Annotated in this window: 57 protein-coding genes and 1 tRNA gene (2 of these 58 cut by a window edge); 28 read left to right on the forward strand and 30 right to left on the reverse strand. The window is 64.0% G+C overall.

Annotation, left to right across the window (positions count from 1 at the left end):
- Positions 1-203, forward strand: the final stretch of a protein-coding gene (locus EKH49_RS00245) for a LysR family transcriptional regulator (RefSeq protein WP_161567400.1). The gene continues 727 nt to the left of window position 1, outside the view; only the last 203 of its 930 coding nucleotides appear in the window; its start codon lies beyond the left edge, outside the window; the stop codon is at positions 201-203.
- On the opposite strand, the gene EKH49_RS00250 is transcribed toward EKH49_RS00245, so the two are convergent.
- Both EKH49_RS00250 and EKH49_RS00255 read right to left on the reverse strand, forming a co-directional pair.
- Positions 200-742 carry an AAA family ATPase gene (locus EKH49_RS00250; protein ID WP_128469145.1) on the reverse strand — a complete coding sequence of 181 codons (543 nt, stop codon included), beginning with the start codon at positions 740-742 and terminating at the stop codon, positions 200-202. The two genes, EKH49_RS00245 and EKH49_RS00250, sit on opposite strands and share 4 nt — an antisense overlap.
- A gap of 192 nt (positions 743-934) precedes the next feature.
- On the reverse strand, positions 935-2,314 hold the full coding sequence (locus tag EKH49_RS00255) for an MFS transporter (RefSeq protein ID WP_128469146.1): 1,380 nt from the start codon (positions 2,312-2,314) through the stop codon (positions 935-937).
- A gap of 171 nt (positions 2,315-2,485) precedes the next feature.
- On the opposite strand from EKH49_RS00255, the gene EKH49_RS00260 reads away from it, so the two are divergent.
- Entirely contained in the window at positions 2,486-2,839 is a 354-nt protein-coding gene (locus EKH49_RS00260) for a CHY zinc finger protein (RefSeq protein WP_201739542.1), read from the forward strand.
- Here EKH49_RS00260 and EKH49_RS00265 read toward each other — a convergent pair.
- The 3 genes from EKH49_RS00265 to EKH49_RS00275 all read right to left on the reverse strand — a co-directional run bounded on the left by EKH49_RS00265 (position 2,836) and on the right by EKH49_RS00275 (position 6,546).
- The gene (locus tag EKH49_RS00265) at positions 2,836-3,285 is read right to left on the reverse strand and encodes a universal stress protein (RefSeq protein WP_073707883.1); all 450 of its coding nucleotides are present in this window, start codon (positions 3,283-3,285) and stop codon (positions 2,836-2,838) included. The genes EKH49_RS00260 and EKH49_RS00265 overlap by 4 nt on opposite strands.
- A 45-nt stretch (positions 3,286-3,330) precedes the next feature.
- Positions 3,331-4,542, reverse strand: a complete 1,212-nt coding sequence (locus EKH49_RS00270; protein ID WP_128469147.1) for an NAD(P)/FAD-dependent oxidoreductase — start codon at positions 4,540-4,542, stop codon at positions 3,331-3,333.
- A gap of 120 nt (positions 4,543-4,662) precedes the next feature.
- Positions 4,663-6,546: a BCCT family transporter gene (locus EKH49_RS00275; RefSeq protein WP_128469148.1), complete on the reverse strand. Its 1,884-nt coding sequence runs from the start codon at positions 6,544-6,546 to the stop codon at positions 4,663-4,665.
- Between the two features lie 257 nt (positions 6,547-6,803).
- Here EKH49_RS00275 and EKH49_RS00280 point away from each other — a divergent pair, with 257 nt between their 5' ends.
- Both EKH49_RS00280 and EKH49_RS00285 read left to right on the forward strand, forming a co-directional pair.
- Positions 6,804-7,988: a S8 family serine peptidase gene (locus EKH49_RS00280; RefSeq protein ID WP_128469149.1), complete on the forward strand. Its 1,185-nt coding sequence runs from the start codon at positions 6,804-6,806 to the stop codon at positions 7,986-7,988.
- A 1-nt stretch (position 7,989) separates the two neighbouring features.
- Positions 7,990-8,223, forward strand: coding sequence for a hypothetical protein (locus EKH49_RS00285; RefSeq protein ID WP_128469150.1), 234 nt, complete (start codon positions 7,990-7,992; stop codon positions 8,221-8,223).
- 4 nt (positions 8,224-8,227) lie between these two features.
- Here EKH49_RS00285 and purU read toward each other — a convergent pair whose 3' ends face one another.
- The 6 genes from purU to glyA all read right to left on the reverse strand — a co-directional run bounded on the left by purU (position 8,228) and on the right by glyA (position 15,605).
- Entirely contained in the window at positions 8,228-9,088 is an 861-nt protein-coding gene (gene purU / locus EKH49_RS00290; RefSeq protein WP_038991590.1) for a formyltetrahydrofolate deformylase, read from the reverse strand.
- 174 nt (positions 9,089-9,262) lie between these two features.
- Positions 9,263-9,871, reverse strand: a complete 609-nt coding sequence (locus tag EKH49_RS00295) for a sarcosine oxidase subunit gamma (protein WP_128469151.1) — start codon at positions 9,869-9,871, stop codon at positions 9,263-9,265.
- Positions 9,864-12,761 carry a sarcosine oxidase subunit alpha family protein gene (locus tag EKH49_RS00300; RefSeq protein ID WP_128469152.1) on the reverse strand — a complete coding sequence of 966 codons (2,898 nt, stop codon included), beginning with the start codon at positions 12,759-12,761 and terminating at the stop codon, positions 9,864-9,866. Before EKH49_RS00300 ends, EKH49_RS00295 begins: the two co-directional genes overlap by 8 nt.
- The gene (locus EKH49_RS00305) at positions 12,758-13,057 is read right to left on the reverse strand and encodes a sarcosine oxidase subunit delta (protein WP_038991587.1); all 300 of its coding nucleotides are present in this window, start codon (positions 13,055-13,057) and stop codon (positions 12,758-12,760) included. Before EKH49_RS00305 ends, EKH49_RS00300 begins: the two co-directional genes overlap by 4 nt.
- Positions 13,058-13,068: 11 nt before the next feature.
- Positions 13,069-14,286, reverse strand: coding sequence for a sarcosine oxidase subunit beta family protein (locus EKH49_RS00310; protein WP_038991586.1), 1,218 nt, complete (start codon positions 14,284-14,286; stop codon positions 13,069-13,071).
- A 2-nt stretch (positions 14,287-14,288) separates the two neighbouring features.
- The gene (glyA, locus tag EKH49_RS00315) at positions 14,289-15,605 is read right to left on the reverse strand and encodes a serine hydroxymethyltransferase (protein WP_128469153.1); all 1,317 of its coding nucleotides are present in this window, start codon (positions 15,603-15,605) and stop codon (positions 14,289-14,291) included.
- A 150-nt stretch (positions 15,606-15,755) separates the two neighbouring features.
- Between glyA and EKH49_RS00320 the strand changes: the two genes are divergently transcribed.
- Positions 15,756-16,415 carry a GntR family transcriptional regulator gene (locus tag EKH49_RS00320; RefSeq protein WP_121867298.1) on the forward strand — a complete coding sequence of 220 codons (660 nt, stop codon included), beginning with the start codon at positions 15,756-15,758 and terminating at the stop codon, positions 16,413-16,415.
- Here the strand turns inward: EKH49_RS00320 and EKH49_RS00325 are convergent.
- The 3 genes from EKH49_RS00325 to EKH49_RS00330 are packed head-to-tail and all read right to left on the reverse strand — an operon-like array spanning position 16,412 to position 17,769.
- Positions 16,412-16,891 (reverse strand): PucR family transcriptional regulator, encoded by a 480-nt coding sequence (locus tag EKH49_RS00325; protein ID WP_161567401.1) that lies wholly within the window; start codon positions 16,889-16,891, stop codon positions 16,412-16,414. The two genes, EKH49_RS00320 and EKH49_RS00325, sit on opposite strands and share 4 nt — an antisense overlap.
- The gene (locus tag EKH49_RS16465; RefSeq protein ID WP_161567402.1) at positions 16,819-17,337 is read right to left on the reverse strand and encodes a hypothetical protein; all 519 of its coding nucleotides are present in this window, start codon (positions 17,335-17,337) and stop codon (positions 16,819-16,821) included. The genes EKH49_RS00325 and EKH49_RS16465 overlap by 73 nt, the downstream gene beginning before the upstream one ends.
- 15 nt (positions 17,338-17,352) lie before the next feature.
- Positions 17,353-17,769: a PucR family transcriptional regulator ligand-binding domain-containing protein gene (locus tag EKH49_RS00330; protein ID WP_161567403.1), complete on the reverse strand. Its 417-nt coding sequence runs from the start codon at positions 17,767-17,769 to the stop codon at positions 17,353-17,355.
- Between EKH49_RS00330 and EKH49_RS16450 the strand changes: the two genes are divergently transcribed.
- The 9 genes from EKH49_RS16450 to EKH49_RS00370 all read left to right on the forward strand — a co-directional run bounded on the left by EKH49_RS16450 (position 17,737) and on the right by EKH49_RS00370 (position 26,541).
- The gene (locus tag EKH49_RS16450; RefSeq protein ID WP_161567404.1) at positions 17,737-18,264 is read left to right on the forward strand and encodes a hypothetical protein; all 528 of its coding nucleotides are present in this window, start codon (positions 17,737-17,739) and stop codon (positions 18,262-18,264) included. The two genes, EKH49_RS00330 and EKH49_RS16450, sit on opposite strands and share 33 nt — an antisense overlap.
- An 83-nt stretch (positions 18,265-18,347) precedes the next feature.
- Complete coding sequence (locus EKH49_RS00335; RefSeq protein ID WP_128469156.1) at positions 18,348-18,812, forward strand: nucleoside deaminase; 465 nt, start codon at positions 18,348-18,350, stop codon at positions 18,810-18,812.
- 241 nt (positions 18,813-19,053) lie between these two features.
- Positions 19,054-19,848 carry a creatininase gene (locus tag EKH49_RS00340; protein ID WP_128469157.1) on the forward strand — a complete coding sequence of 265 codons (795 nt, stop codon included), beginning with the start codon at positions 19,054-19,056 and terminating at the stop codon, positions 19,846-19,848.
- A 1-nt stretch (position 19,849) separates the two neighbouring features.
- On the forward strand, positions 19,850-21,577 hold the full coding sequence (locus EKH49_RS00345) for a BCCT family transporter (protein ID WP_128469158.1): 1,728 nt from the start codon (positions 19,850-19,852) through the stop codon (positions 21,575-21,577).
- A gap of 295 nt (positions 21,578-21,872) precedes the next feature.
- On the forward strand, positions 21,873-23,126 hold the full coding sequence (locus EKH49_RS00350) for an aminopeptidase P family protein (protein ID WP_128469159.1): 1,254 nt from the start codon (positions 21,873-21,875) through the stop codon (positions 23,124-23,126).
- A gap of 193 nt (positions 23,127-23,319) precedes the next feature.
- Complete coding sequence (locus EKH49_RS00355) at positions 23,320-24,672, forward strand: MFS transporter (protein ID WP_128469160.1); 1,353 nt, start codon at positions 23,320-23,322, stop codon at positions 24,670-24,672.
- Between the two features lie 31 nt (positions 24,673-24,703).
- Entirely contained in the window at positions 24,704-25,477 is a 774-nt protein-coding gene (locus EKH49_RS00360) for an IclR family transcriptional regulator (protein ID WP_128469161.1), read from the forward strand.
- Between the two features lie 2 nt (positions 25,478-25,479).
- Complete coding sequence (locus EKH49_RS00365) at positions 25,480-25,896, forward strand: cupin domain-containing protein (RefSeq protein WP_128469162.1); 417 nt, start codon at positions 25,480-25,482, stop codon at positions 25,894-25,896.
- A 57-nt stretch (positions 25,897-25,953) separates the two neighbouring features.
- Complete coding sequence (locus EKH49_RS00370) at positions 25,954-26,541, forward strand: NADPH-dependent FMN reductase (RefSeq protein WP_073707858.1); 588 nt, start codon at positions 25,954-25,956, stop codon at positions 26,539-26,541.
- A 16-nt stretch (positions 26,542-26,557) separates the two neighbouring features.
- On the opposite strand, the gene EKH49_RS00375 is transcribed toward EKH49_RS00370, so the two are convergent.
- Complete coding sequence (locus EKH49_RS00375; RefSeq protein ID WP_038991773.1) at positions 26,558-27,130, reverse strand: dihydrofolate reductase family protein; 573 nt, start codon at positions 27,128-27,130, stop codon at positions 26,558-26,560.
- Between the two features lie 131 nt (positions 27,131-27,261).
- Positions 27,262-27,337: transfer RNA gene (locus EKH49_RS00380), tRNA-Ala, on the reverse strand.
- Positions 27,338-27,526: 189 nt separating this feature from the next.
- Here EKH49_RS00380 and EKH49_RS00385 point away from each other — a divergent pair.
- Positions 27,527-27,952, forward strand: coding sequence for a VOC family protein (locus EKH49_RS00385; protein WP_128469163.1), 426 nt, complete (start codon positions 27,527-27,529; stop codon positions 27,950-27,952).
- A 9-nt stretch (positions 27,953-27,961) separates the two neighbouring features.
- Here the strand turns inward: EKH49_RS00385 and EKH49_RS00390 are convergent, their stop codons facing one another.
- Positions 27,962-29,188, reverse strand: coding sequence for an MFS transporter (locus EKH49_RS00390; protein ID WP_128469164.1), 1,227 nt, complete (start codon positions 29,186-29,188; stop codon positions 27,962-27,964).
- A 145-nt stretch (positions 29,189-29,333) separates the two neighbouring features.
- Here EKH49_RS00390 and EKH49_RS00395 point away from each other — a divergent pair, with 145 nt between their 5' ends.
- Positions 29,334-30,275, forward strand: coding sequence for an endonuclease/exonuclease/phosphatase family protein (locus tag EKH49_RS00395; RefSeq protein WP_128469165.1), 942 nt, complete (start codon positions 29,334-29,336; stop codon positions 30,273-30,275).
- On the opposite strand, the gene EKH49_RS00400 is transcribed toward EKH49_RS00395, so the two are convergent.
- A complete protein-coding gene (locus tag EKH49_RS00400; RefSeq protein WP_073707855.1) occupies positions 30,272-30,946 on the reverse strand; it encodes an alpha-ketoglutarate-dependent dioxygenase AlkB family protein in 675 nt (224 codons plus the stop codon). The genes EKH49_RS00395 and EKH49_RS00400 overlap by 4 nt on opposite strands.
- Positions 30,947-31,236: 290 nt before the next feature.
- Between EKH49_RS00400 and cobA the strand changes: the two genes are divergently transcribed.
- The 5 genes from cobA to hutU all read left to right on the forward strand — a co-directional run bounded on the left by cobA (position 31,237) and on the right by hutU (position 37,112).
- Positions 31,237-32,223, forward strand: a complete 987-nt coding sequence (gene cobA / locus EKH49_RS00405) for a uroporphyrinogen-III C-methyltransferase (RefSeq protein ID WP_128469166.1) — start codon at positions 31,237-31,239, stop codon at positions 32,221-32,223.
- The gene (locus tag EKH49_RS00410; RefSeq protein ID WP_128469167.1) at positions 32,223-33,326 is read left to right on the forward strand and encodes a uroporphyrinogen-III synthase; all 1,104 of its coding nucleotides are present in this window, start codon (positions 32,223-32,225) and stop codon (positions 33,324-33,326) included. The genes cobA and EKH49_RS00410 overlap by 1 nt, the downstream gene beginning before the upstream one ends.
- A gap of 46 nt (positions 33,327-33,372) precedes the next feature.
- Positions 33,373-34,281: a carbohydrate kinase family protein gene (locus tag EKH49_RS00415; protein WP_128469168.1), complete on the forward strand. Its 909-nt coding sequence runs from the start codon at positions 33,373-33,375 to the stop codon at positions 34,279-34,281.
- 203 nt (positions 34,282-34,484) lie between these two features.
- Positions 34,485-35,258 (forward strand): IclR family transcriptional regulator, encoded by a 774-nt coding sequence (locus EKH49_RS00420; RefSeq protein ID WP_128469169.1) that lies wholly within the window; start codon positions 34,485-34,487, stop codon positions 35,256-35,258.
- A gap of 177 nt (positions 35,259-35,435) precedes the next feature.
- Positions 35,436-37,112, forward strand: a complete 1,677-nt coding sequence (gene hutU / locus EKH49_RS00425) for a urocanate hydratase (protein ID WP_128469170.1) — start codon at positions 35,436-35,438, stop codon at positions 37,110-37,112.
- Positions 37,113-37,194: 82 nt separating this feature from the next.
- Here the strand turns inward: hutU and EKH49_RS00430 are convergent, their stop codons facing one another.
- Complete coding sequence (locus EKH49_RS00430) at positions 37,195-37,704, reverse strand: Dps family protein (protein ID WP_038990915.1); 510 nt, start codon at positions 37,702-37,704, stop codon at positions 37,195-37,197.
- A gap of 380 nt (positions 37,705-38,084) precedes the next feature.
- Between EKH49_RS00430 and EKH49_RS00435 the strand changes: the two genes are divergently transcribed.
- From EKH49_RS00435 to panD, 4 genes are all read left to right on the forward strand, one after another.
- Positions 38,085-38,573: a hypothetical protein gene (locus EKH49_RS00435; RefSeq protein ID WP_128469171.1), complete on the forward strand. Its 489-nt coding sequence runs from the start codon at positions 38,085-38,087 to the stop codon at positions 38,571-38,573.
- Positions 38,574-38,799: 226 nt separating this feature from the next.
- Positions 38,800-39,351, forward strand: a complete 552-nt coding sequence (locus tag EKH49_RS00440) for a DUF3060 domain-containing protein (RefSeq protein ID WP_128469172.1) — start codon at positions 38,800-38,802, stop codon at positions 39,349-39,351.
- Between the two features lie 179 nt (positions 39,352-39,530).
- Positions 39,531-41,072 carry a histidine ammonia-lyase gene (gene hutH, locus EKH49_RS00445; RefSeq protein ID WP_128469173.1) on the forward strand — a complete coding sequence of 514 codons (1,542 nt, stop codon included), beginning with the start codon at positions 39,531-39,533 and terminating at the stop codon, positions 41,070-41,072.
- Between the two features lie 110 nt (positions 41,073-41,182).
- On the forward strand, positions 41,183-41,605 hold the full coding sequence (gene panD / locus EKH49_RS00450; RefSeq protein ID WP_128469174.1) for an aspartate 1-decarboxylase: 423 nt from the start codon (positions 41,183-41,185) through the stop codon (positions 41,603-41,605).
- Positions 41,606-41,612: 7 nt separating this feature from the next.
- Here the strand turns inward: panD and EKH49_RS00455 are convergent, their stop codons facing one another.
- Positions 41,613-44,069, reverse strand: a complete 2,457-nt coding sequence (locus EKH49_RS00455) for an excinuclease ABC subunit UvrA (RefSeq protein WP_128469175.1) — start codon at positions 44,067-44,069, stop codon at positions 41,613-41,615.
- Positions 44,070-44,122: 53 nt separating this feature from the next.
- Positions 44,123-44,488, reverse strand: coding sequence for a hypothetical protein (locus EKH49_RS00460; RefSeq protein WP_128469176.1), 366 nt, complete (start codon positions 44,486-44,488; stop codon positions 44,123-44,125).
- A 168-nt stretch (positions 44,489-44,656) separates the two neighbouring features.
- On the opposite strand from EKH49_RS00460, the gene EKH49_RS00465 reads away from it, so the two are divergent.
- Positions 44,657-45,142, forward strand: coding sequence for a DUF6328 family protein (locus tag EKH49_RS00465; protein ID WP_128469177.1), 486 nt, complete (start codon positions 44,657-44,659; stop codon positions 45,140-45,142).
- Here the strand turns inward: EKH49_RS00465 and EKH49_RS00470 are convergent.
- The 7 genes from EKH49_RS00470 to EKH49_RS00500 form a co-directional block, all read right to left on the reverse strand.
- Positions 45,131-45,955, reverse strand: a complete 825-nt coding sequence (locus EKH49_RS00470) for an oxygenase MpaB family protein (protein ID WP_128469178.1) — start codon at positions 45,953-45,955, stop codon at positions 45,131-45,133. The genes EKH49_RS00465 and EKH49_RS00470 overlap by 12 nt on opposite strands.
- A gap of 77 nt (positions 45,956-46,032) precedes the next feature.
- Positions 46,033-46,416, reverse strand: a complete 384-nt coding sequence (gene rbsD / locus EKH49_RS00475) for a D-ribose pyranase (protein ID WP_128469179.1) — start codon at positions 46,414-46,416, stop codon at positions 46,033-46,035.
- A gap of 35 nt (positions 46,417-46,451) precedes the next feature.
- A complete protein-coding gene (locus tag EKH49_RS00480) occupies positions 46,452-47,375 on the reverse strand; it encodes a ribokinase (RefSeq protein ID WP_128469180.1) in 924 nt (307 codons plus the stop codon).
- 76 nt (positions 47,376-47,451) lie between these two features.
- Complete coding sequence (locus EKH49_RS00485) at positions 47,452-48,387, reverse strand: substrate-binding domain-containing protein (RefSeq protein WP_128469181.1); 936 nt, start codon at positions 48,385-48,387, stop codon at positions 47,452-47,454.
- Between the two features lie 52 nt (positions 48,388-48,439).
- Entirely contained in the window at positions 48,440-49,408 is a 969-nt protein-coding gene (locus EKH49_RS00490; protein WP_128469182.1) for an ABC transporter permease, read from the reverse strand.
- On the reverse strand, positions 49,408-50,922 hold the full coding sequence (locus EKH49_RS00495) for a sugar ABC transporter ATP-binding protein (protein WP_128469183.1): 1,515 nt from the start codon (positions 50,920-50,922) through the stop codon (positions 49,408-49,410). The genes EKH49_RS00490 and EKH49_RS00495 overlap by 1 nt, the downstream gene beginning before the upstream one ends.
- A 21-nt stretch (positions 50,923-50,943) precedes the next feature.
- Positions 50,944-51,978: a LacI family DNA-binding transcriptional regulator gene (locus EKH49_RS00500; RefSeq protein WP_128469184.1), complete on the reverse strand. Its 1,035-nt coding sequence runs from the start codon at positions 51,976-51,978 to the stop codon at positions 50,944-50,946.
- Between the two features lie 239 nt (positions 51,979-52,217).
- On the opposite strand from EKH49_RS00500, the gene EKH49_RS00505 reads away from it, so the two are divergent.
- Positions 52,218-52,898: a metal-dependent transcriptional regulator gene (locus EKH49_RS00505; protein WP_128469575.1), complete on the forward strand. Its 681-nt coding sequence runs from the start codon at positions 52,218-52,220 to the stop codon at positions 52,896-52,898.
- Positions 52,899-53,093: 195 nt separating this feature from the next.
- Positions 53,094-54,056 carry an HNH endonuclease family protein gene (locus EKH49_RS00510; RefSeq protein ID WP_128469185.1) on the forward strand — a complete coding sequence of 321 codons (963 nt, stop codon included), beginning with the start codon at positions 53,094-53,096 and terminating at the stop codon, positions 54,054-54,056.
- A 97-nt stretch (positions 54,057-54,153) separates the two neighbouring features.
- Here EKH49_RS00510 and EKH49_RS00515 read toward each other — a convergent pair whose 3' ends face one another.
- Positions 54,154-55,029: a metal ABC transporter permease gene (locus EKH49_RS00515; protein WP_128469186.1), complete on the reverse strand. Its 876-nt coding sequence runs from the start codon at positions 55,027-55,029 to the stop codon at positions 54,154-54,156.
- Positions 55,026-55,583 carry the 3' portion of a metal ABC transporter ATP-binding protein gene (locus EKH49_RS00520; protein WP_128469187.1) on the reverse strand. 198 nt of this gene lie beyond the right edge of the window, so only the last 558 of its 756 coding nucleotides appear in the window; the start codon falls outside the window, past its right edge — the gene reads right to left on this strand; the stop codon is at positions 55,026-55,028. Before EKH49_RS00520 ends, EKH49_RS00515 begins: the two co-directional genes overlap by 4 nt.

Below are 55,583 nucleotides of genomic sequence, written 5' to 3' on the forward strand. Positions count from 1 at the left end.
CATTCCTCTCCCGACACTATCCCAACATGATTCCGGTGCTCCACGAGGAGTTCACCTTCCACTCCGAATATTGGCTGGTGGGACGCGACGAGGCTTTGCGCAGCCGTGCGGTCCAGGAAACGGTTCGCGCGCTGAATGATGCGGCCGTCGCCGGCGACTGGTTCATTCCGCCGTTCCCCATGCCGAGCGCCTCCGGAAGCTAAGGTGTTCGGACTGGTTCCCAATCCATGATGACTTGGCACATCTGTGCCGTTGATTGCGCGCTGTCCAGTCGGAGCACCGGACGGGACTCGTTCTGCAACCATGCCTCGTGGTGCGCGCGGCTGCGTCCGGTGAAGTCCGGGTCATCGTAGCCAGCCGCCCACAACATAAATCGCTCCACAGCCTTTGGATCCAGGGCTTGCCCGGACTGCCGAAGCTGCTCGCGTTCGGCAAGCCGTCGCAGGCGCACGCTGGGATCCAGCGTCAAGAACACGAAGGCTTCGCATTCGGCCAGCACATCATTCCCCCACCCCTGCATGGATCCTGAAAGCACCCATGCGCTGCGTGGCACGAAGATCTCATGCATGAGCTTGGAGCGTTCAGCTGGCGCTCGCTGCTGGGAGTAGGGCGGGTCGGTGGGGATCCAGAAATAGTCGTCGCTATCGGCATGCGGGACCGACCAGGCATTCGCCACGGCTCGGGCAAGTGTCGTCGTACCACTGCCGCTGGCACCGAAGATATTCAGCCTGCACTGCTTCATCTGGAGCTCCCCTGCCTGGCTGCTTTCTCATTGTTCTCCCGATGGCTCCGATGCCACCAGCAGCATGTGGCTACCAGAACTGCAGATCGAACCAATCCCGGCAAACAATCTCTCTGCCCGTTGGATGCGGGTACGCCAAAGGCCAGTCCCTGCAACGGAACTGGCCTCCGGCTTGATGTTCGCTCCTCCGACTTACTTCTGCATCTTCATTTCGGCGCTCGAAGCGGCCCCGCTGTTGACCGCCAAGCGGTCAGCCTCGTCGATCTCGCCGAGATCCAGCCCCTTGGTTTCCTTCATGAGGTACACCGCCACCATGGTGACTGCTGCGGCGAAGACAATGTACCCGGCGACCGGTACCCAGGATCCGTAGACCTTCAGCAGGAAGGTTGCGATGATCGGTGCCATCGAACCGGCAACAATCGAGGTGACTTGGTAGCCCAGCGAGACACCCGAGTAGCGCATGCGGGTCGGGAACATTTCCGCCATGATGGCAGGCTGCCCGGCATACATCAGGCCATGCACGAACAACCCCAGCATGATCGTGGCCAGGATGACCGCATCGTTTCCAGTGTTGAACAGCGGGAAGGCTGCCACGCCCCACACTGCCATGAGCACCACGCCGGTGGCATAGACCGGTCGACGTCCGCGGCTGTCGGTGAAGCGTCCAACAATTGGCACCAGGATGGCGTGGAAGACGTGTGCCACAAGCATCAGGCCCAGAATTGTGGAGGTGTCCATCTTCAGCTGGGTGGCCATGTAGGTGATGGAGAAGGTGACCACCATGTAGTACATGATGTTCTCGCCGAAGCGCAGCCCCATGGCGGTGAACACCCCGCGCGGGTAGCGCTTGAATACTTCGCCCACGCCATAGCCGGCGGCCGCGTTCTGTTCCAGCTCCGCCTTGGCTTCCTTGAAAATCGGGGCATCGGAAACACGGGTGCGGATGTAATAGCCCACTACCACGATGACCACCGAAAGCCAGAAGCCGATGCGCCAACCCCATACCAGGAAGGCAGCCTCGCTGAGCGTTGCCGAGAGCACCAGCAGCACCACCGTGGCCAGCAGGTTGCCCACCGGCACTGCCGCCTGCGGCCAGGATGACCAGAAGCCGCGTTCCTTGTTCGGCGCATGCTCGGCCACCAGCAGCACCGCGCCGCCCCATTCCCCGCCAACGGCGAAGCCCTGGGCGAAGCGCAGCACGATCAGCAGGATCGGTGCGGCGTAGCCGATGGAATCGAAGGTGGGCAGGCAGCCCATCAGGAAGGTGGTTGCGCCGACCAGCACGATCGCCACCTGCAGCAGGTGCTTGCGTCCGAACTTGTCGCCGAAGTGGCCGAAGACGATGCCGCCGATCGGGCGGGCAATGAAGCCGACCGCGTAGGTCAGGAAGGCCTTGATGATGTTGTCCAGGTCGTTGCCGGTATCCGGGAAGAAGATCTTGTTGAAGACCAAGGTGGCCGCTGTCGCGTAGAGGAAGAATTCATACCATTCGACGACGGTGCCAGCCATGGAGGCTGCTACGACCCGGCGCAATCCCTTGCGCTCGGCCTTCGATGACGTTTCGCTTGCCACTGTGCGTTCCTTCCGCCTTCGCCAGTACCCCCTGCGGGACCAGCTTCATCAGCGAGTATGGCCTAGGTCACATGGCGAAAGATAGGCGGAAAGAGGCATAGTTGGAGGCAGTTTCTGCACATTCAGCGTGCATTTTTGCACATGGCATGGCCACTCGCGGAAGGGTTGACGATGACAGCTTGGGAAAACGCAGCGCACCAAGTGGCGTTGCGCGGCGTGCGCATGGACGTGCACACCCGTTGCGCCCACTACCGCTCGCTGATCGATGTGATTGCGTTGAAGCACCACTGCTGCGGCATCTACTATCCCTGCCACCTATGCCATGGCGAACTGGCCGGCCACGAAGCAATGCCGTGGCCGGCGGACAAATTCGATGAGCCTGCGGTGCTCTGCGGGGTCTGCAGCACGCGGCTGAGCCCCGCCCAGTATCTGGAAGCCGATTCCTGCCCCAACTGCCAGGCGCTATTCAATCCCGGCTGCAAGGCGCATCGGCACCTGTACTTCGAGGTGGAATCAGGAGCCTAGTCCCACGGCAGGTCGTTCTCCTCTGCAGGCTGTTGCGGAACCACCAGCACCGGCCGATGCTGCTTGTGGGCCAGCGCCACGGCAATCGAGCCGTCGAGCAGCTGGGCCATCTTGCTGCGGATCCCCGGACGGCGGGTGCCGATGACGATCATCTGCGCATCCAGCTGCTCCGCCACCGCCGCCAGCACCTTGGCCGGTTCACCGGGCACCGTATAGCTCTCGAACTCCACGCCGGTCACCACCGAAGCGATTTCCCAGGCGAGCTCCTCGGAGACCGGATCTGCGGAGGCCAGCAAGTCGCCTTCGGACAGCTTGTCGGTAATCAGGCGTCCGTAATCTGCATGGATGCACACCAATCGTGCATCCAGCCCGCGAGCCAGCGAGGCGGCCGCCGCCAATACCGCCGGCGACATGCCTTTTTCCACGCCCACGACCATGGTGCTCATCAGCTATTCCTGCTTTCCTAGTCGGTCCATTCCTTGCTGAAAATTTTAGAGGTCGCCAAGCTCAATGCCCGTATCCGCCAGGCGTTCGGCTGGAATCTCGCGGCCCACCAGTTCGCGCAGCTGATCGTTGACATCCCAGATGTTCACGTTGGCTGCCGCCGTGATCCGTTGGTCGTCCTGCCAGAACAGCAAAAATTCCCCGCTCTCCACAGAGCCGCGGACTACCGAAGTGTCATCCGGCGAATTGTGCCCCACGTATTCCATCCCCAGATCGAACTGGTCGGTGAAGAAATACGGGAGCCAGTCGTAGGATTCTTCCTCGCCCATCAGCGTCGCGGCCGCGAGCTTACCCTGGCGGATGGCATTGTCCCAGTGCTCCACGCGCAGCTGCCGGCGCAGCCTGGTATTGAAAGCCTGGGCGATATCCCCCACCGCGAGAATCTTGGAGTTGCTGGTGCGCAGCGACGCATCAACGATGACTCCCGAATCCACGTCCAGCCCGGCAGTCTCGGCCAGTTGCAGGTTGGGGCGGGCGCCGATGGCCAGCAGTACCACGTCGGCACGCGAAGACCCGGCATCCGAAAGCACTTGCAGGTGCCCGTCGACCTGCTCGATACCCTGGGCGCGCGCGGTGCGCACATCCACGCCATGGCGTTGGTGCAGTTCCAGCAGGTAGTGCCCGAAGCGTTCGCCGAAGACCTTGGCCAGCGGCACCTCGGAGGGAGAATAAACGGTGACGCGCGCACCGCGCTGGCGTGCGGTGGCAGCGACTTCCATGCCGATCCAGCCCGAACCGATGACCGCTACCTGCGCGCCCTCGGTCAGTTCTGCGCGCAGCGACTGGGCATCTTCCAGCGTGCGCAGCACATGCACCCCGGGCAGGTCATAACCGGGCATTGGCGAGTCCCCGCCCACGCTGGCCCGTGAACCGGTGGCCAGCACCAGTTGCCCGTAATCCACGGCGGTGCCATCGGCCAGCATCACCTGCTGCTTGCCGGTCTCCACGCTGATTCCGGCGGTTCCCAGCCGGAGGGTGACCTCCTGCGCTGCGTACCACTGCGCGTCATGCACGGTGAAGTCTTCTGGCTCGTCATTGCCCTGCAAGAAGCCCTTGGACAGGGGCGGACGCTCATAGGGCAGGTGCGATTCCTCGCCAATCAGGGTGATCGGGCCGGCATGTCCCCGCTCGCGTAGTGCTGCCACCGTACTGGCGGCGGCAAGCCCGGCACCAACGATGACTATCGACTCCTGGTCCATGGAACAACCCCTCTGCTTCCCGCCGCGGTGACGGCCCGCGGCCAGTGGATAGTGCTTGTCACCTTGATCCTCACACCCCGATGCCCTGCTTGGCAAGGCATCGGGGGCCAGGCCACGGACCTAGTCGTCACTTGGCTTCACGTGCCGGGATTTTGCTTCTGATTCCACGCGCTTGCCGAAGATCCCGCGCGTGCGCGAGACCCGGTAGTCGATACGGTCATCGACGTAGCGGCGCAGTTCGGGCTGCTCGTCCAAGGCGCCCCACAGCTCATCGGAGACGTGCTCGGTGACCCGCGCCAGCCGGCGCTTCTGCTCGATGACTTCCAAGGCCCGGCTTTCATGGCGCAACCCCTTGATCGTGGCCACCGACATCATGATCATGATGATACTGAATGGCAAGGCCGTGGCCAGCGAACCGGCCTGCAGCGTCTGCAGCCCGCCGGCCACCAGCAAGGCAGCGGCCAGCACGCCTTCGAGCACCGCCCACAGCACCCTGGACCAGGTCGGCGGGTTCGGGTGCCCGCCGGAGGCGAGCATGTCGACCACCAGCGAGCCGGAGTCCGAAGAGGTGATGAAGAAAATCGCGACCAGCAAGATCGCCACCACCGACAGGATCGAACCCAGCGGCAAGGCTTCAAGCACCTGGAACAGCGACCCCTCCGCGGAGACCGCGCCATCCTCGACCATATCCCCGGCGCCGAAGAACTGGCGGTACAGCCCCGAGCCGCCCATGACCGAGAACCAGAGGAAACCGACCATGGTCGGCACCAGCAGCACGCCGGTGACGAACTGGCGCACGGTACGCCCGCGCGAAATGCGGGCGATGAAGATGCCCACGAACGGCGCCCAGGCGATCCACCAGCCCCAGTAGAAGACCGTCCAGCTGGAGAACCAGGTGGCCGATTCCTCACCCTGCTGGAAGGCACCCACGTCGAAGGTCATGTTCATGAAGTTGGCCAGGTACACGCCCAGGGACTGCACGAAATTCTGGAACAGGAACAGCGTCGGGCCCAGCAGCAGCACGCTGATCATCAGCAGGCCTGCCATGGACAGGTTGATGTTCGACAGCCACTTGATCCCGGCGCCCAGGCCGCTGACCACGCTCATGGTGGCTAGGAACGTGATGACCACGATCAGGATGACCAGCAGCGTGTTATCCACCGAACCGACCAGTCCGATCGCCTTCATGCCCGAGCTGATCTGCTGCACGCCCAGGCCCAGCGAGGTGGCCACGCCGAACACCGTGCCGAAGATGGCCAGTACATCAATCACATCTCCCAGCCAGCCCTTGACCCGATCTCCCAGGATCGGTTCTAGCGCCCAACGGATGGACACCGGGCGCCCGCGGCGGTGGATCGCGTAGGCCAAAGCCAAGCCGATCACCGCGTAGATGGCCCACGGGTGCAGGCCCCAGTGGATGAAGGTCTGCGCCATGGCCAGTCCGGCCAGCTCCGATTCGCTGCCTTCCCAACCCGGCTTCGGATCCACGGTGGCGTACATCAGAGGTTCGCCGACCCCGTAGAAGACCAGACCAATGCCCATGCCGGCGGCGAAGAGCATCGCGAACCAGCTGAACAAGCCGAATTCGGGTTTCTCTCCGTCATTGCCCAGGGTGATCCGCCCGAGCTTGGAGAAGCCGATGGCGATCACCAGCGCCACAAAGCCGCCGATGATCAGCATGTAGTACCAGCCCAGGTTGGCTACGATCCAGTTCTGCACGGCGTTGAAAGTCGTGTCCGCCGCACTGGGCGCGAGGATCGCGAAGACCGCCACAGCCAGGATCACCAGCAGCGCCGGCCAGAAGACCGCAGGGGCGATCCCGCCCTTGCCTAGGCGCACGCCCTGCCGGCGCAGCTTCGCGGTGATCTGCTCGTCGGTGTCGTCCTCGGCAATGTGCATGTGCACCGGGATCGGCGCGGTATGCGGGGATGCTTCCAGCACAGCATTTGCGTGCTGCCCATTATCTGCTTCGGGAGGTTCAACTTCGTCAATGTTCTTCGTCATGGTCCAGGCTCCTTCACTCAGAGAAATGCCCTAGGACTTCCACCCTTGTTCTTTCGCCGCGAAGATTCAAGTGGCCAGCGAAGAATAGTGACTTCTTTCTGCCCGTCGGGCATCGCCGGGCCGTGCGCCGCGGTTGCTGTGCGCTGCATAGGTGCTTGTTGCCAAGCATGGCAGTTTGTCCATGCCGCCGGGTACAGTGCGAGGTACCTCGTAGGCCTTGGCATGAAAGCCTCTCGGAACCAGTAAGGAGCCCCGTCATGTACAGCAACCAGATCCGTCAAGCGACCGTCGCCGAAATTCCCAACCGCTACGTCTTGGTCTTCGACCGGCAGGAATCCGGAGCCCCGGGCATCGCAGCAGCCCAGCGCGAATCAGAACTTCCGCAGCTGCTGGCTGAACAGGGCTATTCCAGTACCGAGTACTTCCCGATGCTGGGCATCGCTGTGGTCACCAGCTCGGCTGACCAGCTTGAGGACTTCCGCCAGCGCTGCGCAGGGCACAAGCTGCCAGCCTCGGTGGTACCCGAGCTGGTCTACCGGATCCTGCCCGACGCCCCGGCCGCTACGGACTCCTATGCGGACACCGGCCAACTCACCTGGGGCCTGCAGGCCGTAGGCGCTTCGCTTTCGGGCTACACCGGCAAGGGCATCAACGTGGCCGTCTTGGATACCGGTTTTGACAGTGCGCATCCGGACTTCGCAGGCCGCACGGTGACCGCCAAGTCCTTTGTCGCAGGCGAGGACGCCACTGACGGCCATGGACATGGCACCCACTGCATCGGCAGCGCCTGCGGTCCGCGCGAACCGCAGCAGGGTCCGGGCTACGGGGTCGCTTCGGAGGCGAACATCTTTGCCGGAAAGGTGCTGGGCACCGATGGTTCAGGCTCCGACTCCACGATCCTGGCCGGGATCAACTGGGCGCTGGAAAACAAGTGCGAGATCATCTCGATGTCACTGGGCGCCGACGTGAAAACCGTTCACCCGCCCTATGTCACCGCGGGACGACGCGCCCTGGAACTGGGCTCGCTGATCGTGGCCGCCGCCGGCAACAACGCGCAGCGCTCCGCCGGGAATCCGGGATTCGTCGGCGCGCCAGCCAACAGCCCCTACATCATGGCGGTGGCTGCAGTGGATTCGGCCCTGGCCATTGCCGATTTCTCGGCGCAGGCGCTGGATATCGAGGGCGGGAACGTGGATATCGCCGGCCCCGGCATGGACATCTATTCCGCGTGGCCGGGCGAACAGCGCTACAACACCATCAGCGGCACCTCGATGGCCACCCCGCATGTGGCCGGCGTGGCAGCGCTGCTGGCCGAATCCACCGGGCTGCGTGCCCAGGAGCTGTGGGACAAGCTGCTGTCCACCTCCCGCGATATCCCGCTGCCGGCCGAGGATGCCGGTGCCGGGCTGGCCCAGGCCCCCGCCGGAGCGGAAGGCCAATAGGATGTGCGGCGACACAGTGCATATCTATGTGATCACCGTGGCGGCCACGGTGGCCCCCGAGTCCATCGTTGATGAGCTGCAGGACCACGGGCTGCGGGTTAAACAGGTGCTCGCTGCCCTGGGCCAGATTATCGGCGAGGGCAGCGAGCAGGTGGCCGCAGCGCTGCGCCAGCTCGACGCGGTCGAATCGGTGGATGCCGAGCAGCACTACCGGGCGATCGGCGAGGAGGGCTAGCTAGCTAGCGCAGGATCACCGTGCGGTTCCCGTAGAGGAAGACCCGGCCCTCGCAGTGCCAGCGCACCGCGTTGGACAGCGCCTTGCACTCGGTGTCGCGGCCGGCGGCCACCAGATCCTGCGGGCCAAAGGTATGATCCACCTCGACGACCTGCTGAGCGATGATCGGGCCCTCATCCAGCTCGGAGTTCACGTAGTGGGCGGTGGCGCCCACGGTCTTCACGCCGCGCTCCCAGGCTTGGTGGTATGGCTTGGCGCCCTTGAAGGAAGGCAGGAAGGAGTGGTGGATGTTGATCGTCTTGCCGGTCAACTCGCGCGAGAGCTCGTCGGAGAGCACCTGCATGTAGCGGGCCAGGACCACCAGCTCCGCTTCGTGCTTGGCGATCAGCGAGAGCAGCTCCGCCTCGGCCTGCGGCTTGGTCTCCTTGGAGATCGGCACATGGTAGTACGGGATGCCGTGCCACTCGACCAGCGACCGGCTGTCCGGGTGGTTGGAGACCACCGCGACGATCTCGATCGGCAATTCGCCGGTGCGGGCACGGAAGAGCAGGTCATTGAGGCAGTGGTCGAACTTCGAGACCATGATCAGCACCTTGGTCTTCTCGCCGCGTTCGCGCAGCTGCCAGTCCATCTCGAACTGCTGCGCCACCTCGGCGAATTCTGCACGCATCTGCTCCAGCAGGTCGGCCTGCCCCTCGCCGGCGAAGTCCACGCGCAGGTAGAGCCGGCCGGCGGCCATGTCGTCGAATTGCTTAAGCTCGACGATGGTGCGTTCGTGCTTCAGCAGGAATCCGGTGACCGCGTTGACGATTCCCATTCCCTCGGGGCATTGCAGGGTCAGCACGTGGCGGATTTGCTCGCTCATGATTGCTTCAGGTCCTTTCGGCTAGCGGGTTAGACAGCACTGTGCCAGAGCCGGTGTCCGAACGCCACGAACTGGCCGGATTGTTGCTTTGCATGCTTGTGCTTTGGTCTTTGCGGGTATAGGCCAGTCCGGCCCCGCCCCGGCGTCGGGACGGGGCCGGATCAGCCGGTGCGGCTACGGAACCGGTGGTGCGGCGAACTCCGCCATGGCGTCGATCAGCCAGTGCACGGTGTGCTCGGTGAAGGAGGCGCGCGGGAAAATCCGCCAGCTGGTTTCGCCGGTGCGCCACAGCAGCACCGGAATGTTCGCCAGCGAGGTGGTGATCGCCTGGTTCACGCCGAAGGCTCGCGGGTGCAGGTCCGCCGGGCAGCTCTTGCGCAGCACCAGCGGCGCATCCGGGCCTTCCAGTTCCAGCACCGAGCGGTTGGCCGAGAGGCCGACCACCTGCCCGGGCTCATCGCCCAGGGCGGCGGCAAGCGCACCTGCCAGCTCGGTGTTCTCCGCGCTGGTGGCCAGGAACTCGTCCGGGCCCAGCCAGAGCACCGCAGTGCCCGATACGTCGCCGGCCACCTGGCCCACCGTGGCGGGCAGGCCCACGCCGGTGGCCGCGGACAGCGCCGCGTGGGCTGCCCCGCCCGGTGCGCTGCGCAGCGAGATCTGGGTCGTGAACGCGATTTCGCGCAGGGACACTCGGCCGGCGACGCTGGCCGCCTCCATCTGGGCTGCCAGGTGCTGCGCCGGCGAGCGGCGCACGTCGGTGTCAATCAGGGTGTCGTTAGCCATCACGGCGGCTTCCTTCCGGGTCGAAGAGAACGAGTTCGGAGACCTGGACGTCGACCAGCTGGCCGCCGACCGGGGTCTTGAGCACTTCGCCGATGCGGTTGCGCCCATTCTTGATCAGCGCCAGGCCGAAGGTGCGCCCAAGGGCCGGCGAGTTGTACGAGCTGGTGACCCAGCCTTCCATCGGGGTGATGCCATCGGTGGCCAGCGCGTCGGCGGCCACCAGCGCGGCGCCTTCGGGCAGGCGCAGCGAAGAGTCCACCGGCAGCACCGAAACCAGGTGCTTGCGGTCCTCGCGCATATTGTCCTCGCGGCTGTAGGAGCGCTTGCCGACGAAGTCCTTGAGCTTGGAGACCACCCATTCCATGCCTGCATCCTGTGGGGTCACCGTGCCGTCGGTATCCTGGCCGACGATGATGAATCCCTTCTCGGCGCGCAGCACGTGCATGGTTTCGGTGCCGTACGGGGTGATGTTGAATTCCTCGCCGGCGGCGTACACATCTTCCCAGACGCGCAGCCCGTGCCAGGCAGGGATCGCGATCTCGAAGGCCAGTTCGCCGGAGAAGGAGATGCGGCTGATCCGCGCCTCGATCCCGGAGTCCAGCACCACGTCCTTGAAGGCCATGAACTTGAAGCCCTCGTTGGACACGTCCACCGAGCTGGCCAGCTTCGCGATGACCTCCCGGGACTTCGGCCCGACCACCGCGACGGTGGCCAGCTGCTCGGTCACCGAGGTGCAGGTGACGTCCAGTTCAGGCCATTCGGTCTGCAGCCATTCTTCCAGCCAGTCCAGCACGTCGGCGGCGCCGCCGGTGGTGGTATGCATCAGGAAGCGGTCCTCGGCCAGGCGCAGGGTCACGCCGTCGTCGAAGATCATGCCGTCGGCCTTGCACATCACTCCGTAGCGTCCCATGCCGACTTTCAGCTTGGTGTAGCCGTTGGTGTAGATGCGGTTGAGGAACTCGGCGGCGTCCTTGCCGCGGATCTCGATCTTGCCCAGCGTGGTGGCATCGAGCATGCCCACCGAAGCGCGCACCGCGGCGGATTCGCGGTAGACCGCCTCGTCCATGCCCTCGCCCGGCTGCGGGTAGTACCAGGCGCGCTTCCACTGCCCGACGTCCTCGAACTCGGCGCCGTGCTCCACATGCCAGGAGTGCATCGGGGTGATGCGTGCCGGATCCAGCAGCTGCCCGCGGGTGCGTCCGGCCAGCGCCGCGAAGGCCACCGGGGTGTACGGCGCGCGGAAGGTGGTAGTGCCGATCTGTGCCGGGTTCTCGATGCCCAGCACCGCGGCGATCACGCCGATTGCCGCGACGCCCGAGGTCTTGCCCTGGTCGTTGGCGGTGGAGATCGAGGTGTACCGCTTGATGTGCTCCACGGACTGCATGCCGGCGCCAGTGGCGCGCAGCACGTCGGCCACGGACTGGTCGCGCTGCAGATCCACGAAGTGGGTCCTGTAGTTCGCGGCGTCGTCGCCGTTCAGCGACGGCACCAGCCAGACCGGACGGGTTTCCCCGGCCGGGACGGCTACCGCCTGCGGAACTTCTGCGATGCGCTGGAAGCCTGCTGCGCTGGCTGCCGCGGCGCCGGTGGCGGCTCCGGTGCTTAGCGCACTGGCGGTGTCGAAGCGGCCAGTGACAGCGCCGGCCAGGTGCTGGTTGGCCACTGCGGCGGCCGGGACGAAGGCGTGGATCGCAGTGTCCCAGTCCAGCTTGCCCTGGCGCTGGGAGTGCAGGTGCACCACCGGGTTGAAGCCGCCGCCCACGGCCAGCACGTCGGCCTCGAAGCGCTGCGGCGCGCCCAGGTTGCGCTGCTCGTCCAGCTCGGCGACGATCACTGCCGACAGCTCGCCGGAGGCATCCGCTTCGGTGTCCACCACGACGGAGCCGGTCAGCACGGTGACCCCGGCGGCCACTGCTTCCGCGGCGGCCGCAGAGACGGTGGTGCGTGCGTCGATCACTGCAACCACCCCGCCGGTGGCTGCCAGGTCGGAGACCAGCGGGTAGACCGAGTCGTTGGTGGTGGCCACCACGATCTGCTGACCGGCGCGCACGCCGTAGCGGTTCAGGTAGCTGCGCACCGCGCCGGCGAGCATGATGCCCGGGCGGTCGTTGTTCTCGAACACGATCGGGCGCTCGTGGGCGCCGGTGGCCAGCACGACCTGCTGGGCGCGGATGTGCCAGATGCGTTCGCGGGAAACGCCGTCGCCGGCCGGCTCGTCCAGATGCACGGTGCGGCGCTGCGCGGCGATCAGGTAGTTGGCATCGTAGGAGCCGAAGACGGTGGTGCGCTGCAGGTGGGTGGTCTCCTCGGCGGCTGCCAATTCGGCGGCGACCGTGTCGATCCACGCCGCGGCGTCCACGCCGTCGATCTGCTCGCCGGCCGCATCGCGCAGGGTGCCACCGGCTTCGGCACGCTCGTCGAGCAGCATTACCCGGGCGCCTGAGCGCGTGGCCTCGCGGGCAGCGGCCAGGCCTGCAGGCCCGGCGCCGACCACCAGCACGTCCGTATGCACGTGGACGTGATCGTAGTAGGCAGGGTCCTCGTTCGGATCCAGCACGCCCAGTCCGGAGAGCAGGGTGGCGTTCAGCGATTCCGTGACCGGGACGGTGGTGGCAGGCAGCATCGACTCGGCGATGTCCTGGCTGTGCCGGGCGTCGACGGTGATCAGCGCGTTGGGTTCCTCGACGCCGGCGGCGAAGATGCCGCGCGGGCGGTCCAGGTACAGCGAGGTGCCGCATGAACGCATCCCGTTGGCCAGCATTGCGCTGGCCACGGTGTCGCCGCGGAAGGCGGAAAGCTGCTGCCCGTTCACTCTCAGGGCCAGTGCTTCCTCGCGGTTAATGCGGGCGCCGGCGCTGTGCGCGGCGGCAATGCGCTGGGACTTGCTCATCGGGTGCCTCCTTCGGTGGCCTGGATTTCTGGACGTGCTTCGCCGGCACGGTAGACGGCTTTGAATTCATAGGTGACGGTGTCGCGCAGGGCGTTGAACCACTTGCGGCAGCCGCCGGAGTGGACCCAGCGTTCGGCGAAGATGCCCTTCTTGTTCTGCCGGTAGAACAAGTAGCGCGACCATTCCTTGTCGCTCAGCGCGTTCGGATCCTCCGGGTAGGCAACGTGGGCTTCTCCCCCGTATTTGAATTCGTTCTCGTTGCGTGGCCCGCAGTTCGGGCAATCAATCAGCATCATGGCGGTTGCTCCTAGTGTGCGACGGCTGCTGCGCCGTGCTCGTCGATGAGGTGGCCGGTTTCGAAGCGCTCCAGGCTGAACGGCTTGTTCAGCTCATGAGGCTCGTCGTGGGCGATGGTGTGCGCCATGGTGAAGCCGGCGCCCGGGGTGCCCTTGAACCCGCCGGTGCCCCAGCCGCAGTTCACGTACAGGTTCTGGATCGGGGTCTTGGAGACGATTGGCGAGGCGTCCATGGTGGTGTCCACGATGCCGCCCCAGGTGCGCAGCACGTGTGCCCGGGCGAAGATCGGGAACAGTTCCACCGCGGCGGCCATCTGCTCCTCGATCACGTGGAACGCGCCGCGCTGGCCGTAGCCGTTGTAGCTGTCGATGCCCGCGCCCATGACCAGTTCGCCCTTGTGAGCCTGGGAGACGTAGACGTGGATGTGGTTGGACATGACCACCGTCGGGTGCACCGGCTCGAACAGCTCGGAGACCAGGGCCTGCAGCGGGTGGGACTGGATGGGCAGCTCGAAGCCTGCCATTTCGGCCAGCACCGAGGAGTGCCCGGCACCGGCGAGAGCGACCTTGCCGGCATTGATGGTGCCACGGGTGGTCTTCACGCCGGTGACCTTCTCGCCATCCTTGATGAATCCGGTGACTTCGCAGTTCTGGATGATGTCAACGCCCATTTCGTTGGCCTTGCGGGCGAACGCCCAGGCCACGTGGTCGTGCTTGGCGATGCCGGCGCGCGGCTGCCAGGTCGCGCCCATGACCGGGTAGCGGATGTTGTCGCTCACGTTGATGATCGGGCAGGCTTCCTTGACCTGCGATGGGTCCAGCCATTCGGCGTCCACGCCGTTGAGCTTGTTGGCTTCCACGCGGCGCACTGATTCGCGCACATCCCCGAGGGTGTGGGCCAGGTTCATCACGCCGCGCTGGGAGAACAGGAAGTCGTATTCCAGGTCCTCGGGCAGCTGTTCCCACAGCTTCAGTGACTTCTCGTAGATGCCTGCCGACTCGTCCCAGAGGTAGTTGGAACGGATGATGGTGGTGTTGCGGGCCATGTTCCCGCCGGCCAGCCAGCCCTTTTCCAGTACCGCCACATTGGTGATGCCATGGTTCTTGGCCAGGAAGTAGGCGGTGGCCAGGCCGTGCCCGCCGCCGCCGACGATGACTACGTCGTAGGACTTCTTCGGTTCCGGATTGTTCCAGAGGAATTCCGGGTGTTCTGGGAGCAAATCAGCCATGATTATTCCGCTACTTTCTTGAGATTTGGGTAGAGTGGGTGGGCTTCAGCCAACGCCAGAACACGTTCCTTCAGCTCTGGCAGTGCAGCCGTATTGCCGTCGGCACCAGCGATCAAGGTCTGCGCAATAATCTCCGCAACCTCAGCGAACGCAGCCTCGGAGAAACCACGCGTCGCCAGTGCCGGGGTGCCGATGCGCAGGCCCGAGGTGACCATCGGCGGACGCGGATCAAACGGAACCGAGTTGCGGTTCACGGTGATCTCCACCTGCGCCAAGAGGTCTTCAGCCTGCTGGCCGTCCAACTCGCTGTTGCGCAGATCCACCAGCACCAGGTGCACATCGGTGCCACCGGTCAGCACGCTGATGCCCTTGGCAACAACGTCTTCCCGGGTCAGGCGCTCAGCCAGGATCTTCGACCCAGCCAAGGTACGCTCCTGGCGCTCCTTGAACTCCGGCGACCCAGCAATCTTGAACGCCACAGCCTTGCCAGCGATCACATGCTCCAACGGACCACCCTGCTGGCCAGGGAACACGGCCGAATTCAGCTTCTTCGCGATCTCCGCATCATTCGACAGAATGATGCCGCCACGCGGACCAGCCAACGTCTTGTGCGTCGTGGAGGTCACCACGTGGGCATGAGGCACCGGCGACGGGTGCAGCCCGGCGGCCACCAGGCCAGCGAAGTGCGCCATGTCCACGAACAGGTACGCGCCAACCTTGTCGGCAATCTCGCGGAAGCGCTTGAAGTCCAGCTGGCGTGGGTAAGCCGACCAGCCGGCAACAATCATCTTCGGCTGGTGCTCGACCGCAAGGCGCTCCACCTCATCCATGTCCACCTGGTAGGTTTCCTCATCCACGCCGTAAGGCACGATGTTGAACAGGCGGCCCGAGAAGTTCAGCTTCATGCCGTGGGTCAAATGGCCACCGTGGTTCAGGTTCAACCCGAGGACGGTATCGCCCGGGCGCACCAGCGCGTGGTACACCGACGCGTTGGCCTGCGCACCGGAGTGCGGCTGCACGTTCGCGAACTTCGCGCCGAACAACTCCTTGAGGCGCTCGATCGCCAACGTCTCGATGACGTCGACTTCTTCGCAGCCACCGTAGTAGCGGCGGCCCGGGTAGCCCTCGGCGTACTTGTTGGTCAGCACCGAACCCTGCGCCTGCATGATGGCCTGGGCGGTGTGGTTCTCCGAGGCGATCATTTCCAGGCCGCGCTGCTGGCGAGCCAGCTCAGCGTCAATACGCTGCGCCACCTCCGGGTCGAGATGCGCGAGGTCTGCGGTCAGGGAATCTGCCGCGAGTGTTGAAGCTTGTGCCATTGCCCATTCCTAAATGTATGAATTGCCGACAACTGATATATCAATCTGCAATTCACTGTATGATGGAACTCACACCCCGGTCAATGGGTAACCGAAAATATTTCAGCACGCAGTAACCCTGCGGAACAGAGCAAAGAAATCGGAGTCAGGATGACAATCACCACGCAGCTCCCCCTGGGTGCCGAATCGATGGCTGAGCGCGCCTACCAGGTCTTGCGCGACCGGCTCATCATGATGGACATCGCCCCCGGTGACCCGATCAACGAAGCCCAGCTGGTCGCCGAGCTCGGAATCGGCCGCACTCCCCTACGTGAAGCGCTCAAGCGCCTGGAGGTCGACCACCTGGTGCAGTCCTACCCGCGCCGCGGCACCTTCGCTAGCCGCGTGGATATCACCGAACTAGCTGATATCACCGAAGTCCGGCAGGCCCTCGAGCCTTTGGCCGCGGCCAAAGCCGCCACGCTCCAGGGAGGCAGCGCGCGGGCTGGCATCCAGGCCACCCTGGAGGCGGTCCAGCAGCTCTCGGGCGAAAATCTGCGACGCACGCTCATGGAAAACGACCTCGAAGTGCACCGGCTGATCTACCAGGCAGCCGGCAACCATCATCTGGAGCAGACGCTGATCCGCTTGGATAATCTGGCCACTCGTATCTGGTGCATGGCGCTGGATCGCCTGCCCAGTATCGATGAGCACATCGGCGAGCACGTAGCGCTGCTCCAGGCGATTCTCGATGGCCACGCGCAACGCGCGCAGGAACTGGCCCGGGAGCATATCGTCCATTTCGAGAAGTCGGTGCGATCCGTTCTCTAGGTCCCTACACGTGGCGTGCGCACGTGTTGCGGCCTGCCCATGGCCAGCCAGCGGGCCAGATGCACCCGCAGCAGCCGGCCACCTTCATGCAGGTCGCCGCCGAGCAGCGCGAAGATCCTCGCCAGGCGCTTATGAAGACTCTGGCGCTCCAGATAGAGCTGATGGGCTGCATTCGTCGCATTGCATCCAGCATCCAGCCACACCAGCAGCGTGGCCAGCAGCACGTTGCCGGGCTGGTCCTCGCACTGCAGCAAGTTTTCCAGCTGCTCTGTAATGAAATGATCCAGATCCTCCCGGTGCCCGAACTTCGCCGCCAGCCGCTCCAGCGCATGGTCCGACGCATCGCCCACCCTGCCCGGGTTCGGGGTGGACTCGGGAAATGATTCCAAGACCAGTGCCTCGGTCAGGGACCACTGCGCGCGCCAGATCCCCTCGGCCGAAGGGCCGGCGCAGCATTCAACCGACAGTCCCGACAAGCCGCGGCGCAGGCTGGCGATCGCTTCCCTCCGGGCCCCGCGCGGATCACCCGAGGCGAGCGCGAGCAGCGCCTGGAGCCGGCGCGGATCCTGGCCATGTCGTAGCTTTGGAATACCAGCATCATCAACGGCTCGTCGCTGCCGATCGGCGCCTGCCGCGCCAAGTCAGCCGCGAAGAGCCCGTCGGCGCCGATGGCAATGGCCTGCAGCAGCGACGTATTGGCCGCCTGCACCGCACTCGGCCGGTAATGCTGGGCATAGGCCAGGCCGACGATGCTGCCCAACCGTTCGGCCATCAGCTCCAGCCGCTCAGCGGACACCGACTCGGAGCCGAGGAGCACCAGCCGGGCTGCAGTATCGCTGCCGATGAACAGGTCCGTGGTCGCTTCCAACGCTTCGGCCTGCGCCACGCCAGCCTCGGCCGCCGGACTGGATTCGGCAATCATCCGGCCGCCCAATTCCTACAGCACCGCGCACGATCCCAGTGCCTGCTCGATCATTTCCAGCAGCTGCCGCAAGTTGGGTCCAGCCGAGGCCATGTGCCTGGCCAGCAGCTGGGCAATCTCGTCGTCCTGCTGCAGGGCCGAGGCGTACTCGGAGACGATGCGGCGGTTGGTTCCCCCGGCCAGTTCCACAAAGGGCACGGTGACTTCCAGCCGGAAAACCGGCAGCCCGATCTGCTGGGCATGCTCGATGAACCGCGCCGGGATCCTGGTTTCCGGAACCAGCGGCTCGAGCAACAAGGCCGCCACGCCGCGCTCGGACAGCGAATCCAGATAGGCCAGCTGCGCCTCGGGCTTCAGGTGGGAAACGGCTTCCCCGGTCGTGAGCAGCGGCTCGTTGCAGTGCAGCAGGCCTGCAATGCCGAACTTCTGCACAACTCCATTGCCTCCATCTCGGCCCGGGTCGCCACCCGGGGCGGCATCATGGCAGTGCCCTACTTCATTTTCGAGCGCAAGCACAAGGACTTCTCCTACCTGTTCCTCGATCCGAAGTCCTCACCCCTGAAGTCGGTCAACTGGTCGGCGTTCGTCGCCTTCGCCGCCGGCATCGTGATGACCTGGATGTGCATGTACGGCTCGGTTCCCGCGCTGCAGGGCCCGATCGCCAGCGCCGTGAGCGGCATCGATTTCTCATGGCCGGGCGGAACGCTCACCGGCGCCGCGGTCTACTTCGCCCTGGGCTACCCCCGCTTCCGGGCCCGGATCAACGCCGGGGTTCCGCTGGGACTGAAGATGGACCTGTCCGAGGGTGCATTCATCAAGGAGTTCAGCAGCGCCGAGGACCCGCGCAAGGAGCAGCATGTGGCCAGCAGGCCGGCTGCTCTTCCCGAACCAGATGCCGCCCCAGAGAAGGCCCCGGCTGGCAGCTAACCTGCTGGAATAGAATATTCGGCTGGCGCCGACTCCGGAACCCCGGACGCGGCGCCAAGCACGTACAAAGAAAGGACGACCCGATGACCAAGGAAACGATGGACGAGACAGGCTACGAGGCGGCACTGCAGGCTGCGCGCGCCGGCGCTGCCGAAGGCGGCGTGCCGATCGGCTCCAGCCTGGCCGGAGCGGAAGGAGTCATCGCGGCCGGGCACAACCGGCGGGTGCAGCAGGGCGACCCGACCGCGCATGCCGAGATCGACGCTCTGCGCGCGGCCGGGCGGCGCAGCAGCTACCGCGACCTGACGCTGTACACCACGCTGGCTCCCTGCGCCCTATGCTCCGGGGCCATTGTCCTGTTCAAGATCCCGCGGGTGATCGTCGGCGAGGACCGCACCTTCAGCGGGGAGATCGCCTGGCTGCGCGAGCGCGGCGTGCAGGTCGAGGTCCTTCAGGACCAGCGCGCCGAAGCGCTGATGGAGCGCTTCATCGCCGAGCACCCCGAAATCTGGAACGAAGATATTGCCGAGGAACCAGCTGGCAGTTGACTGCTTCATCACGCCCCGCAACACCGGGCAATGTCTGGCCGCCCGCGGCGGAGCTATCTACTGCGGGGTCGCGGGTCGCGGAAGTAGCTCAGCAGGTATCGGAAATTAAAGCTCTTGACTGTGACATGCACCACTGGAATGATTTAGCGCAACAGTGTTGCACTCATCGCAACTAAAATTTTCCAGGATCTCGCAAGGCGATCACCCTTTCCCAACTCCTGACATTGCCTAGGAGGCAACGATGCCCTCTGTGTTCATCGAAGAACTCGACGCCGAATCTTACGCCACAATGGTGGCCCGCGAAGGCTCGACCATCATCATCCCGACCGGAGCCACCGAGCAGCACGGCCCGCACATGCCACTAGGCGTGGACGCCATGCTGTCCAGGGCCATCGCCGGCATCGTGGCCGAGAAGATCGGAGCCTTGGTAGCACCGGTCTTCTCCTACGGATACAAGTCGCAGCCGCGTTCCGGCGGCGGCAACCACCGGGTCGGCACGACAAGCCTGGGCGCCGCGGCCCTGACTGGCATGGTCGACGACGTGGTCACGTCCTTAATCGCCCAGGGCTTCACGAACGTAGTCGTGCTCAACGGCCATTTCGAGAACTACCAGTTCATCTACGAGGGCCTTGACAACGCCGTCGCCCGCGCCCGCGCCACGGGGTCCGAATCCCGTGCCGTACTGCTGTCCTATTGGGACTTCGTCGACGAGGCAACGTTGGAAAAGGTATTCCCTGACGGCTTCCTGGGATGGGATATCGAGCACGGAGGGGTGCTTGAGACCTCGCTGATGCTCCTGTTGCATCCGCAGAAAGTGGACATGACCCGCGTGGTGGACCACCCGCCGGCCAAATTGACCCCGTACGACATCTTCCCCGAGGATCCCGCGCGCACCCCGCCTACCGGCTGCCTCTCCAGCGCCGCCGGCGCCAGCGCCGAAAAGGGCCAACTGCTGCTGGATGCGGTCACGACTGCCGTAGCCGATTCGCTCCAGGGCGAGCTGCTCCTGGGATCCATCCAGGTGGAGGTCGAGTAGCATGTCCCTCAACGAAACCGAACGGAAGAACGCCCGGAAGGGCGAGGGCTCAAGCCAGGCGCCCGTCGAAGTGCCCCGTTTCATGGGACGCGTGATCCCGCCCTTGGATCGCCTGCTCATCCGGATTATCCCGCCCGCATTGATCGTCGCGGTGCTGCTCTGGGTACTGCTTTCCCCCGAGCAGGCATCGGCGGCCATCTCCGAGATGCGCACCTTTGTCACCGGGAAATTCACTTGGCTGTTCATCCTGTACTCGGTCTTCACCGTGGTGATGTGCCTCTGGCTGTCGATGAGCAAGGTCGGCAGAATCCGCCTGGGCGGGCCCAAGGCCAAGCCCGAGCATAGCAAGTTCGCCTGGTACTCCATGCTCTTCGCATGCGGCCAGGGCATCGGCCTGATCTTCTGGTCCGTCGCAGAACCGATCATGCTGCGCGACGAGAACCCTGTCATCCCGGCCGCCACGCCTGCCGGCGCAGCCGAAGGCGGGATCGTCTGGACCTACTTCCACTGGGGACTGACCGCCTGGGCCATGTACTGCGTGGTGGCGGTCTGCCTAGCCTATTCGCACCACAACCTGGGCAAGACACTGACCTTCCGCGAGGCCACCGTGGACCTCCTGCCCCGCTGGTCGCGACGCGGTGCGGGCGTGGTCATCGAGCTGCTGGCCATCATCGCCACCGTGCTGGGCCTGGCGACCTCGTTCGGATTCGCCGCCTTGCAGTTCACTTCCGGGCTTTCCTCGTTCACCGGCCTGTCGTCCAGTCCTGCACTGTGGCTGGTCGTCATCGCGATCTTCGCCGGCATCACCTGCATCTCCGCCATCGTGGGCATCAGCAAGGGCATGGCGCGCATTTCCAGACTGAACTCCATTCTGAGCATTGTGCTGGTCGGTGCGGTGCTGGTCTTCGGCCCGACGTTGTATATCGTCTCGATGCTCTCGCAGACCTTTGGCAGCTTCATGGCCAATTTCGTGAATATGAGCCTCTGGACCGATGCCAGCATCACCTCCAGCCCCCTGGCCAGCTGGCAGGACAGCTGGAATGGCTGGTGGACGGTATTCATCTGGTGCTGGGTCATCGCCTTTTCGCCGTTCGTGGCAGGGTTCATCGCGCGGATTTCGCGCGGCCGCACCATCCGCGAATTCGTCATCGGCGTGACCATCATCCCCACGCTCATCGTGATGATCTGGGTCGGAGTCATTGGGGCGAGCGCGATCTACTATGACGATGCGAGCAACCGGAGCATCAGCGATGCCGTGTCCGCGGACACCTCGGCCGGCCTGTTCGCGATGCTCGAGCACCTTCCACTGGTCGGCACGATCCTGCTGGTGGCCTCCACCATCCTGGTCGCGACCTACTATGTCACCTCGCTGGATTCCGGGATCTATGCGCTCAGCGAGTTCGTCTCGGCGCCAAACAAGTCCGGACCGGTCTTCCGCGTGGTGCTGGTGCTGAGCATCGCCACCGTCGCCACGGTGCTGCTCACCCTGGGCGGCACGGCGGTGGTCGATACGGTCCAGACGGGCACCATCATCGGAGCCTTCCCGTTCTCCTTCGTGATCATCTTGATGATCATCAACCTGATTCGGCGATTGATCAAGCGCGACAAGGCAATCAAGCAGCTGGAGAAGGACATCAACAATCCCGACCCGAACCTTGTTTTCGTCGCTGACCCCGACGGCGATGGTGCGATCCTCAAGGAGGTCCCAGGACAGGAACGGCACACCTAGGCAGTGGATCCGGCATCGGAACGAAGGCCGCGGAACTCGTCATATTGAGTTCCGCGGCCTTCTTAATTGCCGTTTTACCGCCTTATGCATACAGGCCAACACCGATTTGCCGGCTTCGGGAAAAAGTTCTCACATGCACTCTTGACAGTGACGCAGGGCACACATAACCTAGTTGCAACGGCGTTGCATTGAATGCAACACGCAAGTATTCTCCGGCGATTCCCTTGAATCCTCGCAATCCATCTGATTGGGCCGGCCTCCCTTGACAGTTGATTTCCCACAAGGAGCCAAAACCATGACTACCGCCAACATCGCCACCAACGTTTCCGAACTGGCCCGACTGAAGACCCTGCACAACGGCGCCAAGGAGCAGCTGACGTTCTCCGATGCCGAGTTCGAGCGCCGCCTGGCCGGCCTGCGCCAGATCATGGCCGCCAAGTCGCTGGACGCCGTCATCCTGACCAGCTACCACGGCATCAAGTACTACTCGGACTTCCTGTACACCACTTTCGGCCGCAACTACGCGCTGGTGGTCACCGCCAGCAACTCCACTACCGTCACCGCGAACATCGATGCCGGCATGCCTTGGCGCACCAGCTACGGCGACAACATCGTGTACACCGACTGGAAGCGCGACAACTTCTTCTACGGCCTGCAGGAAGCACTTAAGCGCGACGGCGTGAAGGCAACCCGGATCGGCGTGGAAGACGACTTCCTGCCGGGCCGCACCCGCCAGCAGATCGCCGACACCTTCGACGGCGCAGCCTTGGTGGATGTCTCGCAGGACGCCATGCGCCAGCGCATGATCAAGTCCGCCGAGGAAATCGAGGTCATCAAGCACGGTGCACGCATCGGCGACCTGGGCGGCGAAGCCATCAAGGCAGCGATCCGCGAAGGCATCAGCGAATACGAGGTCGCACTGATCGGCACCGAGGCCATGGTGCACGAGATCGCCAAGACCTTCCCGCACCGCGAAGTGCGCGACACCTGGGTCTGGTTCCAGTCCGGCATCAACACCGACGGCGCCCACAACTGGGCCACCACCCGCAAGCTTCAGCGCGGCGACATCCTGTCGCTGAACTGCTTCCCGATGACCTCCGGCTACTACACGGCACTGGAGCGCACCCTGTTCCTGGGCGAGCCGGATGCCCGCAGCCTGGAACTGTGGAACATCAACGTCGAAGTGCACAAGCGCGGCCTGGAGCTGATCAAGCCGGGCGCGGTCTGCAAGGACATCGCCGCCGAGCTGAACGAAATCTACATCTCCCACGGCCTGCTGCCGAACCGCACCTTCGGCTACGGCCACTCCTTCGGCGTGCTCTCGCACTACTACGGACGCGAAGCCGGTCTGGAGCTGCGCGAGGACATTGAGACTGTCCTGGAGCCAGGCATGGTCGTCTCGATGGAGCCAATGATCACCGTCATGGACGGCGAGCCAGGTGCCGGCGGCTACCGCGAGCACGACATCCTGGTCATCGGCGAGGACAACACCGTTGAGAACATCACCAAGTTCGGTTTCGGTCCGGAGAACAACATCATCGACGCCTAAAGGCGAGCGATAACCGTGGGGCGGGGCCCAAGCCCCGCCCCACGGTTTCTTTAACAAACTGCTGCGCGGCATGCACGGGGGCTGCGCCATCAATCGAGGACCGCCCACCGGTCCATCGGAACACTTCATCATTCCAGCGGCAAAGAAGCCAGAACTGGCCCAAGCCGCTACCCTCCAGAGGCGGTTTCGCACCATGAACCATTCCAGCAACTCCCCACTGCAAGCCACTGACGCAACCGCGGCCGCACCGGCCACCGGCACAGCTGCGTCCCGTACCATTGATTCGAAGACCCGCCGCAAGGTGATCACTGCCAGCTTCATTGGCAACTTCGTGGAGTGGTTCGATTACGCGGCCTACGGCTATCTGGCCGTTACTATCGCCGCGGTGTTCTTCCCCAGCGACGATCCGCAGGCGGGTCTGCTGATGACCTTCGGGGTCTTTGCCCTCTCCTTCCTGGTCCGCCCCATTGGAGGCTTCATTTGGGGGCATCTGGGCGACAGGATCGGCCGGCGCGAGGCCCTGTCTTGGTCGATTCTGCTGATGACCGGCGCCACCTTCTGTATCGCGCTGCTGCCTGGCTACGCGTCCATCGGTTTCGGAGCGCCGCTGCTGCTCCTGGCCTTGCGTCTGGTCCAAGGCTTCTCCGCCGCCGGCGAGTATGCCGGAGCCTCGGCCTTCCTGGTCGAGTATGCGCCCGCCAACCGGCGCGGCCTGTATGCCGCAGTCGTTCCGGCGAGCACCGCCACCGGCCTGCTTTTCGGTTCGTTGATGGCCGCCGGGCTGACCGGGTTGCTCTCAACTGAGGATCTGGAGACCTGGGGCTGGCGCATTCCGTTCCTGCTGGCGGCTCCCTTGGGGCTAATCGGCCGCTATATCCGCACCAAGCTGGAAGACTCTCCAGCCTTCGTTGAAGCATCCGAGTCCGGTGCACCTGAAAGCTCCCCGGTCGGGTCATTGCTGAAGAACCACTGGCGCAAGCTGCTCCAGGCCGCAGGGGCGGTCCTGCTGAACGCCGTCGGCTTCTACGTCATCCTGTCCTACATGCCGACCTACCTGTCCGAGGAACTCGGACTGGACGCCACTCGTTCATACCTGGCCACCACCGTTGCACTGCTGACCTATGTTGGTTTCATCTTCCTCACCGGCATGCTTTCGGATCGCTTCGGCCGCAGGCGGGTATTGATCAGCGCATCAGTCCTGTTCGTCCTCTTCACCGTGCCAGCCTTCATGGCTCTGGAATCGGGAAACTTCCTAGTGATCGTCCTGGTCCAGATTCTGCTCGGCGCAATGCTCACACTCAACGACGGCACGCTACCAAGCTACCTCGCCGAAATGTTCCCGACCAAGGTCCGCTACTCGGGCTTCGCGGTCTCGTTCAATCTCTCGAATGCGCTCTTTGGCGGAACCGCGCCATTCGTCGCAACCTTGCTGATTGCCACCAGCGGCAATGTCCTGGCTCCAGGTTGGTACTTGATGGCTGCAGCCGTTGTTTCGCTCGTGGCGGTAGCCTGCTCAGTGGAAACCAGCCGCAAACCGTTGGCATGAGCCGTAGGATAGTAGCAACTCAGGAGGGAAAATGACTGAAACCCGTAGCGAGACACGAGGTGCCTCGGTAATCGTCAACGTGCTCGATGTGCTTCGATGCTTCACCGTTGAGCATCCGGTAGTCGGCGTCACCGAAATCGCTGAACAGGTAGGCCTTCACAAGTCAAGCGTCTCGCGGATCCTTAACACGCTCGAGCAGGAACGCGTGGTGGATAGGGAAGAGGAAACCCGCAAGTACCGTTTGGGAGTAGGACTGATTGCCATCGCCGGCCCATTGCTGGCCAATCTGGACGTGCGCCAGGTGGCCTACCCCCTACTGGAAGACCTGCGCGAAGCGACCGGCGAGACCGCAGTGCTAAACATCTGGGACGGCAGCGAGTCGATTTCCGTGGAACAGCTGTCATCCACCCATCCGGTCAAGCACACCTCGGTCATGGGATCCCGGTACCGTTCGGGGCTGAGCGCCACCGTTCAGGTATTCCTCGCCAACGAGGAACCAACGCGCCGCGCGGAGCTGATCTCCAGCGGCGAGATCGATCTGGCCGGCACCTCCCCGGCCGAATACGAGGCACGCCTGGATCTGGTGCGCGAACGCGGCTATGCGGTCAACTACGGCGAGACCTCCGCAGAGGAAGTCGGGGTGGCCGCTGGAATTCTCGATCACCGCGGTGAGCTTGTCGCCTGCGCCATGACCGCCGCCCCGTACTACCGCATCGGCGCCGACGAACTGGAGCAGCTGTGCTCCAGCACCCGGATCGCGGCACGGCGCATCAGCACGAGGCTCGGATACCACACGGAAGGATAGCCATGGACCCGTTCGAAGCACGTGATGCCTACGCCTTCGACTACCGGATGCACGAAGGCTCGGCCATGAAAGTCAGCCACCATTTCGCCGGGCACACCGGGATGCCGGTGGCCATCCAGACCTGGGTGATTGAACCAGGCGGCTTCGAGGGCTTCCACCGCCACGAGGGACAGGCGGCGTTGCAGGAGTTCTACCAGGTGATCGAGGGGCAGGCGACGATGCGGGTCGGCGAGCGCGAATACAAGCTGAGCCCGGGCGACAGCATCTTGGCCTATGCAGGGGTGGACCACGACCTGCGCAATACCGGCACGGATGCCCTGCGAGTCCTGGTCGTTTGGGGGCCTGCGGGCGATGCCGACTTCTCGGCCTTCGGTTCGCACCAGCTGGCGCAACGGGCCCGGGCCGGCGGCGTGGCTTAGCTGGGAGTATGCCCAAGGCTCTTTTGCCGGGTGCATGCCCGGTGCTGAAGTGGTGCCATGAGTTACAACATCGGCTATTTCGTTGGTTCGCTCGCTTCAAACTCCATCAACCGCGTCGTGTCCAAGGCATTGATTGCCTTGGCACCCGAAAACCTCAGCTTCACGGAAATCCAGATCGGCAACCTGCCCTTGTACAGTGCTGACTACGATGCCGACTACCCGGAAGCAGGGACCGCTCTGAAAAAGGCCATTGAAGCCTCGGACGGGCTGCTGTTCATCAGCCCGGAGTTCAACCGGTCGATTCCCGGTGCGCTGAAGAATGCCATCGACTGGGGTTCCCGGCCCTGGGGCACCAATTCCTTCGCCCGCAAACCCACCGGCCTGCTCGGCGCCTCGCCCGGAGCCATCGGCACAGCGGTCATGCAGTCCAGCATGCGCAGCGTGCTCAGTTTCCTGGATGCCCCGCAGTTGAACTCCCCCGAGGTCTATCTGCAATACCGCCCCGAAGATTTCGGCGAGGACGGGAGCATCAGCAACCCTGACACGGAAAAGTTCCTTGCGCACTACATAGGCGAGTATGCGGCGTTCGTAGAGCGCGTGCTCGACTCAACCGCAGCGGGCCACATCGGCGACGAAGGTATGTAGTCGCCGCTAACGGCCGCTAGGCCCGCGAATACTCGGCAAGGGAAACACCAGAGGCAAAGGACTGCATGCTTTCCAGCTTCCAGCTCTCCGGGGCGTATCCGGTGTCCCCGAAGAGCCTGACTCCCGACCCGAACATCACCGGCTGGATTTTCAACGCCAGCCGGTCGATGTCTGTGCGCAGCCTGGCCGCCAGTTGCCCGCCGCCGCACAGCCAGATGCGCTCCCCTGGCTGGGCCTTGAGATCGCGGATGACCTCCCTCGGATCCGCGTTGGTGAACTGCACCGCTTCGCTCCCCTCGGGTGACGAGTGCTCTCTCGTGAAGACTATCTGCTTCAGATGCGCATAGGGGTTGGGCAGTGCCGGCAAGCCGACGGCGTAGGTATTCCAACCCATCAGCACCGTGTCGAAGGGGCACCCGTCGATGGGCAGTCCGGCTGCCTCCGCCAGTTGGGTCGGCGCCGTGCCGCGATAGCGCTCCCAGATGGGCGCTGCGTGCTCGCCCTCCACTGCGAAAGCATCGAATTCGCCGTTCGGACCGGCAATATATCCGTCCAGGCTCATTGCAACGAAGTAGGTCAGTTCCCGCATTCTTCTCCCTTGGCTCATGGCCGGAGGCCAGGTGAATTCTGGGCTAACCCTACAGCACTGGCGAGCACGAGCTGGGGAGAATGCAAAAAACCGGAAAGCATCTTTTCGGATGCTTCCCGGTTTTTTTCATTTGGTGGAGGTAAGGGGATTCGAACCCCTGACCTTCTGCATGCCATGCAGACGCGCTACCAACTGCGCCATACCCCCAAATGAGGCGGTTTCAGCAGTTTGAACAACTCCTGAACCGAGATAAAACTCTACCGGAGCATTATCGAAAACACCAAATCGGGAACTCGAGACGCTGATCACATTCGGCTATTCACACGATGGCCTCGCAATGGAAGAATGTGGGCGGGACCTACCGGCCCCGCCACTTCCTTCGAAAGGCGCAATTCCATGAGCATCGGACTGACCCCATACCTGCGTTTCGCCGGAGACGCCAAAGAAGCAATGGAGTTCTACCACCAGGTACTAGGTGGCGAGCTTTCCATGATGACCTTCCAAGAAGGCATGAATGACAATAATCCGGCCGTTGCCGACCTGATCATGCACGCCTCGCTTTTCGTCGAGCGCGGACTGCACTTCATGGCATCGGACACCCCGCCGGAAATGGACGTCCGGGGCAACGGCGTCATCGCGCTCAGCAACGACGGAACATCCGAAACCGACGGTGAAACCCTGACCAAGTGGTGGGAAGGCTTGGCCGAGGGCGGCCAGATCAATATGCCATTGGAGAAGGCACCGTGGGGCGACTCCTTCGGAGAGCTGCGCGACAAGTTCGGCGTGATCTGGATGTTCAACATCACCGCGGTAGCGAGCTAGCCCAAGCAGCTAGTGGGTGCGTGCCTGCTCGCGGGCTTCCAAGGCTTCGCGGCCCACGAGCAGGCCCACCTTCTTCGCGCGGATCTGGGTGATCCACGCAATCAGCAGGCCCAATGCGGCCAGGCCGGCACCAACCACCGACGGGGCGCGGAAGCCATAGCCGGCAGCGATCACCGCGGCACCCAAGGCGGCGCCCAGCGCGTTGGCGACGTTCAGCGCCGAGTGGTTCAGCGAGGCAGCCAGCGACTGCGCATGCGGGGCCGAATCCATCAGCAGGGTCTGCAAGGCAGGGATCAGCAGGGAACCCACCGCACCCATCACGAAGACCATGATCATCGTCGGCACCACCCAGCTGGTCACGGCAGCGAAAATCAGCATGGTCGCGATCATGAAGACCGATGACAGCTTGATCGCGCCGAAGATCGACCAGTCGGCCAGCCGGCCACCGGCCAGCGAGCCGACAACCATGCCCACGCCATAGAGCGCCAAGGCCAGCGGTACCAGCTCGATCGGCAGGCCCGCCTCTTCGGTCAGCGTAGGCGAGATGTACGAGTACACCGCGAAGAAGCCGCCGAATCCGACGATGCCGGTGAGCATCGCCAACCAGACCTGGGCGCTGCGCAAGGCAGACAGCTCGCGGCGGATGCTCGCCCCGGCTTCAATCTTGCGCCACGGCACGAACACGCTGATCAGCACGGCGGTCAACACGCCGATCGCGGTAACCACCAGGAACATCGAACGCCAGCCGTATTCCTGGCCCAGGCGGGTCACCAGCGGGACACCGGCAACGTTGGCCACCGACAGCCCGAGCATCACCCAGGCGATGGCGCGTCCGCGCATCGTGGCAGGAACCAGGCTGCCGGCGAGCACACCGGCCAACCCGAAGTAGGCCCCGTGCGGCAGGCCTGCAAGGAAACGGGTCACCAGCATGGTGTTGTAGTCGGGGGCGAAGAACGAGGAGAGGTTGGCGAGCGTGAAGAAGAGCATCAGCAGCTGCACCGCACGCTTGCGCGGGATCTTGGCGGCCAGCGCGGTGAGCACCGGGGCGCCCACCACCACGCCAATCGCGTAGGCGCTGATCATCAGGCCCATCTGCGCATAGCTCACCTCAAGATCGGCAGCGCCTTCCTGGAGCAGGCCCATCATGGCGAATTCCGTGACGCCGATGCCGACGCCGCCCATCGCCAAGGCGAGGATTGCCAGCAGCAGTTTTCCGCCAGATAAGTAGGCAGTCATTCAGGTTCTCAATTCGTGGCAGGGTCTTGGGACGCGGCTCCCTCGGCGCTCTTACCCATCGTAGTGACTGCATCGGGCGAGACCGGCAATCCCCTAGCCGAAAATTACGATTCCCACAGTATTTTGTGCCACTCTATTAAGTCCTATGGCTCATTCATCGCATCATCGCCTGTCGGCCTCGCGAATTATCGCGAGGTTCTTCTTTGCCCTGCTCTGCCTCGCGCTGGCCGGGCTGATGGTGTTCCACCAGCAGATCCCCGATGTCATGGGCCTTGGATTGATCGTCGACAACCTGGCCCCGTGGATGGGACTGGGCATCCCGGTGCTCCTGCTGATGGCCTTGGTGGTGCGCGGGCGCATCAGCTTCATCGCACTGCTCGTGCCCATGGTCGTCTGGGCGGTCCTCTTCGGACCGGCGTTTCTGCCCTCGGATCAGCGCGTCCCGGACGCTTCGCTGCAGGTCGGCACGCAAAACGTCCACGAGTCCGCCGGTGTGCAAGCCGCCCGCGAGCTGGCCGCGCACGGAGCGCAGGTCATCACCCTGCAGGAAATCGGCGAGGGCCAAGAACCTGAGATCACCGCCGAGCTGGCCGAAACCCACCCCTACCGCTACATGGTCAGCACCGTCGGGGTGTGGAGCGCCTATCCGCTGAAAAACCCGGAACCCCTGGACTTGGGCCTGGGCTGGGACCGCGCGTTGCGGGTTGACGTGGCCAGCGGCAGCGGGGATGTGCGGTTATATGCGGTGCATGCGGCGTCGGCCAGGCCCACAGGGCACCACGAGCGGGACATGATGCTCAGTTCGCTGGCCGGCTACTTGGCCGAAGACGATTCTTCGAAGATCGTAGCGACCGGCGATTTCAACGCCACCAGTTCCGACCGCCACTTCGCACCGGTCGCCAACCAGTTGCAGGAAGCCCACTACAGCGACTGGGGCCTGGCCCTGACCTGGCCGCGGACGCTGTTCCCGATGCTCGGCATCGACCATGTGATGCTGCGCGGAGTCGAATCAGCCGGCTTGGAGCGGCTGGAGATCGCCGATTCCGATCACTACGCGCTGGCGGCCACCATCGATTTGGGGAATTAGACCGCTTCCAGGCCGGTCTGGCGCAGCGTGATGTTGATCCTCCCGCCACCAAGTCCGAGGCCTGCCGGCGCGGTCCCGGCGTGGATCTTCGTCACCCCGTGATAGGCGAAGCGTGACGGGCCGTCGAAGACAAACAGGTCTCCCGAGGCCAGCCGGATCTCTTGCCATGGCCGGTTGCGGTTCTCGGTATTGCCCAAGCGGAACGTTGCCGAATCGCCGATGGACAATGAAACCACCGGTGCGTTGATCCGCTCTTCGGCGTCCTGGTGCATGCCCATCACCGCGTGCGCATCGTAGTAGTTCACGATGGCGGCATCAGGCTGGTATTCCTGCGCGCGCTGCGGATCCCCGGTAGCCTCGGCTACCGCCTGCTTGCCCAGGCGGACCAGCCACTCTTCCATGGGCGCCACGGTTTGGCCACCCAGGTCGCCAGCGGTCCTTGAATAGCTGCCCGGGCTCCAATGCCAGCCCAGGCACAGGCTTTGCACGCTCATCGGATGCCCGTTGATGCGTGTACGGTGCGGCGGAACCGGCCCGCTGCCCCACTCGAAGAAACGCCGCACGATCCACTGCTGCGCAGCCGCGTCCAGCCATCCCGGCAAGTGCCAGGCGCCTGGGCGCACCGCTCCCCCGGTGCGGGGCAATGCACTGTCATCGAAAAGCGACTCCATGCTTCCAGCGTGCCCGTTGCGGGCAGGGCTCGGCAAGTCTCCTGCGTATTCGCTCACTGAACTTTGCAGGATAAGCCGGCACGGTGCCTTGCAACAATATTGACGATAGTGACTTTGTGTTTCGTCTTGCCCCCGCAAAGATTTCGAAAAGGTTAACCTTTATTCGATTTATTGCGCTTGAAACAATTGCGATACCTCTGGGAAAACCTGGGCACCTAAGCTGAGTGCATCCACTAGTTCAAGGAGAACCCCATGTCACCCCGAGCAACTCAAGCAGAATCAAGGACACCATGATTGGCATCGACCTCGAACTGCACGGATGCACGGTACTGATCGCTGGAAGTAAATCCGGGAGCAAGAATACCGCGAAACGCTTCGAAGCAGAGGGCGCCACGGTGCTCGCCGCCGAGGAGCCCTTCGAGGCAATACAGCTGCTGGAACAGGCAGGAATGCTGGTGATCTGCGATGCCGACCCGCTGCGCTTCACCTCCCTGGTGCAAGCAGCACGCATCCCAGTGATTCGCCTGCGCCCCACACCCAAATCCGGATCCATCACGCTGCTTGGCGGCGGGCCCGGCGCACTGGATCTGCTCACCCTGCGCGGGGTCCGGGCGCTCGCCGAAGCCGAGATCGTCTTCGCCGACCGGCTCGGCCCCGCAGCGCACCTGCCGGCGCTCGCGCCCCAAGCTGACATCATCGACGTCGGCAAGCGCCCCGGGCACCACAAGCTCACCCAGCGCGACATCGAAGCCAAGATGATCGATGCCGCCCGCGGCGGAGCACGAGTCGTGAGGCTCAAGGGCGGAGATCCCTTCGTCTTCGGCCGCGGCTTCGAGGAAGTCGCCGCCGCGACCGCAGCCGGCATCCCGGTCAGCGTCATCCCCGGACTGAGTTCCTGCATCACCGTTCCGGCAGCGGCCGGCATCCCGGTGACCGCTCGCGGCGTGAATACCATGTTCACGGTTATCTCGGCCCACGACCCGCTCAGCGATGCGCAATTGGAGCACCTGGCCAAGCTGGGCGGCAGCATCGTGATCCTGATGGGCATGGGCACCGTCGAGCAGACCGCCGCGGGCTTGCACCGGGTCGGCATGGACCCGCGCATGCCCTGCGCCATCATCGAATCCGGCACCACCGACATCCAGCGCACCAGCTGCACCCGGCTGGCCGAACTGGCAGACACCGCCCGCGGCCATGCAAACCCTGCGGTCATCGTCATCGGCGAGGTTGCCGGGCTGCCGGCCAGCCTGCTGGCACAGCAATTGGAGGTGGCCTGATGGGCACCCCCAAGCCCCTGGCCGGTTTCCGGCTGGCAGTGACCAGCGACCGCCGCTCGGCAGAACTCATCGAAGCCTTCGAACGCCGCGGAGCAGAAGTCACCCATACCCCGCTGCTGCAGCTGGCACCGCTGGACGACGAGCAGCAGCTGATCGCGCAAACCCGCAAGCTGATCGAGCTGCGCCCGCAGGCAGTAGTCATCACCACCGCCTACGGCTTGCGCCGCTGGGTCGAAACCTCCGAAGCCGCCGGCATCGGCGACGAGCTGCTGAATGCGCTCGGCCAGGCGCGGCTCTACGTCCGCGGCGCCAAGGCCCACGGCGCCGTCAAGGCCCTGGGGCTGGAACCGGCGGCGGTGGCCGCGGACGGGCGCAGCGCCTCCATGCTCCAGCTGCTTGAAGGAAAGCTCGACGGGGCCACCGTCGCCCTGCAGCTGCATGCCGATTCCGATCACGGCCTGCCGCAAAGCCTGCGTGAGCTCGGCGCTCGCCGGGTGATGGCGGTGGAACCCTACCGTTGGCAGGACACCAGCAGCGACAGCGGGATCTCCGCCCTGGTGGAAGGGCTGTGCACTGCCCGCTTCGACGCGGTGACCTTCACCAGCGCGCCGAGCGTGCACGCGCTGTTCGCTGCCGCCAAGGCCCGCAACCGCCTGCCCGCGCTGCTGCGCTCCCTGGCCGATCGCGTCGTGGTGGCCACCGTTGGACCGGTGACCGCAGCCCCGCTGATCAATGCTGGCATCAGCAGCCCGCTGGTGCCCGAACGCTATCGCATGGGTGCCATGATCGGGCAGCTCGTGGAGCATCTGGATTCGCTGGGCACCTTGCAGGCACAGACGATCCACGGCCAGGTGCAGCTGCGCGGGCGCACCCTGACGGTCCAGGACGAGGACTGCGAGCTGACGCCCGGGCAAGCCGAGCTGGTGCGGGTGCTGATCGAGGCTGGCGGCAGCGTGCTCTCACGCGACGAGCTGGGGGCGGCCCTGCCCGAAGCCAGTTCCAAGCATGCCCTGGACATGACCTTGAGCCGCCTGCGCAAGGCATTGCCCCAGCCGGACATCATCGCCACGGTCATCAAACGCGGGTATCGGCTGAACGTTTGATCGCCCGAATGGGCTTTTTCCCGCCGGGTTACGTAGGATCGGTGTCATGGTTACTATTCAGGTTGCCGGAGAGGCGCTGGTCGACATCGTCGATGGCGTAGCGCATCCCGGCGGTTCCCCGATGAATGTTGCTGTTGGACTGGGCCGGCTGGGCCACGACGTCCTGCTCCAAACCGACATCGGCGATGACGAGCATGGCCGGCTGATCGCCGAGCATGTGGCGGCCTCTGGCGTTCAACTCGCTGCCGGATCGCACACCGATGCGCAGACATCCAGCGCCACCGTGATGCTCGACGAGTCCGGAGACGCCAACTACGAGTTCCAGCTCAACTGCACCTTGCAGAGCATGGCATCAACCCAGGCCGCATTGTTCCACTCAGGTTCCGTGGCAGCGTTCCAGGGCCCCAGCGCCGCCCGGATCCACGAGGCGTTCGAAGCGTCCCCTGCGGGACAGATCCTGAGCTTCGATCCGAACCTGCGCCCGGAACTGGTTGAGGACCGGGCCGAATCGGTCAAGCAGATCGAGAAGCTGGCCGGGCTGGCGGATATCGTCAAGCTCAGCGACGAGGACGCCCTCTGGCTCTACCCGGGCTGGGATGCCGACCGCATCCTGGAACACTTCCTGGATCGCGGGGCATCCCTGGCGGTCATCACCTTCGGTGCCCGCGGCGCGGAAGCACGGACCAAGCACACCGAGGTCATGGTCCCCTCGATCTCGGTGCGCACCGAAGATACGGTTGGCGCGGGCGATGCGTTCATGGCCGGGCTGCTGCACGCCATCTTGGACAGCTCGCTGGCCCAGTCGCTGCGCGATGGCACGGAATTGGACAGCGTGGAGCTGGAGAAGGTCATGCAGATCGCTGCGGTGTGCGCGGGAATCACCGTCTCGCGCACCGGCGCCAACCCGCCAACGCTAGACGAGCTCAACCAGTTCCTCAGCACTACGACGCGCTAGCACGTTCCGGTTCTGGCAAATCACCGCTGGGATCTGCGCCTGGAAAGGGCGCTGATCCCAGCGGCTTTTCATTTCATCCGTTGTGGGTGAAGGTGTTTTGCTGGCGTGTTCTGCCGGGGCGGCTTGGATGCAGGGCGAAAAATGCAGATCAGGTTGCTAGAGTTCCTTAGCAGTGCATTTGCCCTATTCATCGAGGAGGCCCCATGGGGAGCAAGGTTCCAGCCGCCGACAACACCTTGCGGATCCTCAGGCTGCTGGCCAGCCGGAAGACCCCTACCCCGGCGGCGATGATCGCCACGCTGCTGGAGCTTCCCCGCTCCAGCGTCTACCAGCTGCTGAACGTGATGCTGGAACACGGATTCATCAGCCACTATCCAGAGGACAAGTCCTACGGTTTGGGGGTCTCGGCGTTCGAGCTGTCCAGCGCCTACACCCGCCAGGAACCGCTGGCCCGGCTGGGCGCTCCGCTGATTGCCCAGCTGGTCGACAAGGTCGGTGAAAGCGCGCACCTGGCAGTGCTGCACGGTTCGGACGTGCTCTACATCGTCGAGGAACGCGCCAAGGGCCGCCCATCACTGGTCACCGACGTGGGTGTCCGCCTGCCGTCGCATCTGACCGCCTCAGGCCGGGCCATTCTCGCAGCGCTGCCCAAATCGCAGGTCCGTGCGCTCTACCCCAGCGCCGCCAGCTTCTCTGAGCGCGTGGCCGAATCATCGATCTCCAGTTACGCGCAATTGCGCCGCGAGCTGGAGCAGAGCACGCAGCGCGGCTACGCAGTGGAGCGCGGGGATGTCACCCCGGATTTCCACTCGCTGGCGATGGAAATCCGGGACTCCAATGATTGGCCGGTGGCTGCTGTGGCCGTCACCTTCCTGGCTGACCGGGTTCCCGAAGAGAAGCGGGAGGCCCTGCTGGCCCAGATCCACGCCACCGCGGCGGCGATCACCTCGCGGGTGCAGGGCAAGCGTCCTGCCTAGCGCAGGAAATCGAACGAAGCGCGCTGGCGCTGATCTGAGCAAGCTAGCAGCTGGACGCACCCGTAAATTCCCATGAATCTGAAATACCGGACAGCTCTGCCGATTCTCCGGTGTCCAACCCATGGCTCATGTCCAATGATGGAATCAGTTAGCTACGTTACATCGTAAGGAATTGCCATGTGCCACGAACCACGTGTCGTCCGCGCCCCGCGCGGCACCGAACTGACCGCCAAATCCTGGGCCACCGAGGCCCCACTGCGCATGCTGATGAACAACTTGGATCCGGAAGTCGCCGAACGACCCGAGGATCTCGTGGTCTACGGCGGAACCGGCAAGGCGGCCCGTTCCTGGGAAGCATTCGACGCCATTGTCGAGACGCTCAAGGATCTGGAAGAGAACGAAACGCTGCTGGTGCAGTCCGGCAAGCCCGTGGGCGTCTTCAAGACCAACAAGTGGGCGCCGCGGGTGCTGATTGCCAACTCCAACCTCGTGGGCGACTGGGCCGACTGGGAGCACTTCCGCAAGCTCGAAGCAGAAGGCCTGATGATGTATGGCCAGATGACCGCCGGCTCCTGGATCTACATTGGCACCCAGGGCATCTTGCAGGGCACCTACGAGACCTTCGCCGCAATCGCCAAGAAGCGGTTCAACGGCACGCTCGCCGGCACCTTGACCCTCACCGGCGGGTGCGGCGGGATGGGCGGTGCCCAGCCGCTGGCGGTAACCCTCAATGGCGGTGCGGTACTAATCGTCGACGTGGATGAAACCCGCCTGCGCCGCCGTGCATCCAAGCGCTACCTCGACGAGGTCGAGCTGGATCTGGACAAGGCGCTGGAGAAGGTCCTGGCCGCAAAGGCCGAGGGACGTCCGCTGTCGGTGGGCTACGTCGGCAACGCCGCAGAGGTCTTCCCGGCACTGCTCAAGCGCCACGAAGCCGGCGAATTCGCCTTCGACATCGTCACCGACCAGACCAGCGCCCACGATCCGCTGAGCTACCTGCCGGTGGAATACACCATGGAGCAGTGGCACGCCGAAGCCGAAGCGGATCCGTTGGGCTTCACCAAGAAGGCGCAGGCCGCGATGGCCGCGCATGTCGAGGCCATGGTCGGGTTCCAGGATGCAGGCGCCGAGGTCTTCGACTACGGCAACTCGATCCGCGACGAGGCGCGCAAGGGCGGCTTCACCCGCGCCTTCGAATTCCCGGGCTTCGTCCCGGCCTACATCCGTCCGCTGTTCTGCGAGGGACTGGGTCCATTCCGCTGGGTGGCACTGTCCGGAGATCCGGAAGACATCAAGGTCACCGACCAGGCGCTGAAGGAGTTGTTCCCGGAGAACGAGCACCTGCACCGCTGGCTCGATGCCGCCGAGAAGCATGTGGAGTTCGAAGGCCTGCCGGCGCGCATCTGCTGGCTGGGCTACGGCGAGCGCCACAAGGCGGGCCTGCTGTTCAACCGGCTGGTGGCCGAAGGCAAGGTGTCCGCTCCGATCGTCATCGGCCGCGACCACCTGGATTCAGGTTCGGTAGCATCGCCATACCGCGAGACCGAGGCCATGAAGGACGGCACCGATGCCGTGGCCGACTGGCCGCTGCTGAACGCGCTGACCGCCACCAGCTCCGGTGCCTCGTGGGTATCGATCCATCATGGCGGCGGCGTCGGCATGGGCCGTTCCATCCACGCCGGCCAGGTTTCCTTGGCTGATGGCAGCGAACTGGCTGCCGCGAAGCTCGAAGCGCTGCTCACCAATGATCCGGGCATGGGCGTCATCCGCCACGTGGATGCCGGATACGAACGTGCCGCCGAGGTCGCCGCCGAGCGCGGAGTGCGCATTCCGATGGCAGCGCAGGAGAAGTAGCACCCTTTTAAATCAGCTTGAGGCGCCACCGAGGTGGCGCCTCAAGCTATTGTCATCTAATTGCTGGTCATCACTTCCGGCACTATGGCTTGCGGGTTTCGGCACTGATGAACCATGCCTGCTGTTCCAGATCCGCAATGTACTGGTGCAGGATGTCGGCCGTAGTTGGATCCGCCTCGTCTACCGGATCATGGACCTCGCGCATGACGCCCACGGTTGTCTGCAACGCCTTGACAACCATGTCCACTGCATTAGTCGTGAGGATTTCGGTGTTCACCGGTTGTTCCAACTTGGTGTACTTTGTGACCGTTGCCGCCAGTCCATCGGGAGTGGCATGCAATGCGCGCATCCGCTCGGCGATTTCGTCGGAACCGCGACGTGCGATATCAACGATTTCGTCAAGGTTCTGATGCAGGTCGCGGAAGTTGGGACCGACAACATTCCAGTGGATCTGCTTGCCTACCAACTGCAGATCCAGCAGCTGGACCAGCACGGTCTGCAAGGAATCGCGCAACACCTCCGGGGCCACGAAGCCGTTCTCTGCGTTCTCGCGATCGGTTTTCTTCGCTGGAGTATTCTTCGAATTAGCCAATGCTTCTCCTTACGTTGTCATGGACGCTTGGGGCAAGACCTTTCTCGGTGTCCCACTTTTGACACTATCGACTTGGCACCCCGATTCCGAACGAATGGATCTTTCTTTCGGGCAACGTCCAGCTTTCTCTTTTCGCGTGCCAAGTTTCTCCCGCAATTCCAGGGCGAGTCATGCTGTCTGCCTTTCGGATTCATCGGATTGGCTGGCACCAGCTCCAGCTAGCACAACTTGTCGGATGTTGACCTGTCTTCTGCGAGTTGAATGGGGATTGCATTAACTGCAGGTTGCCAGCTGCTCAGAGCTTCCCGGAAAGCTTGAGCAGGCACCTTCAGGCACCTAGCGTTGGGCAGGTCAGGAATCACCGATCCACGGAGGACGACATGTCTGAGCAGGATGCAAACGAGCAGTTCGGGAACTTCGACAACAACGAATCTGAAGGCTACGAGAGCCAGTCCAATTCAGATTTCGCATCAGGAACAGATGGCGGATTTGAAAGCCAACCGTCAGAACAGCAGTCCTTTGGAGGCGGAAACGAATCCGGCCAGGAATCTTTCGGAAGCGAGCAGGAAGAATCCTACGGCGGCGGAGACGAGTACGGCCAGGAATCATACGGCGGCGAAAGCCAAGGAGAATCCTACGGTCACGGTGAAGAGTCCGGCCAAGAATCATTCGGAAAGGACGAGGGCCAGCTTACGGCAGCGACCCGGGGCAGGAATCCCTGGGCGATAGCCAGTCTGGCCAGGCGTACGGCAACAATGAAAGCCAGTTTGGTTCCCAAGAACAGGAAGAGGGGTTCTAGGGAGCTTGCAGCTTGGCAGACACTCCTGCCACGCGGAATTGTGGCCCATTCTCCAGTTGGGCACTTGTAATCGCTTCACTGCTTGCACCGGGCAAGTGGTGAAGCGATTATTCTTTTTGCGACGCAGAATCGCCAGCAGATCTTCTCGGGTTTGGTCTCGGACCTGCCAATAACCATTAGAGAATATTCGTTCGTTCCTCTGCCACTCCCGTTGGTTATTAATTGCTGTTCGACGCAGAATGGATATAAGCACCGTGTATCCGAATGTGCTGGCCGGTTCGACTGACAGGATGTAAATGTTCTCGAAAATTGCCAATCGCTTCGCTGGCCCGCTGGCGGTTGGATTCCTAGCCGTAGCGCTGTCAGGTTGCGTGAGCATTGAATCCTCCAGCGAAGAGACCAAGGCTCCGGAGAATGCTGGTCCCATCGAAGGTACCGTCACCCCGAGAGCCAAGGCCTCGGAAGGCGCGGCTACCGGCACGCCTAATGTTCCGAAATCACCTGCGGACAGCACGTTCCAGTCCGTCTATGATTTCCTCGATGCGCAAGCGACCGAAGTCAGATGCACGGGCAGCATGGATATCGCCGACATGGGCCAAATACTCAAGCTCGTCGGTGATTGTGAAAACGTCACCGTCTCTGGAGACGGAAACATGATCGTCGCTCCGCACATCACGAACCTCGAGCTAAGCGGCAACGGAAATATCGCAGCGGTCAAGAACATCAAGCAGGTAGCTTTTAGCGGCATCGGCAATTCGGCCGCATCCCTCAACGAGAACGCCGAGTTCACTGACAACGGTTCGTCGAACAAGTTCGGCGAGGACGCCTTCGAAGGCATCACCTTCTAGAACCCGGAATTTTCAACGGACCGCGATTGGCATGCCAATTGCGATCCGTTCCCTTCTGCCTCCGTGGCACTGTCTGGCATTTCGGACAGATGACCCGATTATCGATGCCGTGCCATCCCGATCTGCCGAACAATGGAAATTAGAGACCTCATTGCAGCGCAGAGAACGGATTGAACATCATGACTGCTTCCCCACTCGTCACCCTGGACCTTACTGGAGCAACCGCCGATGACGTGATTGCGGTAGCCCGGCACAACGCGCAGATCCGCATCGCGCCACAGGTCCTCGAAGAACTGGCCACGGTTCGCGCCCACATCGATGCCCTCGCCTCAGCCGACACCCCGGTCTATGGCATTTCCACCGGTTTCGGCGCCTTGGCTACCCGCCATATCGCGCCCGAGGACCGCGCGAAGCTGCAGCGTTCGCTGATCCGCTCGCACGCAGCCGGCATGGGAGAACCGGTGGAGCGAGAAGTGGTGCGTGCGCTGATGTTTCTGCGCGCCAAGACCTTGGCCTCCGGCCGCACCGGCGTACGCCCGGTCGTGCTGGAGACCATGGTTGGACTGCTCAACGCCGGCATCACCCCGGTAGTGCGTGAATACGGTTCGCTGGGCTGCTCGGGCGACCTTGCCCCGCTCTCCCACTGTGCCCTGGTGCTGATGGGCGAAGGCGAAGCCACCGACCGCGAGGGCGTGCAGCGCCCCGTGCCGGAACTCCTCGCAGAGGCAGGACTTCAACCTGTGGAACTGGCGGAGAAGGAAGGCCTGGCGCTGGTCAACGGCACGGACGGCATGCTCGGCCAGCTGCTGATGGCGTTGGCGGATCTCGAAGAGCTCGCAGACATTGCCGATGCCACCGCGGCCATGAGCGTCGAAGCCCAGATGGGCACCGACCAGGTCTTCCGCGCCGAACTGCACGAGCCGCTGCGCCCGCACCCGGGACAGGGCCGCAGCGCGGCGAACATGTACAACTTCCTTTCCGGTTCCCCCATTGTCGCCTCGCACCGCGAAGGCGATGGCCGGGTGCAGGATGCCTACTCGCTGCGCTGCTCCCCGCAGGTGACCGGCGCCGTGCGCGACACCATCGCCCACGCCCGCCTGGTTGCCACCCGCGAACTGGCGGCGGCCATCGACAACCCAGTCGTGCTGCCTTCGGGCGAGGTCACCTCCAACGGCAACTTCCATGGCGCTCCGGTCGCCTATGTCCTGGACTTCCTGGCCATCGCGGTTGCCGATCTGGGCTCCATCGCCGAACGCCGCACCGACCGCATGCTCGACCCTGCCCGGTCCCGCGACCTGCCGGCTTTCCTGGCTGATGACCCGGGCGTGGACTCGGGCATGATGATCGCCCAGTACACCCAGGCGGGATTGGTTGCCGAGAATAAGCGCTTGGCCGTACCGGCGAGCGTGGATTCCATCCCGTCATCGGCAATGCAGGAGGACCATGTTTCCCTGGGCTGGCATGCGGCCCGCAAATTGCGCACCGCGGTAGGCAACCTGCGCCGCATCCTCGCCATTGAAATGCTGATTGCCGGCCGTGCGCTGGACCTGCGCAAGCCATTGCAGCCGGGCCCGGCCACCGGTGCTGTGCTGGAGCTGCTGCGCACCAAGGTCGCAGGTCCAGGCGAAGACCGTTTCCTCTCTGCCGAGCTGGAAGCGGCCTGCGAATTGCTGGCTACCGGCGAAGTGCATCGCGTGCTGGAACCCCATCTGGCGAAGTAGCTGTTCGAGGGCCACTGTGTGGGGTGCCGGACATTGCTGGGGCATCTGCGGGCAAGGGGCGTAAACTTGGATACCGGGAAACCACTTACCTCGCGTGAAAGAATCATCTAATGCAACGCACCATGTTCAAGTCCAAGATCCACCGGGCGACTGTCACCCAGGCTGACCTGCACTACGTAGGCTCGGTCACCGTTGACTCCGAGCTGCTCGAAGCCTCGGATATCCTGCCCGGTGAACTGGTCAGCATCGTCGACATCACCAACGGCGCTCGCCTGGAAACCTACACCATTGCCGGCGAGCCTGGCAGCGGGGTTATCGGCATCAACGGCGCGGCCGCGCACCTGGTGCACCCGGGGGATCTGGTCATCCTGATCAGCTACGCGCAGATGGAAGATGCCGAGGCGCGCAGCTACGTGCCCAGCGTGGTGCATGTGGATGCCGATAACCGGATCATCCACCTGGGTGATGACCCTGCCGAGGCAGTGGGCGACGGGGTGCAGACCCCGCCGCACGCACTGCTGAACAGCAAGTAATCCAGCTTCACAAGGCCAGCCGGCGCGCAAGATATTGCGCAGTCCGGCTGGCCTTGTTGTGCGCCACCTGCGTCGGGGTCCCCTCGGCAACAATGCGCCCGCCGCCATCTCCGCCGGCAGGTCCCATGTCAATCACCCAGTCGCTGGCGGCCACCACATCCATCTGGTGCTCCACCACGATGACGGTATTGCCCTGGTCGACCAGCTGCTGCAGCTGCGATACCAGCAGCTGCACATCGGCAGGGTGCAACCCGGTGGTCGGCTCGTCGAGCAGGTAGAGCGTGTGCCCGCGGCGCTGCCGCTGCAGCTCGGTGGCCAGCTTGATGCGCTGGGCTTCGCCGCCTGACATTTCGGTGGCTGGCTGGCCCAGCTGCAGATAGCCGAGCCCCACCTCGCACAGGGTAGCCAGCGCCCGTGCCGCTGCAGGAATCCCGGAGAGGAATTCCTCGGCTTCGCTCACATCCAGCTGCAGTACCTGGGCAATGTTCTTGCCCCGGTATTCGACCTCAAGGGTCTGCTCGTTGTACCGGGCTCCGTGGCATTCGGGGCAAGGCCCATAGGTCCCGGGCAGGAAGAGCAGCTCGATTTCCAGATAGCCTTCGCCCTGGCAGGTTTCGCAGCGCCCGCCGGCGACATTGAAGGAGAACCGGCCGGCGTTGTAGCCGCGTTCTCTTGACAGCGGCAGCTCGGCGAACGCCTTGCGGACCACATCGAACAGGCCCGTGTAGGTGGCGACATTGGATCTCGGGGTGCGTCCGATGGGTTTCTGGTCCATCAGCACCACCCGGCTGAGCTGCTGCGCCCCGGTCACCTCGGCGATCACCGCGCGCTCGGCGGCCATCTCAAGCTCTTCCGGTTCGGCCACTACGGGGCCACCGGCAGCCTGGGCCAGAGCCCCGCAGACCAGGCTGGACTTTCCGGAGCCGGATACACCGGTGACCGCGCAGAAGACTCCCAGCGGGAATTCTGCATCCACTCCCGCGAGGTTGTGCAGTTCCACTCCGTGCAGGCGCACCCATCCATCCGGTTCGCGCGGCTCGCGCCGCGGCGCCGGCCCCGGATCCAGGAAGCGCCGGGTCACGGATGCTTCGATTCCGGACAGGCCGGAGACTTCCCCGCTGTAGAGCACCTGCCCGCCGTTGCTGCCCGCACCCGGACCGACGTCGACAATCCACTGGGCGCGGCGGACCACATCCATGTTGTGCTCCACCACGAACACCGAGTTGCCCTCGGCCTTGAGCGCATCGAGCACCTCGATCAGCGGCTGCACATCGGCCGGGTGCAGCCCCGCCGATGGCTCATCGAGCACATAGATGACACCGAACAAGCCTGCGCGCAGCTGGGTGGCAATGCGCAAGCGCTGCATCTCCCCCGGCGACAGCGTCGGTGTGGCACGGTCCAGGCTCAGGTAGCCCAGCCCGAGCTCCACCAGCACCTCGATCCTGCCCAGCAGGTCGGCGCTGATGGTGCTTACCACTTCGGCCTGCGCTTCTGCCTGAGCCTGAACCGCGAAGGGGCGCAAGAGCTCGGCAAGGGAACTGAGCGGCTTGCTGTTGAACTGCGCAATATCCAGGCCGCCAAAGGCGACCTTCAGGGCGTCGGGGCGGAAGCCCGTCCCCGAGCATTCGGGGCAATCCTGCGTATGCATGAAGGCCAGTGCCTTGGCGCGCAGGTTTTCGCTTTTAGAGGTCGCGACCGTGTGCCTCACGTAGCGTTCGGCACTCCAGAACCGGCCCTTGTAGGGTTTGGCCACGCGGTCGCGTTCCGGGGTCACTTCCACCACCGGCTGTTCCTCGGTGAACAGCAGCCACTGCCTGGCCTCGGCGGGCAACTGCTGGAACGGGATGTCGATGTCGTAGCCAAGGTGCGTGGTGATGTCCCGCAGGTTCTTTCCTTGCCAGGCCCCCGGCCAGGCGGCGATTGCCCCGTCCCTGATGCTCAGCGATGGATCTGGAACCAGCGATGCCTCGCTGACCGAATGCACGGTCCCAGCGCCGTGGCATTGCGCGCAGGCGCCCACCGCGGTGTTGGTGGAAAAGGCGTCAGAATCAAGGCGTTCTGCCCCGTCCGGGTAGTCGCCGGCGCGCGAGAACAGCATGCGCACCGAGTTGGACAGCGTGGTCAGGGTTCCGACCGTGGACCGCGAACTGGCGGAGCCACGCCGTTGCTGCAGGGCCACGGCCGGTGGAAGTCCGGAGATGAATTCCACCTTGGGCGTGTGCCCCTGGGCGATGAGCCTTCGGGCGTAGGGCGCCACGGACTCCAGGAACCGGCGCTGGGATTCGGCGAAGATCGTGCCGAAGGCCAGGGAGGATTTCCCGGAACCGGAAACCCCGGTGAAGGCGACAATGGCATCGCGCGGGATGCGCACCTCGACATTGTCCAGGTTGTTCTCATTGGCGCCGCGCACATGGATGAATCCGTCGTGCTCGGCAGGTGCCCGGGAGGATGCAAAGCTCTTCATCTTCCCCACACTATGCGCCCGTGCACGCTCGGCTCAATTCGCCGGCCGCTGGCTCACCCTTCGGCCTGGCACTCCGCATCCGGGCAGCCTTGCCAGGTTTTCGAGAAGTATCCGACGATGTCGATGCTGTGATCCAGCGGGTAGTACGCATCGACTTTGCCATGGATGCGCGTTGCCGCCTGCTCGACTGCCAAGTGGAAGAACCGGCAGACTTCCGAGTAGTGCCACACCTGGGCAATCAGGTCGACCAGCTGCTCGTGCGTCAGCGGCCTGCTCAGTTCGTATCCAGCCTCCCCGAAGGCCCGGTACACGATGCTTTCCGTGAGTTCGTGGCCTTTGCCGCAATCGCACCAGGCCAAGCCGCGGCTGGGCATTGACCACACGTCGAAGCTGCTCTCGGCTGAGCTGTCGGTTTCCATCTTGTCCTCCATTGTTCAAGTGTGGATGGGCTCCCCAATGTACTGGCCGTGGCCTACAGTTTGGCTCGGTGGATCAAAAGCCTCTTGCCTGCAACGGCTTTGCTTGGCATAGTCATTTTGGGTCGGCAGGTTCGGCCAGCCGACGGATTGAGGCCAAGGAGAACAGTTATGACCGGGCGTTCCCACCCCGATACCAGCGATGGCGCACCGCACCGGCAATGGAATGAGCTGCTGCAGGAGATGCGCGTAATGCAAACCGGCGTGCAGATCCTTGCAGCTTTCCTCGTGGTGCTGCCGTTCCAGGCACGATTCGAGATGCTCAGCCGCACCGACGAAATCGTCTACATCATCCTGCTGGTCGCTGCCACCTTGCTGATTCTGCTGCTGATCACTCCCGTGGCCGTGCACCGCTATTTCTTCGGCCAGCGGCTGAAGCAGCAGACGGTCAGCCTGGGGCATGCCGTCCTCAAGATCGTGGGCATTGGCGTGGGACTGCTGGTCTCGGGCTGCGTCTGGTTTGTGCTGCAGGTTCTTTTCGGCTGGCAGATCGGGGCGTGGGTCGGCGGGCCGCTGATCCTGGTGGCCTTGTTCCTGCTCTTGGCGCTGCCGCGAATCCTGATCCCGGACCATGCACAGGACAAATCAGGGACGTGAGTTTCCGCCGGCACGGGCCATTTTCTCGACCCGTCGCAAGACCAGGCGCATCGGGGCATGCCTGATGAACCGCGGGAGAACCCGCGTGGCCACCCTGGCAACAGCGATCACCCGGGCGTTGCGCTTCGCGGCCCGTGCGGTGAGGCGATAGCCGAAGTCCTCGCGCACCGAGGCCGGCAGCTGCGCGATGGTCACGTCCCGCATCAGCGGCATGCCGATCCGGATCCACCACGGGGCGTTGCGGGCTTCGAAAAGCTCGCGGGCCAGCTCCCGGGACTGCTCGGTGACGTGCAGCGTGGCCAGGTTCCGCGCAAGGTATTCATCGAATCGGCTCAGGTCCTTGGGCCAGCAGCCTCCCGGCATCTGCAGGGCATCGCCGAGCCGCGCGTACTGCGAGTAGAGCTCTTCTTGCTCGTCCTTGCTTTCTTCGAGGATCTGGCCGGCTATGGTGCGGGCCGAATCATAGAGCGTAGCCGCTACCCACAATTGCAGTTTGGGATCCAGCGCTGAATAGGCAGGCATGCCGTTCGAGCGCGTTCCGCGCACGGGCCGATGCGCCGCGTTGACGTAATCGATGATGGCGCGCTGCTGTGCTGCCGTGCCGTTGCTCAGCGCATAGATGTAGCCGAGGGTATGGACCAGGCGGCTCAGCGGGTTGGCCGCGAAGCCCGAGTGCTCGGCAATGGCCCGTCCAATCTGCGGGTGGGCCAGCTGGAGCAGGATGGCGCGGCCGGCTCCGAGCAGCAGCCCGGCTTCCGGCGCGATCCGGGAAAACAGCTCGCGATTTTCTCCGGACTGGTTCCTGTGCTCCATGGCTCCATTCTAGGCAGCCGCTATGACGCGAAAAGCCGGTGCCCGCTTACGGCGGGCACCGGCTCACGGCTGGCTGGTCAGAAAGCTACACCGCAGTGCAGAATCACGTTGGCGTACGGGGTAGCCTCGCCGGTGCGCACGATGACCTTGGCCTGGGGCAGCTGCGCTTTGAGCTCTTCATGGGAGATGAACTGGGGATCCAGGCCCTTTCTGCGGCACAGTTCCTGGACCGGGCCATTCTCCGCTTCAGCGGCCAAGGTGCTGTTCTCGACCACCAGGTTCCGGGCCAGGACATCGAGCACCTGCTCGAAGCTGAGCATCCCCTGGACCAGCGCCAGGTCGAGGATCTGCGGGCCGTGAGGCAACGGCAGGCCGCAGTCCGCGATCACCACGGTGTCGGTGTGCCCGCAGGTGGCCAAGGCGGCCAGCAGCGGGGCGTTGAGAATTTCGGATTTCAGCACAGAGGCTTCCTTAGGTCTTGCTCGAAAAAGGGGGCTTAGAGGTTCTGCAGCGACCGCGGATAGGAAGCCTGGGCTCCGTGCGCCTGCACCGTCAAAGCCGCGAACTTGCCGGCGAATTCCGCGGCCTGCGCCAAGTCGTCCCCATTGGCCAGGCGGGCGGCCAGCGCACCGGTGAACGCGTCGCCGGCACCGGTGGTGTCCACCGCCTTGACCTTCACCGCGGGCAGCGCGCGGACCTGCGCTCCGCCGTTTTCCAAGGGGGCGCGGTCGGCGACCAGGCAGCCGTTGGCGCCGAGGGTGATCACCACGCTGTCGATGCCTTCGTCCACCAGCATCCCGGCGAGGCGCTCGTAATGGTTTTCGAACTTGATTTTCCGGTCCGGGTTCAGCTGCTGCAGCACGGCCTCTGCCTCATGCTCGTTGACCACCAGCGGGTTGGCCTTGAGCAGGTACTCGCGGTCCAATTCGATCACCGGCGCCAGGTTGAGCACGATGCGGTCCGTAGCGGCATCCATGGCTGCCTTGATGCCCGAGGCCGGGATCTCCCCCTGCAGCACCAGGATGCCATCGATGCTCCCGGCAGCCTGCACGGCTTGGCCGGTGACCGTCGAGTTGGCTCCGGAGACCACGGCAATGGAGTTCTCCGCGCCGGAGTCCACCTGGATGATGGCGACACCCGTCGGCTCGCTGGCGCGGGTGACGCGATCGAGCTTCACTCCGGCTTCCGCAAGCTGTCCCAGCGCGATGTCGGCGTGCGAGTCGTTGCCGACCGCGCCGATGAATTCCGTGGCGGCGCCAGCCAGGGCCGCGGCCAGCGCCTGGTTGGCGCCCTTGCCGCCGGGCGAGAGCTGGTAGGAATCAGCCAGCACGGTTTCACCCGGGCCGGGCAGGCGGGCCATCAACGCGGTGATGTCCACGTTGCTTGAGCCCACAATGGTGACCTGGATGTGCTGCTGCATGGTTATTCCCCTGGTTCTCGTTGCCCGGCGGCCGATGGGTGCCGGTGTCCTGCTTGATTCCTGCTCTGAAAGCAGATTACTCGCCTGCGTACTCGGCGATGTTCTTCTCGTCGACGGTGTCAACGGCAACCTGCACGTTGGCTTCGACTTCCTCGCCCTTGATGGCCTTGGCCAGGATCTGCACCGACTGCTTGCCCAGCTCGGCAGGGTTCTGCGCGATGGTGGCAACCAGGGTGCCGTCCTCGACAGCCTTGAAGCCGTCTTCGGTGCCGTCGAAGCCGACCACCTTGACATCCTTGCCGGCCTTGTCGCCCAGCGCCTGGATGGCGCCCAGGGCCATTTCGTCGTTCATCGCCAGGATGCCGGTGGCATCCGGGTTGGCCTGCATCAGGTTGGTCACCACGTCCAGGGCTTCGGCACGGTCGAAGTTGGCGGTCTGCGAGGAGACGACCTCGATGTCCTTGTACTCGGCCAGGCCCTTGTCGAAGCCTTCGCCGCGCTCGTTGGTTGCCGAGGCGCCGGGAACGCCTTCGAGCACGATGATCTTGCCCTTGCCGCCCAGCGACTCGGCCAGCGCCTTGGCTGCCTGCTCGCCGCCGGCCACGTTGTCCGAGGCCACGAAGGAGGCGATCTTGGTGTCGCCCACGGCGCGGTCCACGGCAACGATTGGCAGGCCGGCCTCGACAACCGGGGCCAGGCCGGCTTCGGCGGTTTCGGTGTCCACTGCGTTGATGATCAGGCCGGCGGAGCCGTTGGTTGCCGCAGTGGCCAGCTGGTTGGCCTGGGTTGCGGAGTCGTTCTGCGCGTCGACCACCGACAGGTCGATGCCCTGGGCTTCGGCCTCGGCTTCGGCGCCATCGCGCAGGTCGACGAAGAACGGGTTGTTCAGGGTGGACACTGCCAAGGTGGCCGAGCCGGCTTCGGCTTCGGTGCCGCGGTTGCAGGCGGCGGTGCCCAGCACCAGGGCCAGGCCGACGGTGACGGCTGCGGTCTTGCGCAGGATGTTCTTCATGGGGGGTTCTCCTTTGAACTGCTGTTGGATTATCGGGTTCGGGGTGGAAAATCTAGTGCTTGACGTTCTTGCGGCGCAGCACGTCGAAGCCGACGGCGATCGCGATCACGGCGCCGATGACTACCTGCTGCCAGAAGGCGGAGACCGAGAGCAGGTTCAGGCCGTTGCGGATCACGGCCAGCACCAGCGCGCCGATCAGGGTGCCGGAGATGCGGCCGACGCCGCCGGAGAGCGAGGCGCCGCCGATCACCACTGCGGCGATGGCATCCAGCTCGTAGCCGGAGGCCAGGGTCGGCTGGGCGGAGTCCAGGCGGCCGGCCAGGATCATGCCCGACAGCGCGGCGAATACGCCGGAGATCACGAATACGGTGACCAGCACGCGCTTGACCGGGATGCCGGAGAGGCGCGCGGCTTCGGTGTTGCCGCCTACTGCGAAGGCGTTCTTGCCGATGACGGTGCGGTTGAGCACGAAGGCGGCGAGCAGGCCGGAGACCACCAGGATCACGATCGGCATCGGGATCGGGCCGAGGTCATCGCCCAGCCAGGACACCGAGGAGCTGGTGGAGATCGGACGGCCGTCGGAGATCACCAGGGTCAGCCCGCGCACCACGGTCAGCATCGCCAGCGAGGCGATGAAGGTGGGCAGCTTGCCGTAGGCGCTCATCGCGCCGGTGACCCAGCCGCACAGCGCGCCGACGGCCAGGCCGATCGGGATGGACAGCCCGTCGGGCAGCCCGGCGGTGGTGATCGCGTAGGAGGAGCCCATCGCCGAGAGCGCGGCGACCGAGCCGACGGACAGGTCGATACCGGCGGCGACGATCACGAAGGTCATGCCGAAGGCCATCACCGCGATGGTGGAGACCTGGATGCCGATGTTCAGCAGGTTCGGCCCGGTCAAGAAGCGCGGGGTGGCGATGAACAGGGCCAGGCAGAGGATGACCAGGCCCACCAAGGCTCCGTTATTGGCAAGGAATGCCTTGATGTCGAACCCCTTCTTCGGGGCAGTAGCTACGCTGCTCATTACTTGGTTCCCATTTCTTCTTCGCGGTGCACATTGCTGACGGCCAGGGACATGATGGCGTCCTGGGTGGCTTCTTCGGTGGCCAGTTCCCCGGCGATGCGTCCCTGGCTCATCACCAGGACGCGGTCGGACATGCCCAGCACTTCGGGCAGTTCGCTGGAGGCCATCAGGACGCAGCCTCCGGAGGCGGTGATCTCATTGATCAGTTCATAGATTTCGACCTTCGCGCCCACGTCCACGCCGCGGGTCGGCTCGTCGAGCAGCAGCACCTTGGCTCCTGCGGTGAACCAGCGGCCGAATACCGCCTTCTGCTGGTTGCCGCCCGAAAGCGACCGGATCGGCGCATCGATGCTGCCCATGCGGATGCGCAGGCGTTCGGCGACCTGCTGCGCGCGGGCCTTCTGTCCCTTGCGGTCCACCAGGCCGCTCTTGGCGGTGGCGGCCATCGTGGCGTAGCCGATGTTCTCGGCCACCGAGGCGTCCAGCACCAGGCCCTGGGTCTTGCGGTCCTCGGGCACATGGCCGATGCCGGCGCGGGTGGCAGCCGCGACATCGAAGCTTGCCAGCTTCTTGCCGTTGACCGCCACGCTGCCGCTGGAGTACTTGTCGGCTCCGGCGATCGCGCGGATCAGCTCGGTGCGCCCGGCACCCATCAGGCCGGCCAGGGCCACCACCTCGCCGGGGCGGACCTCCAGCGAGATGTCCTTGAGCATGCCATCGGACAGGTTCTTCACGCTCAGCAGCGGCTGCTCGCCCGGCTCGGTGGCCACGCGCGGAAACTGGGCGTCGATGTCGCGGCCGACCATGAGCTTGATCAGTTCGTTTTCCTCGGTGCCGGCCGGGACGGTGGCGATGAACTTGCCATCGCGCAAAACGTTCACGAAGTCGCCGATTTCGGCGATCTCATCGAGGTGGTGGCTGATGAACACCATGCCGACGCCCTGCGCCTTCAGCGTGTTGACCACCGAGAACAGGTGCGCGATTTCGGACTTCGTCAAGGCGGCGGTGGGCTCGTCGAGGATCAGCACGCGGGCATCCAGGCTCAGCGCCTTCGCGATTTCCACCAGCTGCTGCTGGGCCAGGCCCAGCTCGCCCACCGGCGTATCCACATCCAGCTTCAACCCGAGCTTGTCCATCGCGTCGCGGGCGATCTGGCGCATGGCGCGGCGGTTGATGATGCCGAACTTGCGCGGCACGCGGCCCAGGGTGATGTTCTCGGCAATGGTCATCGACGGCACCAGGTTCAGTTCCTGGTGGATGGTGGCGATGCCCAAAGCCTCGGAAGCCTTGGTGTTGGGGATCTTCACGGCCTTGCCTTCCATCAGGATCCGGCCGGCATCCGGCTCGTGCACCCCGGCGATCATCTTGATCAGCGTGGACTTGCCAGCGCCGTTCTCGCCGAGCAGCACACACACCTTGCCCGCGTGCACCTCGACGGTGACCTCGTCGATCACCTGTACCGGGCCGAAGGACTTGCAGACCTTGTCCAGGACCAGCAGAGCGTCATTACCCATTCTCGTTCCTTCCATCCTCACCTATGCGCCGGTGGCTGCTTGCGTTGGGGCCAGCGACTCACGGGCGGTGAATCGGCTGATGAATTCTTGGGGTTCCGGGCTCTTGCCGGCCATCACTTCCTGCAGCGCGGCGACCGCGGCGCGGCCCATGCTGGTCAGGTCGTGGCTGATCGTGGCAATCGGCGGATCGTGCATGAGCATCGCGTCCACCTCGTCGAAGGCGATCACCGAAAGCTGCTTCCCGATCCGGATGCCGGCTTCGCGCCACACGGTCAGCGCGCCAATGGCCATCGGCGCATCGGCGATGACTACCGCGGTTGGCTGCAGTTCATGCTCCAGCAGCCAGCGGGCGCCATCCGCGCCGGAGGCGGCACGGAAGTCGCCGGCGAAATGCAGGGCGGGATTGATCGCCAGGCCGTTGGCTGCCATCGCCGAGTCGAAGGCGCTGTGGCGTTCGCGGGCGGTGGAGGCGTGGTCCGGGCCACCGAGGAAGGCGATGCTGGTGTGGCCCAGGTGCTTCAGCTGGGCGATGGCTTCTTCCAGGGCACCGGTGCTGGAGGCGGTGATCGATGGGATGCGCTGCTCTGGAAGGGTCCGGTCCACGAAGACCAGCGGGGTTCCCGAGGCGATGATGCGCTGCATCATCGGGCTGGGCCGGTCGGCATCTTCGTCGAGGCCCTGGGGCACGACAATCAGACCGTCGACGCGGCGCGAGAGCATCGCTGCGAGGAATTGGTCCTGCTGCTCGGTGTCCTCGTTGGCGTTGCCGATGAAGGTCATCATTCCCGCCGCGTGCGCCTGCTGCTCGACAGCGTGGGCAAGGTCGGAGAAGTAGGGGTTGCGCACATCGGAGATCAGCAGCGCGATGGTGTCGGTTTTGGTGGAGCGCAGGGAGCGGGCCTGGGCGTTGGGAACGAATCCCAGTTCCTTGGCGACGGCTGCCACCTTTTCCCGGGAAGCGGCCGAGGTGGCGGGGTGGCCTGAGAGAACGCGCGAGGCAGTGGCGGAGGATACTCCGGCTGCAAGTGCCACGTCCTTGATGGTGACGGCGTTCATGGCGATAAGCCCCTTTGCTTACTGTGTAATCGATTCCATGGAATCGATTACACAGTTTTCCGCACAAAGAAAATTAAGTCAATGCACTGCGCTGGCCTGCCAATAATCCCTACCCAGAGACTATATTTTTTCAAGCTGGTGACTAGTTGCTTTAAGTTGCCTCGGGGCTTCAAGGCAAAATGTCGCATAACCAAAGTCACTTCGAGCCAGCAGGCGCGGCGGTCGCTAAGATGGTGCTTGTGTCGGTCAACCAGCTTTCAGATAGCGCGCAGAATTATCTCAAGATCATTTTCGGCCTCACCGAGTGGTCCAGCGATCCGGTCACCGCGAGCATCATTGCCAGCAAGTCGGGAATGAAGCTCTCCACGGTGTCCGGCGCCTTGAGCAAATTGCGCCAGCAGGGCCTGCTCGACCATGCGCCTTATGGAGCCGTGACGCTCACCGAGCTGGGACGCGAGTATGCGCTGACCATGGTCCGCCGCCACCGCCTGATCGAAACTTTCCTGGTACAGATGCTGGGCTACCGCTGGGACCAGGTGCATGACGAGGCCGAGAGCCTGGAACATGCCGTATCCGACTTCATGATCGAACGCATCGACAGCCTGCTGGAGCATCCCACCCGCGATCCGCATGGCGACCCCATCCCGACCGCCGAAGGCCGCATTTCCATTCCGCAGGCTTTCAATTTGGGCGAAGCCGTCGATGATGCCCGGGTGGAGGTCGAGCGCATTGCCGATGATGATTCGCAGCTGCTGCAGTATTTCTCCGATCACCGGATCGTTGTCGGCGCGCTGCTGCAGGTAACGCCCGGCGAGCAGTTCTCCGAGACGGTGAATGTCCAGGTCTGCGCGACTGGGGAAACCTTGCGCTTGGGATCGCGTGCGGCTGCCGCGGTGTGGGTCTCGCGTTCCTCCGAATAGCCTTTTTACGCCCCATGTCATCTACTCAATGACCTGGCGGCATCGTCACCTATCAGCGCCAACAGATAATTTGTCCGTTTCATGGATTACAGTGTTAACTAGCCCTGGATACTGCAATGTACAAGTTTTACATGGGGGTGCATTGCAGCATCCTTGGCCATCCATCACTTCGCGTTTCATTTGAAAGACTCCGCCTTGCCTAGAAAACTTTTCGCTGCGCTCTGCGCCGCAGTATTGGTGCTTGCTGGCTGCAGCGCACCGGCAGATCCTCCTGCTCTTCAGAACAATCAGCTCGCACAGGCCGACAGCCTGTTGTCAGCAGACCAGCCGTTGGAAGTGGAACGGGTTGCCACCAGCAGCAAGAAGGTCAAGCCCGGGGCGAAGCTCAACGGCCCGAAAGCCACCGCAATGCTGGGGACCTTGCCGGTGAAGGGCAAGGCGGCCGCCACTGGATACAACCGGAACAAGAAATTCGGCAATGGCTGGAAGGACTTCGACAAGGACAAGTGCGACGAGCGCCAGGACACATTGTCCCGGGACATGTCCAAGGTGAAATTCAAGGACCGCAAGAAGTGCACCGTGGCTTCGGGCACGCTGCATGACAGCTACACCGGCAAGAAGATCAACTGGAAGGTCAAGTCAGGCAGCGTCGACATCGACCACGTGGTCTCCCTGAAGAACGCGTGGATCTCCGGCGGCCAGAAGCTGTCGCAGGCCCAGCGCCAGGCCCTGGCCAATGACCCGCTGAACTTGATGGCGTCCAGCGCCTCGGCAAATCGCCAGAAGGGCGACAAGAACACCGCCGAATGGCTCCCGAAGAACAAGTCCTTCCGCTGCCAGTACGTGGCAACCCAGATCAGCGTCAAGAAGAAGTACGCGCTGTCGGTGACCAAAGCCGAGAAGAATGCCATGGCCAAGGTGCTGAAGAGCTGCCGCAACCAGAAGGCCGCGAAGGTCACCCCGATCAAGCCAGCCGGTTCCAAGCCCAAGGCTTCGCCGAAGAAGGACGTGAAGAAGGCGCCTTCGGTGGTCAAGGGCACCGTGCATCCGGGCGCCTACTGCAAGAAGGCGGATCAGGGTAAGCGCGGCAAGTCCAAGGCCGGCAAGTACTACACCTGCAAAACCGATGCCAACGGCAAGCTGCGCTGGCGAGTCTAGCGACCGATTTCAGGTTCTCGTCTAGCCTGCTGATCCACCAGGCAGTGCGGCCCCACGGGCGGATCCTTTCCCGCCCGTGGGGCCTTCTGCAGTTCGCCTACACTCGGGCGGCCAGCGCTTTGCGCCGTCCCTTGCGGGCCAGGCGGGTGGCGATGAGCCCCTGCTTCGGGCTGAAGAGATAGGCGATTGCGAAGATCATTGCCTGGGCCAGCACCACCATTCCACCGGTTGATGCATCGAGGTAGTAGCTCACGTAGACACCCAGGATTCCGGCACAGGTTGCCAGTACCGGTGCGATCACCAGCATCTTCCCGAAGCGATCGGTCAGCAGGTAGGCCGTGGCGCCGGGAATGATCAGCATGGCGACGACCAGGATGACGCCCACGGCCTGCAGCGCCACCACCGAGGTCATGGCCAACAGCCCCAGGAGCACGGCACCGATCAGCCGCGGGTTCATTCCCAAGGCATGCGCGTGCGTCTGGTCGAAGGCATAGAGCGTGAAGTCCTTGCGCTTGAGCACCAGGATGGCGAAGGTGATCGCGCCAAGCAGCAGAACCTGCCACAGGTCGCTGGCCGAGACTCCCAGCAGGTTGCCGAAGATGATGTGGTTCAGATCCACATGGCTCGGGGTGACCGAGATCAGCACCAGCCCGATGGAGAAGAGCGTGGTGAACACGATGCCGATGGCCGCATCTTCCTTGAGCTTCGTCGTGTCGCGCACTCCCCCGATCAATGCCACCGCGAGGAATCCGAAGACCAGTGCGCCCAGGGCAAAGGGAGCGCCGGCGATGTAGGCCAGCACGACCCCGGGCAAGACGGCATGCGACACCGCGTCGCCCATCAGCGACCAGCCGACGAGCACCAGCCAGCAGGACAGGACCGCGCACAGGGCAGCGGCGATGATGGTCACCAGCAGGGCGCGCACCATGAAGGTGTACCCCAAGGGCTCGGCCAGCAATTCAATGAGGTTCATTCCCCGCCTCGTTTCATGGGGTCCAGGCCAAAGGCCTGGGCCAGGTTCTCCGCTTGCAGCACCACGTCCGGATGCCCGTGCATCAGGACCTTGCGCATCAGCAGCACCGCTTCATCGGCCAGTTCCGGCAGCGCATGCAGGTCGTGGGTGGAGATCAGCACGCTGCCGCCGTCGTCGGCCACCTCGCGCAAGAGCTTGGTGATGGTCGCTTCGCTGCGCTTGTCCACGCCGGCAAAAGGCTCATCGAGCAGCATGATGCTGGCGCCCTGGGCGATGCACCGGGCCACGAACGCGCGTTTCTTCTGGCCTCCGGAGAGCTGGCCGATCTGCCGATCGGCGAAGCTGGACAGCTCCACCCGTTCGAGCGCTTCGTCCACGGCGGCATGGTCCTGCTTCTTGGCGCGCCTGGTCCATCCCATCTGCCCGTAGCGTCCGGTCATCACGACCTCGCGCACCGAGATCGGGAAGCTCCAATCCACGGCCTCGCTCTGCGGCACATAGGCCAACTGGCCGCTTTTCCGTGCCTGCAGCGGGTCGGTGCCGTTGATGCGCAC

The organism is Glutamicibacter sp. HZAU (assembly GCF_004100365.1).
In the GTDB taxonomy this organism is placed as follows: Bacteria; Actinomycetota; Actinomycetes; order Actinomycetales; family Micrococcaceae; genus Glutamicibacter; species Glutamicibacter nicotianae.

Bases quoted from the DNA above. Each gene is read 5' to 3' on its own strand.
- EKH49_RS00500 (WP_128469184.1), bottom strand. From the start codon at position 51,978: ATGAACGCCGTCACCATCAAGGACGTGGCACTTGCAGCCGGAGTATCC.
- EKH49_RS00295 (WP_128469151.1), bottom strand. From the start codon at position 9,871: ATGGCTAACGACACCCTGATTGACACCGACGTGCGCCGCTCGCCGGCG.
- EKH49_RS00265 (WP_073707883.1), bottom strand. From the start codon at position 3,285: ATGAGCACCATGGTCGTGGGCGTGGAAAAAGGCATGTCGCCGGCGGTA.
- EKH49_RS00345 (WP_128469158.1), top strand. From the start codon at position 19,850: ATGTCCCTCAACGAAACCGAACGGAAGAACGCCCGGAAGGGCGAGGGC.
- EKH49_RS00485 (WP_128469181.1), bottom strand. From the start codon at position 48,387: ATGAAGAACATCCTGCGCAAGACCGCAGCCGTCACCGTCGGCCTGGCC.
- EKH49_RS00415 (WP_128469168.1), top strand. From the start codon at position 33,373: ATGGTTACTATTCAGGTTGCCGGAGAGGCGCTGGTCGACATCGTCGAT.
- EKH49_RS00310 (WP_038991586.1), bottom strand. From the start codon at position 14,286: ATGGCTGATTTGCTCCCAGAACACCCGGAATTCCTCTGGAACAATCCG.
- EKH49_RS00465 (WP_128469177.1), top strand. From the start codon at position 44,657: ATGACCGGGCGTTCCCACCCCGATACCAGCGATGGCGCACCGCACCGG.
- EKH49_RS00270 (WP_128469147.1), bottom strand. From the start codon at position 4,542: ATGGACCAGGAGTCGATAGTCATCGTTGGTGCCGGGCTTGCCGCCGCC.
- EKH49_RS00515 (WP_128469186.1), bottom strand. From the start codon at position 55,029: ATGAACCTCATTGAATTGCTGGCCGAGCCCTTGGGGTACACCTTCATG.
- EKH49_RS00350 (WP_128469159.1), top strand. From the start codon at position 21,873: ATGACTACCGCCAACATCGCCACCAACGTTTCCGAACTGGCCCGACTG.
- EKH49_RS00410 (WP_128469167.1), top strand. From the start codon at position 32,223: ATGGGCACCCCCAAGCCCCTGGCCGGTTTCCGGCTGGCAGTGACCAGC.
- EKH49_RS00280 (WP_128469149.1), top strand. From the start codon at position 6,804: ATGTACAGCAACCAGATCCGTCAAGCGACCGTCGCCGAAATTCCCAAC.
- EKH49_RS00440 (WP_128469172.1), top strand. From the start codon at position 38,800: ATGTTCTCGAAAATTGCCAATCGCTTCGCTGGCCCGCTGGCGGTTGGA.
- hutH (WP_128469173.1), top strand. From the start codon at position 39,531: ATGACTGCTTCCCCACTCGTCACCCTGGACCTTACTGGAGCAACCGCC.
- EKH49_RS00340 (WP_128469157.1), top strand. From the start codon at position 19,054: ATGCCCTCTGTGTTCATCGAAGAACTCGACGCCGAATCTTACGCCACA.
- panD (WP_128469174.1), top strand. From the start codon at position 41,183: ATGCAACGCACCATGTTCAAGTCCAAGATCCACCGGGCGACTGTCACC.
- EKH49_RS00275 (WP_128469148.1), bottom strand. From the start codon at position 6,546: ATGACGAAGAACATTGACGAAGTTGAACCTCCCGAAGCAGATAATGGG.
- EKH49_RS00370 (WP_073707858.1), top strand. From the start codon at position 25,954: ATGAGTTACAACATCGGCTATTTCGTTGGTTCGCTCGCTTCAAACTCC.
- EKH49_RS00395 (WP_128469165.1), top strand. From the start codon at position 29,334: ATGGCTCATTCATCGCATCATCGCCTGTCGGCCTCGCGAATTATCGCG.
- EKH49_RS00365 (WP_128469162.1), top strand. From the start codon at position 25,480: ATGGACCCGTTCGAAGCACGTGATGCCTACGCCTTCGACTACCGGATG.
- EKH49_RS00435 (WP_128469171.1), top strand. From the start codon at position 38,085: ATGTCTGAGCAGGATGCAAACGAGCAGTTCGGGAACTTCGACAACAAC.
- cobA (WP_128469166.1), top strand. From the start codon at position 31,237: ATGATTGGCATCGACCTCGAACTGCACGGATGCACGGTACTGATCGCT.
- EKH49_RS00490 (WP_128469182.1), bottom strand. From the start codon at position 49,408: ATGAGCAGCGTAGCTACTGCCCCGAAGAAGGGGTTCGACATCAAGGCA.
- EKH49_RS00495 (WP_128469183.1), bottom strand. From the start codon at position 50,922: ATGGGTAATGACGCTCTGCTGGTCCTGGACAAGGTCTGCAAGTCCTTC.
- EKH49_RS00360 (WP_128469161.1), top strand. From the start codon at position 24,704: ATGACTGAAACCCGTAGCGAGACACGAGGTGCCTCGGTAATCGTCAAC.
- EKH49_RS00470 (WP_128469178.1), bottom strand. From the start codon at position 45,955: ATGGAGCACAGGAACCAGTCCGGAGAAAATCGCGAGCTGTTTTCCCGG.
- EKH49_RS16465 (WP_161567402.1), bottom strand. From the start codon at position 17,337: ATGATTGCCGAATCCAGTCCGGCGGCCGAGGCTGGCGTGGCGCAGGCC.
- EKH49_RS00390 (WP_128469164.1), bottom strand. From the start codon at position 29,188: ATGACTGCCTACTTATCTGGCGGAAAACTGCTGCTGGCAATCCTCGCC.
- hutU (WP_128469170.1), top strand. From the start codon at position 35,436: ATGTGCCACGAACCACGTGTCGTCCGCGCCCCGCGCGGCACCGAACTG.
- EKH49_RS00250 (WP_128469145.1), bottom strand. From the start codon at position 742: ATGAAGCAGTGCAGGCTGAATATCTTCGGTGCCAGCGGCAGTGGTACG.
- EKH49_RS00305 (WP_038991587.1), bottom strand. From the start codon at position 13,057: ATGATGCTGATTGATTGCCCGAACTGCGGGCCACGCAACGAGAACGAA.
- EKH49_RS00335 (WP_128469156.1), top strand. From the start codon at position 18,348: ATGACCAAGGAAACGATGGACGAGACAGGCTACGAGGCGGCACTGCAG.
- glyA (WP_128469153.1), bottom strand. From the start codon at position 15,605: ATGGCACAAGCTTCAACACTCGCGGCAGATTCCCTGACCGCAGACCTC.
- EKH49_RS00300 (WP_128469152.1), bottom strand. From the start codon at position 12,761: ATGAGCAAGTCCCAGCGCATTGCCGCCGCGCACAGCGCCGGCGCCCGC.
- EKH49_RS00400 (WP_073707855.1), bottom strand. From the start codon at position 30,946: ATGGAGTCGCTTTTCGATGACAGTGCATTGCCCCGCACCGGGGGAGCG.
- EKH49_RS00385 (WP_128469163.1), top strand. From the start codon at position 27,527: ATGAGCATCGGACTGACCCCATACCTGCGTTTCGCCGGAGACGCCAAA.
- EKH49_RS00455 (WP_128469175.1), bottom strand. From the start codon at position 44,069: ATGAAGAGCTTTGCATCCTCCCGGGCACCTGCCGAGCACGACGGATTC.
- EKH49_RS00355 (WP_128469160.1), top strand. From the start codon at position 23,320: ATGAACCATTCCAGCAACTCCCCACTGCAAGCCACTGACGCAACCGCG.
- EKH49_RS00320 (WP_121867298.1), top strand. From the start codon at position 15,756: ATGACAATCACCACGCAGCTCCCCCTGGGTGCCGAATCGATGGCTGAG.
- EKH49_RS00260 (WP_201739542.1), top strand. From the start codon at position 2,486: ATGACAGCTTGGGAAAACGCAGCGCACCAAGTGGCGTTGCGCGGCGTG.
- EKH49_RS00460 (WP_128469176.1), bottom strand. From the start codon at position 44,488: ATGGAAACCGACAGCTCAGCCGAGAGCAGCTTCGACGTGTGGTCAATG.
- EKH49_RS00480 (WP_128469180.1), bottom strand. From the start codon at position 47,375: ATGCAGCAGCACATCCAGGTCACCATTGTGGGCTCAAGCAACGTGGAC.
- purU (WP_038991590.1), bottom strand. From the start codon at position 9,088: ATGAGCGAGCAAATCCGCCACGTGCTGACCCTGCAATGCCCCGAGGGA.
- EKH49_RS00285 (WP_128469150.1), top strand. From the start codon at position 7,990: ATGTGCGGCGACACAGTGCATATCTATGTGATCACCGTGGCGGCCACG.
- EKH49_RS00375 (WP_038991773.1), bottom strand. From the start codon at position 27,130: ATGCGGGAACTGACCTACTTCGTTGCAATGAGCCTGGACGGATATATT.
- EKH49_RS00420 (WP_128469169.1), top strand. From the start codon at position 34,485: ATGGGGAGCAAGGTTCCAGCCGCCGACAACACCTTGCGGATCCTCAGG.